Raw genomic sequence first — 57671 nt, 5'->3', positions numbered from 1 at the left:
ATCAATTTAACGCGCCAGAATATAAGCTTCCTGCCAAAACCAACCAAGATGCAAACGTCTTAGGTGTAAATGACATAAATGAACTAATTAAGCCTTATTTTGATCAGACATTGCAAAGATTTGATGAAATGAGAGCTGAGATTCAACTACAATTAGAAGCAATCAAAGTGGAAAAAGAAAAGGACCTAGATGTTAACACAAAAGCCGTAAATATTCAGCAATCAGAAATAAAAGCTCCAACAGAAACTTTGATTCAAAAGCAGGATGAATATCACATACGTCTCCAATTTAGAGGTGAAACCATTTTATTAACATCTAAACTAGCAAAAACACCTATATTAGACTTACCGGTAGTTGGATGTAACTATTTGTTACGCGAACTTTCCCGGGTGGGTATAGATTCTCTAGTGAAGATTACGAAGCCAATGGACTCTCTGCATTTGAAATTAAATGGTATTGGCCCTAATGGTATGGAGAAATTCTGGAATCAGCTTATAAGCTTACAAGATTCAGTTATGTTGGAATTAGAACAAGATAACAGCACGGAAGAGGAAAATAACACGATCGAATTACCGGAAGAAAAGATACCTTTAAGAAAAGAAAAAGAGAATATTGTTAGGATATTTGAAAAAAATAATTTTAATATTACCAATCAAACCCCTAAAGCAATAGAGTTTGAACATGCAATCAGTAAAGAAATTGTATACTTGCTGGCTAATAAAGAGACAAGCGTTGTCTTGCATCCAAAGACTGTTCAAAAAGATGATTTTTTAAAAAGTAACGGAAAAGATCGCAGTAGTACGGCATTGAGAAAATTTCCAAAAGAACAAAATAAGGGTAAAAGTCCAATTAATCATGGATTTTTATTTAAATTTAGTACTGCTTCTGAATTAGATACATTTTTTAATAGATTCAAAGAAATAATTTGTTTACCGAAGCAATTTAACTAATTTCATTCGAATGATTTATCTTGAAAATTCTAAATATTATTGATTATTTTCAAAGGGTGGACTGTTTTTGGTACACCTTTTTTGTTTATAATAGTCATAGGTATTTTAACCTAAGAGGTTATTTAAATGAGAGAATTATCGTTTACAACGTTAGGAGATATTGCTTCAAAACATCGTATTCAAGAGTGGTTTCCAATCGGAGGAACAAAAACCGCTTTATTATTTATTGCCTTCTATTTTTGTATTGTCAATTTTGTTAGAGATATCAAGCCAAGCTGATAATGATGCCGGTGGACTAGGAAAAATAGGTAAGGTTGGTTTTTTAACTTCCACCCATTTGTCCTTTATTCCAGTATTATTGATTGGGATAAACACTCCGGTTCATCAGGAATATCTCCAATCCACAAGGTATTTTCATATTGCTGTAAATCAAGTATTAAAGGTGCCTTTAATAACGAAAGCTCTTTTAAATAATGAAAGAGCCTAACTGTCCGTTCCTTATTTAACGAAGAAGAGTCCAAAGAAATTCATCCCTCCACTACAAAATCAATAAAATTACAATTTATTTTATGTTACGACATTAAATTATATCACTTTGGGATTAGGTTTAGAAATAGCCAGAGTCACCACTACTGAACTAGAGAAAACAAAATTGGAACAAATAGAAGTAATAAAGATTAAATGCAATATTGAACATTTTGAAGGGAAAAACCCATCCTGAAACAGGGGTTCCTTTTGAAAAAAATCATTGAAGTAAAATGAAAACTGCTCGAGGGTTGCTGTACCAGAATTTGATGCTCAACTTCCAGAGGAATTATATGAAGCTCGTGATAAGGCACAGGAGAAAGAATGTAACTGACTGTTGAAAGAAGCCATAGAAAGACACCCTAAGCTTAAAGAAAATAGTAGGATTGGGGAGACGGGGGGAACAGTTCTTTTTATTTAACCTAAGAAAGATAAACGCCTTCTCACAAAAAAGGGTAAAAAATAACCAAAATTGCAAAAAACGCCTTCAAAAATCAAATTTGAAGGCGTTTTTTGACGTTTATGCTCTAAAAATGCCCTCAAATATGAAAAATGGAGATTCGCCTTGCCCCACCAATCTCGATATTGTAGAAGTACTGAGATGAGGACTTTTACATAAAGCCCTCTCAAAGGACAAGGTGATGAAAAAGTGTCATAAAAGATTCACATTCTAATGAAAAACATATGACCATTTTCCTCATTTATTTATATATCAAGTATGAAGGAATTTTTTAGGAGAAAGGTAGTGGTTGAAGATGGCAAAGTTTAGAATGGTACGTACTGATTTTTGGAAGAATCCGCTTGTTTCAGAGGAGATGACTCCAGAGGACAAATTCTTCTGTCTTTATCTTCTTACGAATCCACAAACGACTCAAATTGGAATCTATAAGATTACCAAAAAACAAATGGCTTTTGATTTGGGTTATTCGATTGAGAGTGTTCACTCGTTAATGGAACGATTCATCGTGCATCACAAGCTGATTCGTTACAATCCTGAAACGAGAGAACTGGCGATCAAGAACTGGGGGAAATATAACCTGGATAAAGGTGGGAAACCATTCATGGATTGTATTTTTACCGAGTTAAAGGATGTGGAGGATCTCTCACTGATTCAATATGTTTCGAAGGCGATTCAAAAACAAGAAATTCGCAGTCTATTTGAATCATTTTGTGAACAAGAAGAGCTGGTTTTCGGCAAGGAAGATAGCGGCCAAGATGAAAATGATACATATCTAGAACCTGAATGTGGAGAGCTTGACGATACGTTGACGCATCGTGAGACGAGAAGGGGGCAAAAAGAAGAAGAAAATAAAAAAGATAATAAAAAAGAAAAACAACAACAAGAAGCTTTTAATCCAAATATAGAGAAAAATCCAGACACAGAAAATAATCAAAAAGAAGTTGATGTAAAAGAAATTATTGAGTTTTGGGACAACAATGGATTTGGTTTTTCGAACGTGAATGCGAAAGAGCAGCTGTTAGTTTGGTTAGAGGATTCTAGCTTTTTACAGCCGCAAGAGAGGTGATTTTAAAAGCGATGAATATTGCCTGTGCCAATAACAAGCGAAGGCTGAGTTATGTGGTTGGGATTCTGAAAAACTGGGTAAATGACTCCTTACTGACCGTAGAAGAAATTGATTCCTTTTATGAGAGTCAAAATTCCACACCAAAGCATAGGCAATCAACCGAATCTTTACCTGTCGGAAGAGCGATTCCAAGTGGATTTAAACTTGACCTTACGGCAGGTGAAGAGAGATGAGTTTCGCGGAGAAAGCTTTCTTAGGAAGCTTGATGAAGGCGGAGTACTTACTCCAAGATACCGTCATTCAACCTGAACAGCTAGAAAGTACACGGCATAAAGAAATCATGCGAAGAATGGTGGAGTTAAAACGGGCGGGTAAGAATGTTGATTTAATCACATGGACAACCTTACCAGACCTCGATTCCTTAGGTGGAATGTCTTACCTATCGGAGCTGTTATCATACGCGGATCTTGAGAAATTTGACGGTACAGAGAAGCTCATTCTCGATCAGTGGAAGGAACGAGAAAAGAAAAACATCTTGACGCTAGCAGCCATGAATGATTGGGAGATTGCGAAAGTCATTGCCGAATTGGATAAAATTAACCAAATGAAAATGGAGGATCACACGTCCTTACAACAAGCATTGGTAGATATCTATGAGGCACCCTGGGAAGATCGAATAAGCCAGAAAAGTGCAACAACGGGTATCAACAAGCTAGACGAAGTGACGGGAGGCTTTCAGGGCGGGGAAGTGACGATTCTAGCAGCAAGACCATCGATGGGAAAAACCGACGTGATGCTTCATTTTGCGAAAATGTCGGGTTGGGCCGGGTTCCTACCACTCGTATTTTCCTTAGAAATGCCGGAAAAGCTGATAACTTCGCGATTAATGGCTTCGACTGGAGGTTTTAACCGTGCAAAAATGCGGGATCCAAAAAGAATGCTAACTGAAAATCAAAAGAATGGGATGTGATTGGTGATCTCACGGAAACCCATATGCAAATTTTTGATGGGGCGGGACAAACCATTGCCGAAATGAGAGCGAAAACGCGAAAAATGATGAATCAATTTCCATACAAGAAACCAATTCTTTTTATAGACTACTTAACACTAATCCATTCTGGACAATTTTACGGAGGGAATTCCCATTTACAAGTAACGGAAATTTCCAAATCCCTTAAAACGATGGCGAAGGATTTTGATTGCCCCGTCATTTGTTTGGCCCAGCTCAATCGATCGGTGGAATCAAGAGCCAATAAACGGCCGATGATGTCTGATATTCGGGAATCGGGCAGTGTGGAGCAGGATGCCGATGTCATTTTGTTCTTATATCGTGAAGCGTATTATGACAAGGAAACGGACAATCATTCCCTTGAAATCATTGTCTCGAAAAACAGAAATGGACCAGTTGGAAGCATCGCTGTCAATTACAACGAGCATACAGGAAGGATTGAGGACCAGAAGGAATCGAGTCCTACCCTTGTATAACTTATATTTAGCCGAAAAAAATCTTATATCGAGGTGTGATCACATGATTGTGAAAGATCTTTACATGGATTGTTTCCGTTATGAAGAATCCTCATTGGCCCATTCCATCTACCATTTACTAGCAGAGCAGAAAATTTCATTAGATGACGACATATCCAAGATAGACTTAGAACAAGCCGACCATCAGAAAGTAAGGGAATTGGTTCAAAACAATGTATTAGGTATTCATAAAGTTGGCATCTACTCACTGAAGATGAACCAGAAGGATTTTGTCTTTATTTTTGCTGGCAGCCACAAAGAAGCCATCCAATTCTATACCGAAACATTTCATCAAGTTCCATTAAACTGTCACGAGTATTCGCTAGATTACCAGCTCGCTAGAGGAAATGATGTGATTTCGTTTCGGGACATGAGGAAGGAATTCATGAGTTTTCCAGCTTTAGCGGGGTATTTTAAGAGGGAGAGATGAAAGTGAGAGAGATGGAACAAAACCCTATCTAGTTTATTGTCCCCCAGGACTAAATTATTCTTAGGAAGGTGAATACCGAACTGGTTTGACCCCGACCACCGGTATCTTTAGAAAAAAATTGAGTCCGTTTTAGAAAAGTAAAATGCCTACAAATGTTGTTAAATAAATATTTGTAGGCATTTTTCACATATTAACGTATATGGTGCTGAACAAGAGCGGCTAACAGCACTGCGACATTTGCAGGAAATCGAGCAGTCACTTCGTCGGTTGAATGACATCATTGAAAAAGACGAAACGTTTCTAGCTGGTGAGCCTGACAGTGGCGTAATTCAAAAAGAGTGGGATGCTACCCAGAAAGAGATGGTGCGCATGCAAAATATTCTTGCCTTTCAGGAGCTTGAAGACGAGATAAATGAAAAAAAACAAACCATGGAACAGGTATCTACAGAATGTGAAAAATGGAACGAGGCAGCCAAGCAGACGGATGCATTAACAGCAAGAATAACTGCTGCCCAATAAATCGATAACTTAAAGTGGATAATTTTGGAACAAAATCTAAATCGGTCTTTACGAGTCCAGCAGTTAATCCAAGAGCGTGAGGAAATCCGCGGAGAAATTCGCCAGCGGAATAAATTAAAAGAATATAATGACAAATTGAACGGTGCGATTTCATATGTTGAACAGCGTTTGGAACCGCAGGGCATGTCAATCGGCCAGTTGCAGCAGCGAATGATGAATATGACTTCTATTTCTACTACCTCTGTGGAAATTGATCAATTTTTAGACAAACTAAGAAGTGAGTTTAAAGGAAACCCAAAAATCTTACCGCAGATACTTGTAACCTTTCTTGAGGGATTATATGGTAGGAGACACTTTATCTGGCAAAAAGCGGGGCAGTTAAAGCCATCTAATGCGTATATAAAAATGGCGCAAGAACTACTTCGGCATTTGAAGCAGGAGATGATTGAGCAACTTCAGCCTGTGCAGCATGAAAATAAAATGACGCAACAAAAGTGGCAGAAGGCGATGGACGAGCAGAGCACCAAGCTTACTTTTCTACAAAATAAGCATGAGCAAATGATGGCATACGCAGAAATGATTCCACACGCAAAAGAATTGCTTCATCAAAAAGAAGCAGAAGCGCTTGAACTGCAGAAAAAGAAAGAGCAATATGAGCAAGCTAAGCTTCGAGTTAAACTGAATGCCCAAGAACGAGCAAAAGAAGCCTTGCAGCTACAAGAAGCGAAGCAGAAATGGACAAAAATCGAAGCCCGCCTAACACAACTCTACAGTATGCTCGAAGAAAAGAAAAAAGGACTGGCACCATTACATGAGATCATATCCACAAAACCAGAATCGGAGCACGAAACGGTATTGAGGAAATTGGCGAGTCTTTCTTATACACGAGAGTCATTAAAACAGGAAAGGAAAAGGCTTCCAGAATTCCAGTCAATCCAAGGGATGTGGCTTTCCTTGCTGGAAGAAGCAAATGACCATGACCTGAATGAAATTCGAAAGCTTTATGTACAGCATTCAAATGTCATTGGAACAACCTGTGTGGCATCCGCACGCAAGGACTTTATTGAAAGCTACCCTATTTTTGATGTGGTCATCATTGATGAAGTATCAAAAGCAACCCCGCCAGAGCTGCTTTTGCCGATGCTAAAAGGGAAAAAAATCATTTTAGTCGGCGACCATCACCAGCTGCCACCTCTATCAGGAAACGATACGCTAGAGGAAACACTGCAGGAAATGGCGGTAAAAAGTGAAGACTTTGATGGAAAAACGGAATTAAAACAGCTGTTAAAAGAGTCACTGTTTGAACGGTTGTTTAAAAATCTTCCGAAAAGCAATAAAACGATGCTTGCCATCCAATATCGGATGCATGAAAACATTATGGCAACCATTACCCAGTTTTATGAGCAAGAAAACAAACAATTCCAATGTGGTTTGAAAGACTCTGATTTCGAACGGGATCACAAGCTTGTATCACCGCTCATACAGCGGAACAACCATCTACTTTGGCTCGATATGCCGAATGAGCCTGCTTTTTTCGAAGAAAGAATGAAAGGCGGTAAAAGCCTGTATAATCAGGCTGAATTGAGGAAGATTGGTGAGTTGCTGAAGGAATTGGATGAAGCGGTGGCACTGGCGAAGCAAGCTGGAAGAATGAAAGCAAATGAGAAAAAAAGCATTGGCGTAATTAGTTTTTACGGTGAACAAGTAAAAAGGGTCGAGCGCATGATTCAACAGGAGCTTCGCTTGCCAAATTTAACGATTCGCACTGGGACAGTGGACAGGTTCCAGGGCATGGAAATGGATGTAATACTGCTAAGCATGGTGCGAAATCACGACAACGAGCAGGATGACATCGGCTTTGCCAAAGATAACCGCAGGCTAAATGTCGCCTTATCGAGAGCAAGAGAGCTGCTAGTGTTAATTGGCAGTTCAAAGATGTTTACCGAGCGGACGAAACATAAGGATACGAGACAGATGTATACGAACGTATTAGAAGTCGTGAAAAAACAAGATGGACTGCGAATGCTTGAAGCGGTGAGTTTGCATGGATAAATTAAAAAAGCACTTACGCTCGATCTTACTTGAAAATCCAGCGATTCAAATCAAGAAGTCCATGATGTGGCACTTGCCAGTAAAGACATATAATGTGGAATTTAAACGGGTAATGCGATCTAAAATGGACATTCTGATGAAAATGATGCTTCTCACTTTTGAGCAGGCTGAAATCCGGCGAGCAGCCAAGTTGTCCGAATTGCTGCTGGTAGAGGAGCTGTTCATTGCGGATTTGCTGAAAAAAATGCAGGGAATGGGCTTAATCCGAGTGGAAAAAGAAAGCTACAGGCTAACATCGAAAGGGCATAAGCAACTAAAAACAGGAGTAATTGTAGAGGAAATGGAAGAAGAGTCGACTGTGCTTTCGTACAGTCCAGTTCATGATGAGTTTTGGCCAGAGGGGATCGAACATTTGCCTGAAACAAACGAAGAAATGCTGTTTGTTCGGTATGTAAATAACCAGGACCATATCAATACAGACCGAATTCTGCAGGTTCTCATCGGGAGAGAAACCGAGCTGGAGGAAAACGGCTTTCAAACTGTAGTGGCTAATGTAAATAGCTTCGACCTACAGAAGGTTGAACATATACCATGCCTAGAATTTCAAATGTACAATAAAGAACAGGACATTTTCTACGTACTCGTGTGGAATACATGGCTTAAATGCTGGGATGATACACTCGAAAAGCAAATAGAAGAGAAGGAACGGCTGGAATGGCGGGAAAAATGGATGGCAGTAAATGAAGTTTCTGAGTAAATAGAATTCCTTGTCCAGTCCTTTGCGGTATTAAATCATATACTCATCGGTGATTAGGCCCTTTTTTCTAAGAATCTATTTTAATTTAAAATCCTCACAAATGTTGTTATATCAACGTTTGTGAGGGTTTTTTTCGTTTTATAGGAAAAGAATTGGAAAAGGTAAACACAAATTTATTACACAAGATAAATACCAAAGGACACATTCTCTCAAACGTCTTAATGCCCCATTTCTTACCTATATATGTTCTGTAATACAGATATAGCTGAATGAAGGCAACAGAAGGGGAACTGTTATAAGATTGGAATTTCAGGTTTTGACCTATACACTCGTGATATAAAAAATAAAATAGCGTGTAGAGGAATTTGAAAATTTTTGCAGAAGATTTATGTTATGTAAATCTATGACTTAGCTTATCTATAAATTATTAAGGAGTAAATTAATATGACAAAAAAAGTTATTCTAAGTAGAAAAGGATTCGATTCTTCTGCAGGTGGTAAGCCTAGTTTTATTTATGGAGACCGACTTATTTCGTTACCTATTCCTGGAAAAGGATCAGGTATTGGTTATAAGGACATATTTTTTGATCAAAATACTAAGCTTGATAAAGTGATGCAAGAGGTAGGAATCAAACAATATGACTCTGAATGTCATCTTGATCCGGACATTAAATTCGAATCAATCCTAAATCGGCATAATAAGTGGAATCCTGCATTTGGACAAGCTGATATTCCAGAAAAAGTTTTAAGAAAAAATAATGTAGGACATGGGGATTTATTTTTATTTTACGGCTGGTTTAAAGAGATTGATATAAAAGATGGAAAATTTAAGTATATACAAAATGCTCCTAACCTTCATATCATCTTCGGTTTTCTTGAGGTTGACGAAACATTGGATTTAAATAATTCTAATGTAATTATTCCTCAATATCTAGAGAGTCATCCTCATGTTGTAAATAAAGATAAGTATTTAAATAGCAATCGTCTTTATATTGGAAAAAATGCTGGTAAATTTCACTATGATGATTCTCTCGTTTTGACTAAAAAAAGAGAGAAACGGAGCAGGTGGGAATTACCAAGATATTTTGAAAATGAGAAATTCTTAGGTGGGACAAATAAATCAATTCTACCAAATGGAAATGTAAGAATTGAATTTATAGGAAGAAACAATCAAGAAGTTTTAATAACTGATTCTAGTGATGTAGTAGAATGGGCTGAGAATATGATTAAAACAAATCGTATACAATCTAATCAAATCACTACAAAATTACAATAGTGATTTATACATAAACAAATAAATAGGACTGGAAATGTTGGTAAATAACTAAAAGAAGGACAATATAATGGATTAGGAATTATTCCTTGTGAGAGGACGATTGAGCATTATCTATCATCAAAAAACTATTTACAACTCAAACTGGGGAAAAGAATATTACAAAAATCTTACTGAAGGAGTTGTAAAATGGGCAAATTCTTTGTTTCATCACAAGGAGCAGGTTCATGGAGAGAATTACTTGTCGATCCTGAGAAACAGTGGAAAAAAGGGTATTCTGCTTTTGAATTGGCAAATTGTTGGGAAGAGGCTAACCATTTACCATCTTGTGTTGAAAATGTATTTAAACAAAGTAAGTTACCTGTGTTTAAGGATGTAGAAGTATTGTACGGACTTCCTGAGTACAAGGTTCCATTACCTGGAGGAAACGCAAGTTCACAAAATGATCTTTATGTACTAGCCAAAGCAAATAACGAGCTTTTAACGATTATGGTGGAAGGAAAAGTTTCAGAACCCTTCGGAGAAACCGTAACATCCTGGTTAGGTGATAATCCCAGTGACGGTAAAAGAAAAAGATTGAAATACTTACTTAATTTACTTGGATTACATGAGGATAGTGTGCTAAATAAAAGATACCAATTAATACATAGGGTTGCTTCCGCTCTGCTAGAAGCTAAGAATGTTAATGCTAACAATTCACTTATGCTTGTTCACTCATTTAGTCAGACAGGAAAATGGTTTGAGGACTACGCTGAGTTTGTTAAACTTTTTCATTTATTCCCTAAGAAGGATGGAATAGTTGGGCCAGTACAATTAAATGGGGTAAATCTATATTTTGGGTGGGTGAATGAGGTTTTGGCGGTAAAGGGGGAAACGGATCAAATAGTTGCTTCGAAATCAAAAGAGTATTTTTATAGCTTGTTTAAAACAGAAAAAGCTAGAATGCTTGCGAAAGAAATCGATGATTATATTTATAAAAAAAGCTCATATAAGGGTGAAGTTGAGGACTATCATCATCGATATAAAAATGGGGTTCGAACAGATTGTATAGGTTATGTAAGCAAGATAGGCTCATATAAATTCGCAACAATTACTGCAGCAAGGAAAGTTTGCTTCGTCCTTCATCTTGGAAAAAAACTTCACACAGAAACAGCAAAGAAAATACAGAAGGAAATAGATGATTTGCTTGGACATGTGTATGAAAAATCTGATCCGGTGAGCCTGACTCCTGGTGAAATGTACATAAGGTTAGAGTGGGTAGATAATTTAGAGCAAATAACTAGCTTAATAGATGAGGCATATGAAAAGAGGTTGCAGAAGTAGTAGGTAATAAATTATTTATTCATAATTTCTACAGGAATATCCCAGTCTTTTTTTTATATCACTTTTTAACCTTTACCTGCTCCCAAATGCATTATCGAAAAACTTTTCTTAATCGTTTGTAGATTGGTTTGAATATTATTAAATAACTTATACCAGTTTTGCTCCAAAATTGTTTATGAGTTTTTAGTACCTTCCGAAAAATCGGACGGTGCTTTTTTCTTTTATCTTTGAATATTTTATTAAAGACCGTTGTTAACTCTTGGTCTAATAATACCCAAATTATGCTAATATGATAATAAGAGCAAATGCCTATGTAAGGTGGGGAGTTCATGTCAAATGATACAGCGAAAATAGCAAGGATTTTTGAATATTTGCTTGCTGTAAAAAATCTTAACGAAAAAATCATTCGTCATGTGAATGATTATGATCAGGTATGGTGGGAAAAAGATATTCCACAAATAGATGGTTTTTATATTGGTGGTAATGGGACAAATGAAGATGCTTGGTTTGAGGTACACAAGCAAGAAATTCCAACAGTACCCCCTGTTCCATCCGAATTGAAAAAATGGGTAACTAAATATGATAATCCTGAGCAATCCCCAATAGTACTAGAATCCCTTGTAATAGGTATAGATGAAGACGAAAATGAAATTTTAGAAGTATTTGATGAGGATATTAAACGAAAAACTAGTTATCAGCAATGGTTAGAAGAATGGAAAATGTGGGCTGCAGAAGCATCCCCAAAAATGAAAATCCAACAATTATATACCGATCTCTTTACCTTGTATCAACGCTTCGAGCGTGAAGGGGAAGACATCGAACTTGTTTGTGGCTATGGCTTATTACAGTGGGAAATTGACGAAAAGAAAATATCCCGCCATGTTTTGGTAACAAAATTAGAGGTTACGTTTGACGCAAAGAAAGGTATTTTTCATCTCTTGCCTACGAGCAAAGGTACAGCAATGGAAACAGACATGTTATTACATATTGATTTTCCGAATGCTACACGGGTTATGAAAATGGAAAATCAAATTCAAGAGCTTGATTTATCGCCAAATCAATTGGAACCTATTAAGTCCTTTTTACAAGAAGTTGTTCATACAATAAGCCCCGAAGGATTATTTAAGACTGATAAAAAGGACAGCATAAAAAACATATCAACACCGATCATCTCATATAGTCCGGCCTTATTTTTACGAACCACAGGAGGCAGGTTTTGGCAGCAAGAATTAACCAATGCCATTGAAAAAATACAAGCAGGTTTTCCCGTTCCTAAAACCATCAAAAAATTAATTACTACTAGTGATTCTGATGAAGGCTCTAAGTTTCTTTCGCCAGATTGGGAGGCAGTGGGCAAGGAGTTACTTTTTCCTTTGCCGGCCAATAAAGAACAGCAATTGATTGCTGAGAAATTAGCTTCTAATAGTGGTGTAGTTATTCAGGGTCCACCAGGAACTGGAAAAAGCCACACGATAGCTAATTTAATTAGTCACCTTCTTGCACATGGGAAAAGAGTACTTGTTACTAGTGAAAAAGAACGTGCTTTACATGTTTTGAAAAATAAAATCCCTGAAGAGATTCGTCCACTATGTGTAAGTGTTTTAGGAGGGGACTCGAAATCAGTCAAAGAAATCGAGGACTCCGTGCGTGTTATTGCTGAAAATATCGATTCAAAACAACCTGAGATTTTACAAAAGAATATCGAGCGATTAAATACAGAATTACAAACTACTAAGAAGAGTATTAAAAGAATTAATCAAATGATTAATAATGCAGCCGAAAGAGAATGCCTACCAAAAAGATTTGGTGACTTGGAATTAAAGCCACTTGAAGCAGCTAAATGGCTTAAGAAGTTTGAAAGTCATGCCTGGATACCTGATAACATTAAGTCTGATTCTCCGTTCCCGTTAACTACAGAACAACTAACTAAATTCTTTGAACTTTTAGGTCTTCTTGCAAAAGAGGATATTCAGTCGCTATCGTTAGCAAGACCTAGTCTAAAATCATTGCCTCCTTCCAACGTATTTTTAGAAAGAGTCAATGAGATACAGGGAATAGAGGAAAAGATCAAACAGACAACGGAACATCTTAAGGGCTGGAATACAGGGGATTTTATGAGCCTTGATTTTGCCAAATGGACGACTAAAACGTCAGAAGCCATTGTAAAGCTGAAACAAATGCATAATCCCAAGTGGCTCTATACCATTATCAAGGATTGTGTGAGAGACTCAAGCCAAGTATTCATGTGGAATCAATTTATCAAGGAAATTATTGAGAAGGTAAATGATATTCAAATACTGGAGAAGGAAATCATTGAGCATAAAATTGTGCTGACGACAAATAAAATTCTTCCTGAGTTAAGGGACGACCTACTTGCTTTGAATGAAAAATTATCTACTAATCCCAGGATAGGTTGGATGTATAAAAACGTTACCGGGAGAAAACTTAAATATCTTTTTGAAGAGATAAAAGTAAATACCTATCCGATTAGAAGCAGTGACGACCTCACCCTGGTCTTAAAACACATCGATCTAATAATCATGAAGCAAAAACTTTCTATTAAGTGGAATCGTGTCTTAGATGAAATTGACGGAACTAAAATCGAAGAAACACAAAAAAGATTGGTGCTAATAATAAAGGAAAAATGCAATCAAATTCTTGATGCAGCTAATTGGGTTAACAACTTAGAAAAAGAGTTTGATGAATTATTTGCTGTTATCTCGATGTCTGGTGAAAATAGGTTTCATGATGAACAATGGCTGAATGAACTTAATCAAGGCTTACAAGCTTTACATTACAAAAAGACCTGGAAAGAAACCCAAACATTTTTTCAAAAAATAGAAGTAGAATTAATTGCAGGAATAAATCAACCACAGTCGCATCCATTATGGAATAACTTATTAGATTCACTTCGTCAACGAAATTCTACAACTTGGGATTCGGGACTTGAAGAAGTAGAAAGACGTGAAGGCTTAGAAAGTGATCATCAACAATTGTTAGAACTAAAAGGTCTACTTTTTGATGTGGCACCAAAGTGGACATTAGAATTACTAGAAAGCGGTGGGGAGGGAAAGCCGCTAATTCCTCCACAAGACCTTGAGTTTGCCTGGATATGGCGTCAAGTAGATGCCTGGCTAAAGGAATTAAATGCTAAACAGCAAATTGATTACCTAGAAGAACAACGAAAAATGGCAAAGTTAAAAGAACAAAAAGTTATTAAAGAATTGATTGCGGAAGCAACCTGGAAGGAACAATTAGAACGGACCACAAGGGCCCAAAAAATGAGTTTATTCGCATGGCAAAAGGCGATTCAGCGAATTGGAAAAGGAACAGGAAAATATACTCGTATGTACCGTCAAGAGGCCAGCAAAGAAATGAAGGTGGCAAGAGGGGCCATTCCGGTTTGGATTATGCCAATTCAGCGTGTGATAGAGAACTTTGATATAACAGAAGACTTATTTGATGTGGTTATTATTGATGAAAGCAGCCAAAGTAATTTGTTTGGATTAAGTGCTTTACTTCGTGGAAAAAAAGGGGTGATTGTAGGGGATGAAAATCAAATCAGTCCAGAGAATGCTTTTACTGAAATTAGCGATGTCCATGAATTAATCACTAGGTATCTTTTTGATATCCCTAATAAAATGCAATTTGATATACGGACTAGTTTATATGACACGGCATCTAGGGTATTTGACAGTAAAATTGTCTTAAAAGAACATTTCCGCTGTGTGCCGGAAATCATTAAATTTAGCAATGAGCTAATGTATGGCGGAATGATTGACCCATTACGACTACCATTAGCAAAGGATATGTTTACACCACCTGTGAAGGCAGTAAAAGTGGATGAAGGATATCGATTGGAAAATACCACTAAAGTAATTAACATACCAGAGGCTGAAGCCATTGTTGATTATATTATAGAGTGTATCAACGATCCTATATATAATGAAAAGTCTTTTGGAGTGATTACACTACTTGGGAACGATCAACAAAAAGCTATTGAAGGACGGATTCACGAGAAAATCGATGAAGAGGAAATTATCAACAGAAGACTTGTGATAGGAGATGCGTATGCCTTTCAGGGAGACGAACGCGACGTGATCTTCCTCTCTTTAGTTATTGCTGAAAATAAAGGGTTTGCTTCACTCGGGAAAAAAGATGCACTGCAAAGATTTAATGTTGCTGCAAGCCGACCTAGAGATCAAATGATACTGTTCCACTCCGTAGATGCAAACAAGCTAAATCCAAATGATGTTCGATATCAACTATTACAGCATTGTCTGAATAATGGTGAAACCGAGGAAGCATTGGTTAAGGAGGAACATGAATTTGTTTCTGAGCTAGAAAGAGACATTTATGCGTTAATTTCAACCAAAGGATATCGTGTTGTTCCGCAAGTAAAGGTTGGCTCATTAGGTAAGGCAATTGATTTGGTTGTTGAAGGAGAGCGTACCCGATTAGCAATTGAATGTGATGGTGATGTGGAATGGCAAGGACAAGAGAAATGGCAAGAGGAAATTGAACGGCAACGAGTCCTTGAAAGAGTGGGCTGGACATTTTGGCGGATCCGGGGAAGCGTATTTTACTCTAACCCAGAGAAAACAATGGAATCTCTATATGTCAAATTAGATGCAATGGGAATTCGTCCAAATACTCAACAAAAGGATAAATCTAAGTACGAAACAAAAAGAATGTTAAAAAAGGAAATCATTTTTAAAAAGGCAAGTAGGCAGCCAAAGGAAGAAAGAATAACAGCTATTCTCCCAAATTTGGAGGAAACTAGAAATATTAAAATTGATGCGAACATGAAAAAAAATAAATCAGAACAAATCGCATTATTCTCCCCTGAATTAGAAGGTTTTCATGAACAAATGAATTTAATCGATTTGATTGATGAAACCCCAGATAGTCTTTTTAGTTATTTAACTTCAAAAAACTATGAAGTTATCGACAAACGTCTCAAGGGTGGAAGTCTTTGGTTGGTAGGCGGAGAAGAATTGAAACCGCTTATTAATGAACTTAAACAAAAGGGAATAAGTTTTCAATTCACTGAAAAAGGGAGTCGGGCTACGAGACAAGGACCTGGTTGGTATACGAGTTATAAGGGATAAAAAATGGGCTTTCTATCTCTGGTAGAAACCCTTTTGAAATTACATTATATGCGTTAATACAAAATAGAGGGAATCCATTATTTGTTCTTTAAGATATTCGACAATTCTTCTTGTTGTTTGAGCTCAGAATAAAATTAGGGTAGGGTTGCATTTTTAGCACACCTTATTAATTTAGTCTTAACTGATAGTTAGTCTAACATTTTTGTGCATTTATCAAACATCAAGTGTTAAAATAAGGTGTTAAATGATATGTAAATATTTTTTATGAGATAAATAGAAGCGAATGTAACAAAAGTAAAAATACAAAAAGTTTAGACCTCCGTAATGTTTTATTTTCAAACACAGATTGATAAGCTTTATTTCTATACATTCAATAATAAAAATCTAAAAATGAGGTTGGTGTTTTCATTGGCAATTTGGGAAGTTGAATTATTTATTTATGGCCCAGTAAAAGTAAGTAATGTAGAGAAATTCAAAACACAGAAAGGTACTAATTTTAACCCTTTTTTTAGCGATATTGAGATAAAGAATTTTGATGAAGGATTAAATTTTAAAGTAACAGCTTTTGCACCAACAAGTGAGCTAGCAAATAATGCTGCAATGGTGTTTGTTGGCCAAATGTTAGATTGTTTAGTATTGGATATAAAGGTACCTATACCCTTATTTTTAAGTTTTGATGGGAAGAAAGTTAATTTTTCTCGGAACTCCAATGTTAAAAGATTTATATCTAAAGGGGAGTTTAAAAGAGCATTCGTTGAATCTCTCAATCTATTGAATGGTGAACCAAGTTTCCTAAAAGCTTATGGATGGTACAGAAAGGGGTTGTATACCGAAGATCCATTTGATAAATTTCTAGCTTTTTATAATACTATAGAAGTTGTTGCAACAAATTATCATCCAAAAAATGAAGCATCTAAAAAGGGAAGCAAGAGTCAAATATGGGAATGTTTTAAACTTTTATGGGGTAACTGTGATCAATGGCCTTTGATAATAAAAGACCAGATAAATTGGATAGATGATAATTATAATACCCGAGTTGGAATCGCGCATGGATTAGCTAACGTTAATGTTGAGGAAGTAGGTAAAGTTATTAATATGAGTGAAACAATTCAAAAGGTTGCATTCATGTTTTTGCGTGATTGGAAAAGTAAGCAATTTAATCAAGTTGGTCAAAGGGAAATTATATAAAATATGATGAAAGATTGTAATCTTTTTAGGGGGAGCTAAACAATGGATTTTAAGCAATATCTTTTAAATAGAAATTTACATGTCAATAATGTAAACCAAATAAAGGATAAATCCGCTTCCGCTTTAGAACAAAAAATCAACTTAATTGATGATCAATCAGATTTTGCGCTATCAATTCAATAATGATACATGAATATATAGATTTATCAGTTAACTCGGATACAAATCAAATTTTTTACTCACGATTATAGAATATATATACTTGATAAGAATTTATTATTTGAAAAGCCCTGCAAAATAATGATGCGGAGCTTTTTTGTTTTGTAGTTAGTTGTTTTACAAAAAAAGTAAGAGTAAAATAAGAACTAAGTAAAACTGGAGTTAGAGGTGACATTTGTGGAGTTGAAAATGTTTTATCGCACGCAGCGAGAGTTAGCTACTGCCATAAATAAACTCGTCGATGCATATTGGCAAGAGGAAATAAAAGAACAAGGCCTTATTGAGGGTGTTAATAACATTTATGATAACAACCAGGACAAGCTCTTTAAAAATAATGAGTTTACAAAAGTCGTTCAACAACAATGTGGAAAGAGAAGGTTAGCTGTAGTTGAACGAATTTTGAAAATGGTATAGGCGAAAAGTATTGTGTGAAAGGTCGTGTTGGATGATAATGGTATTAGAATATTCATCAAGTTTGAACGGTGCCTCTTTTTTGTTATTTGAGTTAAAACAAGTGGTAAAACAGAAGCAACTTGGGCTTTCAAATGAGGAGATTAGGAAAAAGGTCAAAGAAGAGAATTTGTTTCAGTTTACAAATAAAGGTAGGGTTAATCGTGCTTTGCCTTCAGTTATGAAAAGAGCCGATGTTATTGACCAAACATTAGCTGCACTTATGATAGAAGGGTCAATAGAAATTAGTAAAGTGATTAATTTGTATGCCATAATGAAAACCGATTTACTTTTTTACGAATTCATGAATGAAGTGATTAGTGAGAAGCTACAGAATAACGATTTTTTAATTGAGAAGAAAGATATTAATGTTTTTTTTACCTCCAAGTCAGAAGAAAATACCAAGGTTGCAAGTTGGAGCGACATAAACCTCGAGAAGTTAAAACGTGCGTACATGCAAGTATTATTTGAATGCGGGCTGCTGAGAAATAGACGTAGCAAAGAACTGAACCGCTTAATCATAGACGAGCAGATTAAAAATCACTTTATACATATAGGTGATACCAAATTTGTACATGCAATGGGCGAGTGAAAGGATACAACAAATGGCTAATATTAATCGAAGACTTGATAAGATCATTCCAAAAATTAAAGAGGACAAATTCATTCAAGGTCGAGGTCTTGGAAATGAGATCAGTTTTTATATTTTTGATTATGAACCCAGTGAAGAATTAATCGTTCGTGATTATGTCAATCATATAAAAAAGGAATTTAGTTACGAAGGCTCTAATCGCAGAATTATTGAATTCGACTTATACAAATTGCTGCTAGATATTGCAAAAGAGAAACGAATTTTCGACAGAGTTTTTGAAGTGGAAGAAAAGCAGGGGAAAGACGCACTTTTTAAAGCGATGACTACCTTTGCTAAACCTGATATCTTCTTGAGGAAAATTAAAGAACAATTGGGTGATCATAATGTTGTGCTTATAACGGGTGTAGGGAAGGTTTATCCATTTGTTCGCTCACACAATATTCTAAATAATCTTCAAGAAGTGATCGATAAAATACCTGTCATTATGTTTTTTCCAGGAAGATATGATGGTCAATCACTTCAATTATTTAACAAGTTTATGGATGATAACTATTACCGAGCATTTCCGTTAGTCGATTAGAGAAAAGGGGGATATAGATGATTATTAAAGAAATGTTTGAGAAGAATATTGAGCGGGATATCAGAGGTGTTATTAAAGTTGCTCAGACAGACGAGGACAATATTTATCAAGAACTTGATGAATATGTTGTCACAAGGGAGTTAAACAAACATTTATCGAAGTTTTATGAGAATTATCAAAAGGGTATTGATGGAGCTACAGATAAAATGGGAGTATGGATTAGTGGCTTCTTCGGTTCAGGTAAATCCCATTTTCTAAAAATCCTTGCCTATTTGCTTGAAAATAAAAAAGTAAAAGACAAAAGAGCGATAGAATTTTTCAAAGATAAATTACAAGATCCTTTAATCTTGGCAAACATGAATCGTACCGCTGACATTCAGACTGAGGTAATTCTATTCAACATAGATTCTAAAGCTTCATTAGATAGTAAATCGAAAGAAGATTCAATTCTACGTGTCTTTATGAAGGTTTTCTATGAACACAGAGGTTACTTCGGTGATATTCCTGGTGTTGCTGAAATGGAAAAATTTCTTGACCAAAAGGGCGTTTACAATGCCTTTAAAGATGAATTTAAGGCTCTTTCTGGCGAAGAATGGGTAGACCGCCGTAACACGTTCTATTTTGACGCGGACTACGTTATTGCAGCCTTAACCAAAGTAACGGATATGTCTGAAGAATCAGCCCGGAATTGGTTTGAAAATGGTGTGAATAACTTTGAAATTAGTATTGAAAAATTTGCAAAAGATGTGAAGGAATACATAAATCAAAAGGGGAAAAACTTTCATCTAGTCTTTTTGGTCGATGAAATTGGTCAGTTTATTGGTGATAGTCGTAACCTTATGCTCAATCTTCAAACGCTTGCCGAGGATTTAGGAACACATGCAAAAGGTAAAGTATGGATTATGGTTACTTCTCAAGAAAGTATTGATAGCATCGTCAAAGTAAAAGGCGATGACTTCTCTCGTATTCAAGGTCGCTTTGATACAAGACTATCGCTTTCATCTATATCTGTTGATGAAGTAATCAAGAAACGTATCCTACTAAAGAAAGACTTTGCTAACGATAAACTCAAGGTACTATATCCTGAGAAAAGTGCGATCTTAAAGAACTTAATTAGCTTCAAAGAAAGTACGGCTGAGTTAAGAGGTTATGATAATGGGCAAGAGTTTGCAGATGTCTACCCTTTTATCCCATATCAGTTTAAACTTTTACAAAACGTATTTGAACAGGTAAGAAAACATGGTTCTTCTGGTAAGCATCTATCAGAAGGTGAACGTTCCATGTTATCTGCGTTTAAAGAAGCAGGCTTACGCTATAAAGATGCAGAAGAAGGAGCAGTAATCCCGTTCTATTCTTTCTACGATACGATTAAAGAATTCCTTAATCCATCTATTTCAAGGGTTATTGAGGGGGCATACGAAAACCCTGTCCTTAAAGATGATGAGTTTAACATGGACTTGCTTAAAGTTTTGTTCATGATTAAATACATTAAAGAACTGCCAACGAATATTGATAATATTGCTACGTTGATGGTAACAAATATTGAGGAAGATAAATTAGAGCTGAAAGAAAAAATTAAAGTAGCATTAAGAAAGCTTATTTCTCAAACCCTTGTTCAAAAAAATGGAGAATACTATATTTTCCTTACCGATGATGAACAGGACATCAACCGAGAAATAAAAACGATCAATGTGGATGAAGACTTAATCAAAAGGGAGCTTGCGAACTATATTTTCCAAGATCTCTATGACGAAAAGAAATACCGTTATTCTTCTGAATATTCATTTTCCTATAATCAAAAAATGGATGAAAAAAATAGTGGAAATCAAACATCAAGTATAGGAATTAACATTCTTTCACCACTATCCGATCACTATGGCAAATCGGAGCAGGAACTCATGATGATGTCGTCAGGTAATGGTGAGTTGATAATTAGGCTTGGTGGTAATGAATCCTATGTGGAAGAGATGGAAGAAGTTCTTAAGATTGAGGAGTACCGTAAGAAAAAGAATATTACGCAGCTTCCTGAAAGCATGCAAAACATCTTGAATAACAAGCAAGCAGAAGTTCGTGAAAGAAGACGAAGAGTTCGTGATTTGTTAGAGGATGCTATAAAAAGTGGTAAGTTCTTTATCAATGGAGACAATGCCAATGTTAAAGGCTCGACTGTAAAAGAAAAGATTAACACTGCATTGCATTCCTTAGTTGATAATGTATATACAAAGTTGGGCTATGTTAAAGACTTCTTAGATAGCGAGAGGGAGCTACTTACTGTTTTAAGTGTAAAAGACGAGCAGATGACCTTTAGTACAGAAATGAAACAAATTCCCAATGAATTAGCTATAAAAGAGATATCAGACTTTATTAGCCTCCAAGATTCGATTCAAAAGCAAGTCCGAGTCAAAGTCATCTTAGACCGCTATAATGATAAGCCGTATGGGTGGAGACATCTTGATATTCAACGGTTAATTGCAGAACTATTAAAGGAACAAAAAATACGCATCCGTTACAATTCAGAATATTTAGAGCCAGAGGATAATGTGAACAAAATTATTACGGTATTAACAAAGACTTCAGAAGCGGATAAGGGTATTATTCTTAAACGTGTTAGAGTGGATGAAGCCTTAATTAATACAGCAAAAAAGATTTGTAAAGAGGTATTTAATAAAACGGACTTGCCAGATGATGAAGATGGTTTAGTTAAAGATATAAGGTCTCTTATTGCACAGCAAATTGTTGAAATTAATGCGTTAAAAGCACGCTATGAGGGCAGAAAATATCCTGGTATGAGTTTGCTCGATAAGGGTTTAGAATATTTTGAGCATTTTCATAAAGGGTTAGACAATGCTTCGTTTTTTGCGAAATTGAAAGAGTTACAAAAGGATCTTAGTTATTGGGAAGAGGACATGGTTTATGTTAAGAGCTTCTTCGATACAAATCAAAAGGGTATCTTTGATAACGGTCTTTCAGCAATTACCAAGTATGAAGAAAATAAAGCATATCTCATGGGTGAAGCGGCTGATAAATTTGCAAATGAGTTAAACGATATCTTAAATAATCCAGTCCCTTACGGAAAAATAAAGCATATTCCTGAAATTGTTAATAAAATTAACGAACAAATTAAAAATGTGCTTAATGAGAAAAAAGCCAATGCTAAAGAAAAAAACAAAGTTGACTACGATTACCTTGCTTTGTTAGCAAAGCAGTATGGAGTATCTAATGAAACGAAGGAACGAATCGATAATTACTACAATGAATTATTGAAAAATGTTGAGAGTTTCAGAGATATTTTCAAAGTGGATGCAACGATTTCTCAAAGTGGAAGTTTTAAGGAAACATATGAACGAACCATTAACCAAGAGATTCAAGAATGGCAAAGAAAGAAAGCAGCAACAGCTGGAGAAGTTGGAGAAGGTATAGGAACAAAAGATACAAACGGTGGTAGAGCAGTAGCTACAATTCAAAAGCAACAGGTAAAGGTCTCAGAACTTCTAGTTGTTAGAACATTAAATTCTGAGGAAGATGTTGACCAATACATTAATACCCTTTCCAATAAGTTAAAGCAAATCATTAAATCAAATAAACACATCGAGTTTATTGAATAAGCGGGAGATGTTGTAATGAATAAATCAGCACTGAAAACCTTTGCGGCAAGTGCAAGAAAAGAGCTTTTAAAAAAGGTTGAAGCAAAGGCTATGAAGATTGGAATTACGGAAGACAACATAAAAAAAGCAGATATTGAAAGCTCAGATGCCATCTTTATTGATGGTAAACAGCTTTCAAAAGAAGAAAAGGTTCAAAGAGATAAATTAATTATTCGTATCAACCAAATTGGGATTAAACAAGTGATGGAAGAAGTCGCTTATACGTGGTTTAACCGTTTTACAGCGTTACGTTACATGGAAGTCAATGAATATCTACCAACAAATGTTCGAGTTCTATCTTCTACTAATGCTGATAGTGCCGAGCCAGATATGATAAATGAGGCTCTATCACTCGATTTAGAGATAGATAAAGAATATGTTTATGATTTGAAATTAAACAACAAGACAGAAGAGTTATTCAAGTACTTAATTATTAAACATTGTAACGACTTGAATCGATATCTTCCATTTATGTTTGAAACGATTGATGATTATACAGAAATTCTTTTTCCAGAAGGGTTATTAGCGAAAGACTCCTTTATTCGTCAAATGACCGATACAGATTTTATTAAGGAGGATAATTGGCAGAGGGTTGAAGTCATAGGTTGGTTATATCAATACTATATTGCGGAAGAAAAAGACCGAGTAATTCAAGCAAAAAAGAAATACAAAACCGAAGAAATACCTTTTGCGACTCAGCTCTTCACACCTGACTGGATAGTTCGTTATATGGTGCAAAACTCGTTAGGTCGCTACTGGGTAGAGGTCCATCCTGAACACCGAGATCTGTTAGGCAATTGGGAATTTTATCTCGAAAATCCTAATCCAGAAGCCGATTTTGAGGAAAAACTGGCTCCTTACATCAATAAAGAGCTTAAAGTTGAGGAGATCAAGTGTTTTGATCCTGCGATGGGTAGCGGACATATCCTTGTCTACATGTTTGATGTTTTATATGAAATTTACAGTAAGTGTGGATACATGGAGAGAGAAATCCCAAGGTTAATCATTGAAAACAACCTATATGGCTTGGATATAGATGATAGAGCTTATCAGCTTGCTTGTTTTTCAGTTGTAATGAAAGCATTAGATTACAACAGCCGATTTTTTCGGAGTATTGAGAGGGAAGGCTTAACGCTGAATTTAGCCTCAATTCATGAAACTAACACTATAAATGATGAAGAAATTGCTTACATTGCAGGGGATGATAGTGCAGTAATTTATAAAGAAACCAAAGAGTTTGTTGATCAGTATAAAAACGCTAAGACGATTGGATCGCTAATAAAAGTTGGCAAATTTGATAAGGATTTTTTTAATAATAGATTATCATTTATACAGGACAACCCTGCAAAAGATTTATTTGAAGAAGAAATTAGGAAAAAAACCTTAGAATTGTTGCCAAAATTAATAAAACAAACTGAAATACTGTCCAAGCAATATTCAATCTTGGTCACTAATCCACCGTACATAGGAAATAAATACTTAAATCCTATCTTAGTTGAGTTTTTAAATCAGCACTATGCAAATGTCAAATCAGACTTATTCTCAGCTTTTATGCAATATAGTTTTTCAGTTGTTGAAAAAAGCGGTCAGATAGGATTTATGACACCATTTGTTTGGATGTTTATTTCTGCCTATGAGCAATTAAGGAAAAAGTTAATAACCGAGAAAAGTCTCAGTAGTTTAATCCAATTGGAATATTCGGCATTTGAGGAAGCAACAGTACCAATATGTACATTTACATTAAGAAATTATTCATTAGATTTTTTTGGAACATACGTTAGATTATCGGACTTTAAAGGTGCCGAAAATCAACCAAAAAAGGTTATAGAGGCCACAAAAAGTAGTGTGGATTTCATATATAATGTTAAATCAAGTGAATTTACTAATATTCCTGGATATCCTATAGCATATTGGGTGAGTAAGGGTATGATTAGTTCGTATTCCAAAGGAATGCCTTTGGGGGAAGTTGCTTCTCCAAAAACAGGGATGACTACTGCTGATAATAACCGTTTTTTAAGATTATGGTATGAAGTATCAAACCAAAAGATTGGTTTTAGATGTAAAGACCACAACGATGCTATATTAAGTAAGAAAAAGTGGTTCCCTTACAGTAAAGGTGGGGGCTATAGAAAATGGAAAGGTTTTGATGAATACTTAGTTAATTGGGAAAACAATGGATATGAAATAAAAAATAATAAAGATAGTAAGGGCAAAAGGTTAGCGTCTGTTAGGAGTGAAGATAAATATTTTAAGCCATGTATAACTTGGTCTGCTGTTACTTCATATAAATTTTCATCAAGGATTGTAGATAATGGAAGATTATTTGACTCAGGGGGATCGTCAATTTTCCCTAAGAAGGATTTATACTACATTCAAGGGTTACTAAATAGTAAAATTACCGAAACTCATTTAGCTATGTGTAATCCTACACTAAACTTCCAACCAAGGGATATCTCTAATATTCCATTAATCTATCCAGTAGACGAAAGTATTAAGATAAAGATTGAAGAATTGGTAAAGGAATGTTGTATGGTTTCAAAAGGAGATTGGGATTCCTTTGAAATCTCTTGGGATTTTCAGAAACATCCATTATTAAATTTTATTATTCGTGAAGGTTTAATAATAGATTCATTTAATATGTGGAGTAAGTTTTCAGAAGAAAGATTTAACAAGTTAAAGTCGAACGAAGAAGAAATAAATAGTAAATTACTTGATATTTATGATCTTCATAAAGACATGAATCCATGTGTGGAAGATAGAGATATAATAGTAAGAAAAGGAAATATAGATCAAGATATAAAATCACTTATTTCATATGGAGTCGGTTGCATATTTGGTCGTTATTCATTGGATGAAGATGGTCTTATATACGCTGGAGGAAAGTTTGATTATAATAGGTACCAATCCTTTAAAGCTGATATGGATAATATACTTCCAATATTACCAGGAGCTTATTTTGAAGATGATATTGTTTCAAAGTTTATAGACTTTGTAGAGGTAACTTTTGGTGCAGAAACTTTAACAGTAAACCTTGAATTTATTGCCGAGATTCTCGGTAAGAAAAAAGGAGAAACTGCAAAAGAAACAATTAGGCGTTATTTCTTAAATGATTTCTTCAAGGATCATGTTCAAACATATAAAAAGCGACCGATTTATTGGTTATTTTCTTCTGGTAAGCAGAAAGCATTTAACTGTTTAATCTATATGCACCGTTATGATAAGACTACACTATCAAGAATTCGTACTGATTACTTACATGAATACCAAATTCGTTTGGATGGTGAAAGAAAGTCGCTTGTAAATATTATTGAGGGTGACTCAACTACTAAAGAAATTAGTAACTCCAAGAAAGAATTGAAGGAATTAGACAAGAAAATAGAAGAGTTGAAAGAATATGATGAATTGTTACATCATATGGCCGATATGCAAATTGAATTAGACTTAGATGATGGTGTAGTTGTGAATTATGAGAAGTTTAAAGGTTTAGTTGCAAAAATATAATTAATTAGGTGGTTAAATGAATAAATCAGCACTAAAAACCTTTGCGACAAATGCAAGAAAAGACCTAATGAAAAAAGTTGCAGCAAAGGCTATGAAAATTGGAATTACGGAAGATAACATAAAAAAAGCAGGTATTGAAAGCTCAGATGCATTCTTTATTGATGGCAAACAGCTTTCCAAAAAAGATAAAATCCAAAGAGATAACTTAATTTCACGTATCAATCAACTTGGATTTAAACAAGTGATGGAAGAAGTTGCTTATACGTGGTTTAATCGTTTCACAGCGTTACGGTACATGGAAGTCAACGAGTATCTACCAACTGATGTTCGTGTTCTATCTTCTACGAATGCAGATAGTGCCGAGCCAGATATGATAAAAGAGGCTTTATCTCTCGATTTAGAGATAGATAAAGAGTATGTGTACGATTTGAAATTAAGCAACAATACAGAAGAATTATTCAAGTACCTTATTATTAAACATTGTAACGACTTGAATCGATATCTTCCTTTCATATTTGAAACAATTGACGATTATACAGAAATTCTCTTTCCAGAAGGATTATTAGCAAAAGACTCTTTTATTCGACAAATGACCAATACAGAGTTAATACCAGAGGTTAATTGGCAAAAGGTTGAAGTTATTGGTTGGCTGTATCAATATTATATTGCAGAAGAGAAGGATAGAGTTTTCAAAGAAAAGAAAAAGTTTACAGCAGAAGAAATTCCTTTTGCAACACAACTCTTTACACCCGATTGGATTGTATGTTATATGGTGCAGAACTCATTAGGACGTTATTGGGTGGAATCACATCCAGAACACCGAGACCTATTAAGCAAGTGGGAATTCTATATCGAAAACCATGATCCAGAACCTTTTCTTGAGGAAAAACTAGCTCCTTACCTAAATAAAGAGTTAATAGTAGAAGATATTAAATGTTTCGATCCTGCAATGGGTAGTGGGCATATCCTTGTCTATATGTTCGATGTGCTTTATGAAATATACAGCAAGTGTGGGTATATGGAGAGAGAAATCCCAAGGTTAATCATTGAAAATAATCTCTATGGATTGGATATAGATAATCGGGCATATCAACTTGCATGTTTTTCAGTTGTTATGAGGGCTACTGAATATAATAGTCGTTTCATTAGGAATATTGAAAGGGAGGGTTTAAGACTTAATTTAGCATCAATTCAAGAAACTAATCATTTGGATAATGATGATATCTCTTATATTTCAGGGGTAAATAGTGGAACGGATTGTGAAAATATTAAAAAGTTCATAAGACAGTTTAATGATGCAAAAACAATAGGATCTTTAATAAAGGTTGAGGATTATGACAGAGATTTTTTGGAGAAGAGATTAAGTTTTATTCAAAATAATCCGGCCAAAGACCTTTTTGAAGAGGAAATTAGAAAGAAAGTATTAGAAATATTACCCCAGTTATTGAAACAAGCTGAAATCATGAATCTACAATATGATATTTTAGTAACAAATCCACCTTATATGGGGCAAGGAAATATGGATATTGTATTATCAAACTTTTTAAAGAAACAGTATCCAGATTCAAAAGCAGACTTATTTGCTTCTTTTATGGAAATAGATCATTATATCAAACAACACGGATTTTATGCAAGTATTAATCAACATTCTTGGATGTTCTTATCAAGTTTTGAAAAATTAAGAGAAAAACTTATTCGGAATAAATCTATTTCTACCATGTTACATTTAGGTCCAAGAGCATTTGAAGAAATTGGTGGAGAGGTCGTTCAATCCACAGCATTTGTACTGCGAAACAATTATTTTCCATGCAAAAAAGGAATTTATATTCGTTTAATTGATGAGAGAACGGCAAAAGAAAAGAAAGAGAAGGCCATAGAGGCTGTTCAAAATCAAACTATTTCTTATCGTTATTCATTTGATCAAGACAACTTTGGCAAAATTCCAGGAATCCCAATAGCATACTGGGCTTCCTCTCAAATACATAATTCTTTCGAAAATGCTCCAATTCTTGAAAAAATTGCATGCCCGAGAGTTGGTCTACAAACGGGAGATAATAAACAGTTTCTAAGAATATGGTTCGAAGTTAATAAAAATAAATTTTGCTATGAATATAATGAAGATATGCTGCATATTGGAAAAAGTAAAAAGTGGTTCCCCTATAATAAAGGTGGAAGTTTTCGAAGATGGTATGGTAATAATGAATATATTGTTGACTGGGAGAAAGATGGTTTTAATATTAAGAAGGATAAACAAGATAGATTGGAAAAGGGCCTTATTGAAAAGAAAAACAGTAAGTGTTGGAATAGCGAATATTATTTTAGAGAAGGTATGACATGGTCTTCCTTGACTTCAGGAAATATATCCTTTAGACATACAAATAAAGGATTCATTTTCGATACTAAAGGGCCGATGGTTTTTCTTGACGATTCAGAAGATTATTTCACCTTACTAGGCTTATTAAATACAAAGGTAATTCAAAGTTTTTTAAGACTAATTTCTCCTACGCTTGATTATAATCCAGGATCAATCAGTAAACTACCTATATATTTAGTAAATGATAATCTGGTAAAAGAAAAAGTCATTGAAAATATTGCAATCTCAAAAGGAGATTGGGATTCATTTGAAGTTTCATGGGACTTTTTAAGTCACCCTATATTAAAGCACCAAAAAGGTTCTCGAAAAATAGAAATAGCATTTGAAAATTGGATGCATTATACTGAAAACCAATTCAATCAACTCAAACAGAATGAAGAAGAAATAAACCGTATTTTTATAGAAATTTATGGGTTACAAGATGAATTAACACCAAATGTGGAAGACAAATACGTAACCGTACGCAAAGCTAATCTGGAGAGGGATATTAAAAGTTTTATATCTTTTGCCCTAGGCTGTTCATTTGGTCGTTATTCATTGGATGAAGAGGGTCTTATTCATGGAGGCGGCGAGTTTTACCCCTCCCGCTATAAAACATTCCTAGCTGAACAAGACAATATCCTTCCAATCTTAGCAGGAGCTTATTTTGAGGATGACATTGTTTCAACCTTCATCGAGTTTGTGCAATTAACATTTGGCGAAGAAACCTTAGCAGAAAACCTTGAATTTATTGCAGACATACTTGAAAAGAAAAAAGGTGAAACTGCCAAAGAAACTATTAGACGTTACTTCTTAAATGATTTCTTCAAGGATCATGTTCAAACGTATAAAAAGCGACCGATTTATTGGTTATTTTCTTCTGGTAAACAGAAAGCATTTAACTGCTTAATCTACATGCACCGTTATGATAAGACTACATTATCTAGAATTCGTACCGATTACTTGCATGAATATCAGATTCGCTTGGATGGAGAGAGAAAGTCGCTTGTTAATATTACTGAGAGTGACTCAACAACTAAGGAAATTAGTAACGCCAAGAAAGAGTTAAAGGTATTAGACAAGAAAATAGAAGAGCTAAAAGAGTACGATGAATTATTGCATCATATGGCTGATATGCAAATTGAAATAGATTTAGATGAAGGTGTAGTAGTCAATTATGAGAAATTTAAAGGACTTTTAGCCAAAATTTAAGGTAGTCATGAGGATATACCAGTGATGACTGGTATATCTTTGTTTTATGGAGTTTATTGTAAAGGGGTGACTGGGATTGAACATTGATCAAATCATAACGACACTAACTTATTCTTTTAATGAGCCACTTAATGATGGTGAACTTAGAAAAATTATTTTCTGGGTTGATAAGGATAAAGAGTTTGTGGAGGAAATCAATAACCTATATATTAACAATGTAAAAATTCATCATTTGACAGAGCAAAATAATTTCTATTCAAAATATTTACTTGAAGAAGAAGAGCCGACTTCTCATTATCTGGTTTATACAAATGATGATATAAATGTAGAGGAAAACTGGCTTATTGATACGGTTTACTATTCAAAAACATTCTATGCAGATAAGATTTCCTTGTTATTAGACGACTTAGGGATTGATTCATCATTAAGAGCAGTTGTGAAAAAATATGAGAAGTTTTTCAACAAAAAGCACTCACAAAAGTTTAAGTCCTATGGGGTTCAATCCTATACAGAAGAGGCAATTGAAATCGGGATTATGAGTGTTTTATGTAACATGAAAACGCCTGATTTTGAGGAGTTACTCAAGACCATTTTGAAAGAAAGTCTTGCAGAGCAAGCCAACAAATACATTGGATTAATGGAGAAGTATTTTGACGTTAATGTGTTCTGGAAATACGTTTCTAATATTTATGGTTATGATAGAGAAGATAAGTCATTGAAGACTTTGTTTATGCACCTAGCGGTTACTACGTTGAGTCATACCATAGAAGAAAAATATCTTTCGAATATAATGAGTTTTGTAGCCGAAAGGAACAAATCTAATGCTTTGGTATTTATTGACCATTGGATGCACCACAAGACTGATTATGTCATCTACAATGAGTTAGCAGATATGATAGAACAAGAAATTAAATTGACTGATATCGTTAATCAATTGTCAATTGAATCATTTATGGCTGCGGATACGTTTCCATATTTTGATAAGGCGATTATTATTTATATCGCCAATGCTCTTGAGGCATATCATGAAGATTATGAAGAGTATATAAAGCTAATCAATTTAAGAAGAGTAAAGCATTTTTATGAGAAGTATCAATTCATCTATGAGGCTTTATTTTATACAGTAAAAATGTATGAGTTCTATAAAAAGCACAGTTCAGGAATTCCGAAAGTTTCAGCCGTAGATATGTGGAACAGTTATGTAAATGAATATCATGCTATGGATACATATTACCGTAAGTTTTACGTTGCTTTTGATAACGAGCCTAACAGTGAAATACTTAAAAAGTTAAAAGCAATGGTTGAAAATCTATATACAAATTGGTACATGGGGGATTTAAGTTCGCATTGGTCTCATTCAGTTGAATCCGATATCAAAGATAAGTGGACACTTCCTGGAATTACTAATCAGCAGGATTTTTATAGACGATATGTTGCTCCGAAGGTTCATAAGGGAGAAAGGATATTTGTTATTATTTCTGATGCCCTTCGTTATGAGGTTGGAGTAGAACTTGCAGATAAGCTAAATGCTGAAACAATGGGTGCTTGTGAAATCGAACCTATCCTTAGCGTAGTTCCCTCTATTACGAAACTTGGTATGGCTTCATTACTTCCACATAGAGAAATAGTAATGGATGAAAATGCGAGAGTTTTAGTTGACGGAAAGTCTTCCAGTGGAATCGAAAATCGCAAGGATATTATTGAATCTACTGTTTCGGTTAGTGTGGCTGTCCATGCCCAAGAAATGTTAGCAATGAACAAAGCAGGTAGGAGAGAGTATTTTAAAGGTAAAAAGTTGATTTACATTTATCATGACACGATTGATGCAATGGGAGATAAAGCCTCCACGGAAATCTATACATTTAGTGCAGTTGAAAGAGCCATTGATGAAATATCTACTCTAGTTAAAATTATTCGAGACGATTTATCTGGCACTAATATTCTTATTACTGCGGATCATGGCTTTGTTTATCAACGAGAAGCATTGGTAGAAAGTGATAAGATTGAAAAAGAGGATATTCATGCGATTGAATTGAAAAGAAGGTATATGCTTTCTCAAGAAAAGAGAGTGATGGATGGCATTCTTACTATTAATATGAACTCCATTATTAAGAATGAACATCAACTGACAGTATATGTACCGAAAGCTACAATCCGTTTTAAAATACAAGGATCTGGTGTGAACTTTGTCCATGGAGGTGCAAGCCTTCAAGAAGTAGTCGTACCTCTAATCCAATTCAAAAATGTTCGAAGAGGACAAGCAAACAGTCGTGAAATTGTGAAGGTGGACATTAAGCTAACGAACACAATTCGAAAGATAACCAACAGTTTGTTCCATTTATCTTTTTTCCAGACAGAAAAGGTGGAGGAAAAGCTTGTACCAAGGACAGTCATGATTTATATGGCAGATGATGATGGATCAGTCATTTCCAATGAAGAGACCATAATCGGTGATCGAACATCGAATAATCCAGAAGAACGGACATTTAAGCTCCGGTTTGCCTTAAAAACCATTACTTATGATAAAAACAAACATTATTACTTAACAATGAAAGATTTGGAGACAGGAGTTATCCTAGAGAAAATACCGTTTAATATTAATTTAGGTATAGTTAGTGAATTCGATTTCTAAGATAAGTGAGGGAGAATTTTGGAGAACGTAAATGAAGTGAATGCACTTGAATTAGATAAGAAATTAAATTCCATATTCGCAGGGCGTGTAGTTAGAAAAGATCTTACAAAACTCATCAAAGAAGGAGCAAATGTACCTATTTATGTCCTTGAATATCTGTTAGGAATGTATGCTGCCACTGATGATGAAGAAAGTATAAAAGAAGGTGTAGTGAGGGTAAAGAAAATTCTCTCTGAAAATTTTGTTAGACCTGATGAAGCCGAGAAAATCAAAAGTAAGATACGTGAGATTGGGCAGTATTCTATTATCGATAAAGTATCTGTTCGACTTAACCCGAAGAAGGACACTTATGAAGCAGAATTCTCAAACTTAGGATTAAAAGATGTTCCAATCTCATCAAATTATGTAAAGGAATTTGATAAGCTGTTAGCTGGTGGGATTTGGTGTATGCTGAAAATGGATTACTACTACGATGAAGAGCAAAAGAATATGAGTCCATTTAGCATTAGCAACCTAAAACCAATACAAATGCCAAATATGGATATAAATGAAATAATAGAAGGACGTAAGCAGTTTACAAAAAATGATTGGATAGACATTTTAATTCGTTCAACAGGTATGGAACCAACGCAGCTCAGTGAACGGGTAAAATGGCATTTATTATTGCGTCTAGTTCCGCTTGTGGAAAATAACTACAATATGTGCGAACTTGGACCTCGTGGTACAGGTAAATCACATGTATATAAGGAAATTTCTCCTAATTCAATCCTTGTATCCGGTGGACAATCAACTGTGGCTAACCTATTTTACAATATGTCATCTAGACAGGTGGGACTAGTTGGAATGTGGGATACAGTAGCATTTGATGAAGTTGCTGGGATTAAGTTTAAAGATAAAGATGGTATCCAAATTATGAAAGACTATATGGCTTCTGGTTCTTTTGCTAGAGGAAAAGAAGAAAAGGCTGCTTCAGCATCAATGGTGTTTGTCGGAAACATAAATCAAAGTGTAGATTCATTAATAAAAACATCCCATCTATTTGCTCCATTTCCCGAGGGAATGAATAATGATTCTGCTTTCTTTGATCGTATGCATTACTATATGCCTGGTTGGGAAATCCCCAAAATGCGTCCGGACTTCTTTACAGACCGTTATGGTTTTATAGTTGATTATCTAGCTGAATATTTCAGAGAAATGCGGAAGCGTTCTTTTGGGGATTCAATTGATCAATTCTATAAGCTTGGAAATAATTTGAATCAACGTGATGTTATTGCCGTTAGAAAAACAGTATCAGGTTTTATGAAGTTGCTTTACCCGCATGGAGAATTTACAAAAGAAGATGTTGAAGAAGTGCTTCAGTATGCCTTAGAAGGCCGTAGACGAGTAAAAGAACAGTTAAAGAAAATTGGTGGCATGGAATTTTATGATGTCATGTTCTCCTATATAGACAAAGAAACACTACAAGAAGAATATGTATCTGTTCCTGAGCAGGGGGGAGGAAAATTGATACCCGAAGGAATGGGAAAACCAGGCCACGTTTACACGGTTGGTGTAGGTGAATCTGGAATGATCGGAGTCTTTAAACTGGAAAACCAAATTGTTTCTGGATCAGGTAAATTTGAAAAATCGGGTGTTGGATCTAACAGAGCAGTAAAGGAAAGTTTGGATACATCATACCGGTACTTTACAGCCAACAGTAAAAGCATCAGTGGGACGATATCCATAAAAACAAAAGATTACCTTATGCATATCGCTGATTTGCAGGGAATAGGACTCACACCGCAATTAGCTGTAGCCGAATTAATCGGATTATGTTCTGGAGGATTAGAGAAGCCTGTCCAGGAAAGTACCGTTGTTTTAGGGAACATGACAGTTGGGGGAACGATTGAAAAGGTAGAAGAACTGGCAAACGTTTTACAGGTTTGTGTTGATGCGGGAGCTAAAAAGGTTTTAATTCCTGCATCGTCAGTAGTAGACTTCCAAACTGTTCCATCGGATTTGCTAATTAAAGTTCAACCAATTTTCTATTCAGATCCGATTGATGCTGTGTTTAAGGCATTAGGAGTTGGTTAAAATCAAAACAAAAATATTAGAAATGAAAAGGGATATATTTGCTGATTCATTTAGACTACCTTTTTAAATTTAGGTTTATTTTATCAAGAATTTAAAACACAAAAATGGCAAGGAGGTTTGAAACCCTTGCCGTATTTATTTTTATTTTGGGCAAACAAATCTTGTGGATTTATTTCAAGTTCATATTGAAAAAATAAAAGGTTACTAATGCTACCAAATCAAATTGGTGGCTTTTTCAATAAAAATAGATGAAAAAACATGAATATGTGTATGATGAGCACTACGATTGTTATATTTGTTGCAAGGACAAATACTGAAATATGCAACAGCGACGAAGGAAGGATATCGTTAATACTTCTCTAATCCGATTCAGTGTAATACTTGCCCATTACTTTAAGAGTGTGTACGCAGAGTAAGGAAAATAAAAAACTCATTCAGGGACATGTATGGGAAAACTACTTAGTAGAGGCCGACCATCTTATCATACACAAGAGAATAAAAGCATATACGCAGAACGTAAAGAAACGATTGAACGTGTTTTGCAGATAATAAGGAAAAGCAAAGTATGCGTTGGACACCCCTTAGAGGTCTAAAAAAATTGTCCATGCAAGCGATGCTTACTTTTGCTGTCAAGAATTTGAAGAAGATGAGATAGCCAGCCTAGACATGGAAAAGTCCAAAAATGGTATAAAATGGACTTCAGGAGAGGTCCGATTAAGATATTAAATGCATTTTGTCTACACTCTGAAGAAAAATCCTAAAGTTAGGATTTTTCTTTTCTTAAAGGGTAATAAATTTTATTTTGGTAGTATATTCATACTTTCAATATGATTTTTTGCTTCCTCATCACCAAGTTTATGCAAAATCCCATACACTTGCTGAATCGCACTGTCATATGCATCGTTTTCACGGTCATAATGATACTCAATATAAGGAACATGGGCTCTAAAAAAGTTTTTCCACTCGGTTGAATAATTTTGATCAAAAAGCTCGCGAAGCTGGGTTATTTCTTCATCCTCTGCATCAATTTTATAGCTCCAGGTTGAACTTGTGGCACTTTGAGAAATTTCACCGCTTCCTACATCTATATAATAGGTTTTCTTTTGCTGATCCATTATGTCATCCCCTTTTACTCTTTAGTAATTTACAAATAGAAAAAATTTATTCTTTGCCAAATTTCGATTCATTTTTTAGAAATGAATACGTTATATTAAAAATACAATCAAACAAACAATTTTTCTGTCTATTAACAAACGGTAAAGTTAGAATTATTTTATCTTTATAAGGGAAAAGAATAACTAGGAGGTGTACTAAATTGGTCGATGAGTTGTACGAAATGTACCGAAACAATCTAACTGGTGATGAAGAGGATATCGACATGCATACACCTACAATTAGTTATACTTATTGTAGGTTTTTCTTTAATTATTAAATTATCAGGTATGCGTTCGTTCTTTGGATAGGATTGGGGAATGGTAGACAATCGAATAAGTCTGTTACTTCGCACAACATAATCGTTTATGAAGAGGTTGGACATGTTAGTTTCATTAAAGGGTGCATTTATGTAACGTGCAAAGAAATTTTGAGATCTAAAACTTTGAGGCTTTTTCAAATTCAATAAAATAGCAGCATTTCTCTGTGGGGTATACATCATTTATGTGATAAATCAACTTTTTATGGACATATTTAGTTTTGTTAAAAAATACCCACTACTAAATAAAACTGATAATTTTTCCGAATTTTGATATTAATTAAAAAATATTTTTTAATAATAAAATCTGCAAATCCCATAAGAAAGATTTTCAGTCCAACTTTCTCAACAAGTAGAATTTTTCTTCTAGTTTTTTCTATTCTCAGGTTTTGAAAAGAGCACAGCATATTCAACATAAACAGACTCTACATGGCGGTCTTTTAAGATGAAATCACAACCTCTTAATTCTTGTACAATAAATTGTTATGATAGGGATAGTAAAAGTTTTTCTTTTTACGAGGTAAGCCATTAATATAAAAGATGACATCAAGAAAAGCTTTCTCTCTTCTGTCACATATATTTTTCCATCTGTATTAATTTACGTATCCTAGGTGGACAGATGCGAACGGTGGTCGCACATGCATGACTAATTGCGGATAATGGTGTCTCAACTTCAGGGAATTAATTATCATTACGGCAAAGGCTGGACAATCGACCGAATCTGGAGCCGAAACTGGTGGAAGAACTCTTCGGCTGAGATCGAGAGAATTGATCAGAAAGTGAAGGGACTTTTAAAGAGTGACGTGGTCCGAGAGAGGGTTATTAAAAAATTTTATGAAAAGTTCTGTTCCTTTTTAAGAACTTGCACTTTTTCACATTATCGACTAAGTAAATAGGTAATCTGAAATGAAATGTGATAGTTCATAATTATTACATTCTACAACATTCATAATACTTGGTAAAATAGAGTTAGCAAGAACGATTAAGAAATGCAATGCCATCAACCTTACAATAAACAAACTTTACGGTGGAAATCAATCTAATAACTTCTTAAAAAGACTTGGATTTGACATTGTAGTCAAAGAAGAAAAGTAGGTAATTGGACTCAGTCATATGAGGAATAATAGGAAATAAAATTTTAATAAGATTTGAAGATTTAAACGTTACCATGCAGTACACGATTTTTGACCGAACTGTTTTAACACTTTTTCAGAACAAATAGCAGTTTTTTGAATTAATTTTGCTAATGGAAAGAAACTAGAAACTAATTAAATATGCATTATTGGAAAACGAGTGAGGTCTTACCATGTACAAAATACAAGCGAATAAAGCTGTAAAAGTGGATGAAGTTACTTTTTCTGAGTTACAAATGTTAGAAAGCGATATAGAAGAATTACTAAGGTCCAATATTGATATGGTTTGTGATGAAGAGGAATCCATGCTGATAGTTGGTAGACAAGTTAGGAATGCCCAGCATGGGCGAAGTGACCTTACAGCAGTGGACAACAATGGAAATATTGTCTTAATTGAGATCAAAAGAGATCGGAAAGATATTGAATCACGCAAAGAAGCGTTTGAATTTCAAGCAATCCGGTATGCTGCAAGTTATGCGAAAATTGTAGACTCGGAAGATTTGGTAAGTAAAATTTATGCTCCATATATCGAAAAGTATAGATCAGAATTTGAACATCAATCTCTCACTAGCTCGGAACTGGGAAACAGAAAATTAAATGAGTTTTTGCAAGTAAATGGAGCAGAGAACAACTTTAACAAAAATCAAAAGGTGGTCCTTGTGGCATCCGAATTTGATGAGCAAACATTATCAGCAGTTGCTTGGTTAAATCGTAATGGTGTTAATATGAGCTGTTATAAGTTAATTCCATTTAAAATACACGATGAAGTATATATTAACGTTGAAAAGTTGTTACCGTTAGCTGATTATGAAGACTATTATGTAAATTTCTTAGAGAAATCTTCATCTTCAATTAAGAAAACAGGAAAAAAATTATCCCGTCAAAGGTTACCTAAAATTGATTCTTTGCTTGAATGGGGTGTTGTTCAAGCTGGTGATCTTATTATAGCAAAAGATCGTGATGAAGAAGCAACACTTTTAAGTAATGGAAATGTGGAAGTCAATGGTGTGGAGCAATCCATGCAAAAATGGCTTAAGGATATATACGGTTGGTCCAGTGTTCAAACCTATGTTTTTGCGATACATAAACAAACCGGGAAGTCTTTATCTAAAATCCGTGAAGAGTATATGGATAAATTAGCGGAGGAAATATAGTTCCCCATAAAGAAATGGTGCCGATCATAAGAACCGTCCATTGCTCTTACAAGGGAAGGGGAAAAATAACAGAGTGCTAGGTAAAAACCTGTATTGGGATTTACCTAGCATTCTTTTTTGTTCTATGCATCCGATATAATCCCAAAAAATTATATAGTATGTAATGCGTTTTTTTCAATCTAGAAATTCAATAACAAGCTTGTAATATAAGGTCGAGTTAGTTTTCGATTCTTTTTTTGCAGTGAATTTATATGAAAAATCTATATTTCTCTTATAGAAAATATTATGATTACGGCCACTTGAATGTACCACTAATGACATGGTTTGTTCCAAAGAATGACAAGAAATTTACCACTAATCGACAGGTTAATTACCAACCACTACTTTCTATATAATTAGTGAGCATATCTCGTGATATGACACTTTATATGGGAGGTATTTTTTTATGATCCAATATCGAAAGATTCTGGAACTTTATGATGAAGGAATTAGTTTGAGAGGTATTTCTGCAAGTACCCAGAACTCTCGTCAGAAAGTGACAGAGGTCATTCAATTGGCTGAAAAGAAAGGATTGGCGTGTCCGTTAGATGAGAAATGGACGATAAATGGATTGAAGAGTTCCTGTTTCCAGAGAAGTCATTGGAAGCTTCCGGTAGGCATCCTCTCGACTTTGAATACATTCATAAAGAGTTGGCCAAACCGAACGTTACCCTTTCACTTCTACATCATGAATACGAAGCAGAAAGCCGGGCGAATAACAAAATCCCTTACTCTTATCGAAGTTTCATCCGCCATTATAGCCATTATGCACAGAAATACAAAGCTACCTTGCGTATCCGTAGAAAGCCTGGGGAAATATTGGAGGTGGATTGGGCAGGGTCTACAGCCTTTATTATCGATAGGGATACAGGGGAAAAAGTGAAAGCATATATTTTTGTGGCGACATTACCGTGCAGTCAACTTTCCTATGCGGAAGCAACCTTATCAATGGATTTACACTCTTGGATAGGTGCCCATATTCATACGTATGAATATTTCGGTGGCGCCACCCAAATTGTTGTTTCGGATAATCTAAAGACGGGAGTGACGAAACATACTTCGAGGGAACTTGTATTGAATCCTACCTACAAGGAAATGGCCAACCATTACAATACTATTGTTATGCCGGCACGCGTACGCAGCCCTAAAGATAAACCTAGTGTCGAAGGTACTGTCGGGGGAATTTCCACATGGATCATAGCGGCATTAAGGAATACTCACTGCTTTAGTATTGAAGAGTTGAATGAGGAAGTGAGTAAGAAATTAGAGGAATTTAATCGTCGTCCTTTTACCCGAAAAGAAGGATGCCGTTTTTCTGCTTTTGAAGAAGAGGAGAAATTTGCGCTTTCCCCCCTTCCGGACATGCCATATAAGATATCCGAGTGGAGAACGGCAAAAGTACGGCCAGATTACCACATATCTGTTGAAAGCATGTTTTATTCAGTTCCATACGAATATATCAATCGACAAGTGGATGTGAAGCTTTCCGATGATATGGTAGCCATTTACTTTAATCATATGTGGTTGACTTCACATAAACGATTATATGGGAGATTCGGACAGATATCAACTGTTCGGGATCATATGCCCGACAATCACAAGCTATTCATGGATCAAACGCCTGAAGTGGCGATTGAATGGGCAGAAAGCATTGGGTCTTCAACATTGATTGTTGTGCAATACCTTTTAGATTCCTATCAATCTGAAAAACAAGCATTACAATCGATCTTTTAATTGAAGAAAATGGAGCACCGTTATACCCAATATGAAATAGAGCTGGCATGTAAAATGGTGCTCACCATGACAAAGAGACCGACGGTCAAAAGTATTCAAACTCTACTGAAAAACAATAAGAAAAAAGATGCGGAACAAGAATTAAAACAAAATACAGAAATGACCGACACCAACTATGGCTTCACCCGTGGGGCTTCTTATTATGGAGGAAAAGATAAATGTTGAATGATCAAATGTTATCCAAATTACAGGAAATGAAATTAAGCGGGATGGCCGAAGCTTATAAGGAACAATCCCAAAATAAAGAATATCAATCTATGAGTTTTGAAGATCGATTCTCACTGCTCGTTGATTTGGAGTATTCCCGCCGTAAAAGCAATAATTTGATTCGGTTGATTAAAACGCATCATTTTCAGACTCAAAAGCATGTATTGAAGATATTGAGTATTTTGAGGAAAGAAAACTGAAAAAGGATCTTATATTAAAATTGGCCAGTGGTCTTTATATCCAAAATCATCATAACATCATATTGAAAGGGCCAACGGGTTCGGGGAAGACTTATATGGCCTGTGCATTTGGTGTATCCGCATGCCGTCAACTCTATAATGTAAAGTATGTCCGATTGCCTGAATTACTAGATGAATTGTCTCTGGCTAAATTGGCTGCCGACGGCAGCTATCGTAAGTTAATCAAGAAATATACAAAAACGGATGTGCTTATTCTTGATGAATGGCTACTTACTGAGCTATCAAAAGAAGAAGCGAATATCTTATTGGAGATTACTGAAGCACGACACAAAATCTCTTCCACCATCTTCTGTTCCCAAATCGATCCAAGCGGATGGCACTTGAAATTGGGAAACGGCACCATTGCGGAAGCCATTTTAGACCGCATTGTCCATGATTCTTACCAATTCTTATTAGACGGTGAGATCTCAATGCGTGAGCGTCATGGATTAAGCATAGAGGTCTAAGATATGACAATATTGACACGGAAAGATTTATTTAAAATGGAAGAATACTATTATTGGTTGGGCTATAGGGAGTGGTATCCTTTCCCTAAGGAATTAAAGAAAAAGCTTTTTGATGTATATGGGAGAGAACCTTTTCCATACACTTGGACTGAACAGGACATCCACGAAGGATCAAGGAAAATCATAATAGAGTTCTTCAAGGCTTAACCAAATGTTTTAAATCAAAAAAACTCCTCCTCATTACATAATAGTAATGAGAGGAGTTTTTAATTGGTAAAGAGTTGGCGAGTCCTGGTAAATTCTTTGTCAAAGAGTGGTACAAAAGATGGCACAGGTGGTAAATTCCTATGGCCGTAATCAATTAGGAGTGAGTAGGTTAAAAACTCAAATTAAAAGTGAAGGGGGGATAGCAAATTAGTATCTCATAAATTACAAATGACTAGTAAATAATGAATTTTAGAGCAGCGAGTAAGTTATTTCTGTAACCGGGGGATGCAGCAGGGTCATTTTTTATTTATTAAAAAAATATTACATACCTTTTGTACTTGCTTGTTTTCCTATGAGGTAAATTCCTATAATATTACTGAGGCAACTTTTCAATATCTACTAAATCTTTATCCCTCGTATAGTACATATATTATCCAGAAAGGGGGGCATTGTTTTGTCGCTATCTACAATAGAAATGATTAATAAATTAAAAATTGGTCAAATAGCAAAGTGTCTCGAGGTGCAGGAGTATTCGTATGGTGTAAAAATTGTTAATGGTACTTTTTATTGGATTAATGAAAACGGATTTGAAGATGAAATATTGTCACTAAGTAGTAATGCTTTAAAATATAAGTGGGAAATTATACAAGAAAAAGTCCACTTCAGTAAGGCAGTAGAAGCTTTTATGAATGGTAAAGTAATATACTCATATGATTCTAAAGGGGAACTTTGTAATGCATATGACCCAGTTGATGATGAAGATGGTTGTATTGCGATAAGTGAAATTTTAAACTGTAATTGGTCAATAGATTATAAATAATAATGTCAAAAACATACTTTCTTAATATTAAAGCCCTCTCATCCCTGAATCGAGCGTTCAACGTTGTATAGGTTGAACGACTTTCAATTGTTATTCTCTAAATATCCTTAATTTTCATTTTTAATTTAACATATTGAATAATATAAATATAAGATTGAGGTCGGACATAGCTATAACGTTATTTCTAAATATTTTTACACGTTGCACATGGGATTATTGATGTAGTGTAATAATTATTGATTAGTAATCAATAACTACTCCAATATTGAAAGCCTTGTCCATCTGAAAGTTCTTATTTTCAGTACGTGCTTTATTCCTCCTTTTTTACCGAGTGGCTTTAGTTATTCTAGTGTTAGTTGAACAAGAAAAGCCACCTGAATTGCAGCTCTAGATTTTAAAATCTAGCTAACTTGTTACTTGAGGAAGGAAAAAGTGTGATACTTCTTTATTGAAACATCACTCACGTTTGTTGGACAAGATATTTATAAAACCTCCCGGTCCAAACCAATACTCTTAAATTTTTTGTACATATGTTTTCATAACTTTTTGTTCGAAATTTGATTTCTCAAGTGCTTTCACTTCTAACATAACCAGGAATTAAATTATTCATTTATTTTACCTATAAGTCTTGTAAATGGTATTTTAAATCTCCATACGTATGTGTTGTAAAGATCAGGATTCAATAAAGCCATCAGATACTCATATTTTTTTCGACTATTATGTAATTGGTAAAAAAACAAGTGTCCCTTTATTCTTGTATCAATTATAAGCAATTAATCTATTTAAATCCTTAATAGTCAATTGAGCAGGATCAATTGCCAGTTCAAATTCAGGCTTGATCTTTTCAAGTAAAGAGAGGGCATATTCAATCTGCTTTGCGGTTAAGGTGTAATCTTCTTGGTCAGTTGATGTTTTTGGAATGGGTTGGTCATTCGTTGTAGTTTGTAGTGTTGCCGCATGCTCCCTGATTTTTCCCTCAACTAATGCCTCTATTTCCGCTTGGCTAATCGGTTGGACGTTCACTTTTTTTGTCTGTTGGTTTGTATGAAATAATTTATCAAGGATTCCTTTAAACAAGATCTCCACTCCATTTTCTTCATTCTCGCGTTCTGTATAGGTGAATTTACCCATTCTATTATTCAATGAAAAGAAAGAAAAAACAATGCTTTTGGAGGATTTTGTTTGTTTTAGTAGAGAATTGTTTAAATTAATAGGGTGGTTTTACAATTATAGAAGATTTATGTAAATATTTAGGTCGATTGAACTAATTGTAGTATAATGGAGGAAAATGCAAATTTTGGAGCGGTTATTATGGCATTTACGATTCCCGAGACAATTAGATCTACCGCCACAACAGGTGAGCGTTTGTTTTTCCGAACTTTAAAAACCTTTCTACCAGACTATTATATTGTGTACTTTGAACCAGAAATTCAAGGAAGACGGCCTGATTTTGTGATCATTGGACCAGATCTTGGCATTGTAGTGTTGGAAGTGAAGGATTATACCAAAAATACCCTTTTTCAAATTAACCATGAAGAGTGGCATATTGTGACGACTTCTGGTGATCAGGAAGTCAAAAAAAGCCCAATGAAACAAGCGAGAGACAATATGTTTCATGTGGTTGATGTGTTGAAAAAAGACAAAAATCTTATTCAATTGGATGGGAAGTATAAATTTTCATTAAAGTTCCCATATGGTCATGGTGTCGTCTTTACCAGAATGTATGCGAAGGATTTTATTGAAGAGGGCCTTTACTCAGTCATTGAACCAAATCTCTGTTTAACAAGAGATGAAATCGATCCTGAAAAAGATGGGTTTTCGGAAGAAATCTTAATGGAAAAGATTTTGAATATGTTTGTGGTCCCATACCGCTTAAAGGAACCCCTTTCGATCGAGGATATTAATGCCATCAGATATCATTTATTTCCAGAAGTTCGGATTAGTGCCGAGTTTAAAGCGCCAGTTCCTTACCAGGATCAACTATTATTATCTCTTCATGATATTAAAACCATGGATCTTCATCAGGAGAATTTAGCGAAACAGATTGGTGATAAGAACCGCTTGATTCGTGGTGTAGCAGGAAGTGGGAAGACAATTATTTTGGCCAGTCGAGCGAAGATGCTGTCAAAACAAAATCCTGATTGGAAAATTCTAATCCTTTGTTATAATATCTCGTTGGCCAATGCGATCCAACAAATGATTCATCATATGCTGAATGAACCTGAAGATCTATTTGATTTTGATCCAACTAGTAAGGCAATACAAAATCAAAACATAATCGTACGGAATTTTCATTCTTGGCTAAAGAATGATCTAAAGATTAGAGAGCAGCACCTATCAGGTATCATCGATAAAATCGAAAAGAAAGAAACGATTCTACCATCCTATGATGCGATATTGATAGACGAAGGGCAGGATTTCGACGCGGATTGGCTTAGGTTAGTGAGTCTGCTAATAAATACGGATACTCAATCCCTATTATTGGTAGAAGATCGAGCGCAAACGATTTATAGGCGAAAACGTTCATACGTGCAGGATACCGGTTTATCTTTTCAAGGCCGTTCTAAGGTGCTTTCAATCAACTATAGAAATACCTCACAAATTGTTAAGTTTGCTTGGGATTTTTACCGTGGGCATTCCATGTTTAAAAATAAGGTCGTCAATCGTAATCTTGAGGGTGAAATCATTGCTCCCCAAAGCACGAAACGAAAAGGGCCAGAGCCAGGTATTATTCGAGCAGCAAATTTCTTTGACGAAATGAGAATGGTTGCCAGACAAATTAAAAAATTGCATGAAGAGAAGAAAGTTCCACTTGAGGAGATGCTAATCCTATATAGAGTGAAGAGAACACATAAATATCCGATTGTTGATATTATTAAACGATCTTTAGGTGAATTGGCATTGCCAAATTACTGGATCACCGAAAATGATGTTTCGAAGCGATCTTTTGAAAAAGAAGATGGCAAGATTAAAATAAGTACAATTGATAGCAGTAAGGGACTTGACTTCCAGGCAGTGTTCATTGTAAATGTTGATTCCATGCCATTTCCCCTTGAAGAGGATAAAGAAAGAGAGGTTTCTTTATTTTATATAGGAATGACGAGGGCGAAGGAGTATCTCTGCTTATCTTATTCTGGTGAATCTGAATTTACCAACTATCTGGATCAGATTTTGCTCGATAGGATCAAGAAGAAAAGTGGTTTAGTAGAGATTAAATAAGGTAGGTGTTCATGCTTGGATTTCGAAAAGAAGAAACATCTGTTGGAAGAATGGATAAATCCTTACAAAGATAAATTCAGAATCGAGTTTGCTGCCGAGGGTGATAGAGTAAACAAGAATATAATTGAAAATCTAATCGAACGACATTGCTCCAACTATTGTGATTCGAATGAATTCATTTATTTATTATGTATTGTTACTAATAGCGAAACCATACCCGTATACATTGGGAAAAGTGTGAATCCCTACATCAGATGGAAAAGTCATATAGTAAAATTGTTTGAGGGAAAAGGTTCATATATAAGGTGGAAAAATCTTTTATTTCAAGATCATGAGATTGCCAAACAGTCATTAATTCTATTAATTATCCCAGACAATGAGATTGTTACATCCCCAATTCCGAACTTTCCTAAGACGGTTGGATCGGTAGAGTATCAATTAGTAAGCCTGGTATCTGACGCCTACCCAAATACGCTACTTAATAAAGAAGGGAATCGAAGATGATGATCGACTTTAATTCATGGCTATTTAATGTTCCAGGGTTTAAATTTGTTCATTTATTTGAAGTAAATGAAGATTTAATTGTAACTACTAAGCTTCTTGGAAAAAAAGAAAAAAGGACCTTGGTAAGAAACAAAGAAATGGAAAATGCAGTCATTGAGTTAGTTGAAAGTAACATAGACCGTTCGGATTGGGAAGGGCTATTATATATCATGGGAAGAGGGGAGAAAGACTCGTTTGTTCCTCTTTATATCGGTAAGGCAGAGAAAAAAGGAGTCAAGCATCCGATTAGTGTAAATATAGCTAATATTAGAAGTAACAAGGCGAAATTTGCTCGGTGGGGAGATAATGTAGCCTATCATATTGGTGATTTGAGTCATGTGTTATTTGGATTCGAATCCTATAAAAAGCCAGATAAGAAATATAAAGCATGGGCAAATGTGCTATTTTCCAACTACGATCCACCCACACTGAAAGAACCTATCTATCTGTATTTGCTTCCTTGGTATGAAGGAAACCCAGGTATTTCAGGTTTGCATAGTTCTCTTCCCTCCTTGGAAAAAGAACTAATCTCTATAGCATCAGTTTATTATAAAGATTCTTTACTCAATATTGATGGTGTTTAGGAAAGGGGGATAACTATGTCTAAGTACGCATTAATTAGCTGCACAAAATTAAAAAAAGATTATCCCTGTCCTGCAAAAGAAATGTATTTAGAATCTCAATTATTCAAAAAGGCTGTTCATTATATAAGCAAACAAAATTACGATGACTGGTTCATTTTATCCGCTAAGTATGGACTACTTCATAAGGACACCTTAATTGAGCCATATGATATTACGTTAAACAAAATGAATTCTTTACAACGGAAAGAATGGTCTAGAGATGTCTTTGATCAATTAATAAAATTAGAGCCACAACAATTAGACTTTTATGCAGGGAAAAAATATAGAGAATACCTTATTCCACTTCTAGAAAATAGCTGGATCCAGTGCAACATACCTCTTGAAGGAAAAGGAATAGGTGAGCAACTGAAATTTTATAAGGATCAACTTGTTTGATTCAGTATAACTACTATTCCAAGCGGTTTATTTTCAAGTTATTTAGTGAAAATCAGTCAGGTTGGAGAATGAAAAACAAAATTCGCTTTGAGTCACAGAACTACTTGTATAAGATTAGAGCTGTTTGATTCATTATTTGGCTAAACTCCTAGTGGCGGCTCATACCAATTATCACGTCCGCTTAGAATTAAAAATTCTTTCAATAATATGATATATAGATAGAATTAAATTAAAGATTATTAGGGAGCGTGAAGGACTTGAGAAAAGCTTACATAATAAATACCAATCTTACTAATATGCCAAATGGAGAAACCGAGAGGGATATGTTGAAAAATGAAAAGTGTGCAGCCTATTTTTCTCCTTGGAAAGAGAGAATAGAACAAATTCAACCCAATGATTTAGTCTTCCTGTATAGTAATGGAAAAGGTATTATTGCTAGAGGAATCGCAACGGGAGTAGTTGAGATAGCAGATTATCAGAATAAAGAAGGTTTACATATAGACGAGGAATATTATATGAATTTAAATCAATTTGTAAGATTAAGTAATCCTGTATCATCTGCTGATATTAATGAAATTGTGGGTAACAGTGTTGTCCTAGCACCAACAATGGTGTCATTGAATTACGATCGTGGTATTAAAATTTGGCAAGCTATTACAAAGAATTATTTATAATCTTTTTTTGTTTTTCAAGTTATTTGAAGAGGAAGATCATGCCATTGTTTAATGATTTCAGGTAAAATGAGGTCTTTATCCTAAAGATATAACACAAAATTAAATCACATATAGAAGGTAAGGGAATGTTAAATGGAAAGACTTTATAAAATTTTTACAAACAATCATTTTGAACTAAAGAAAGAGACAACAAAGGCTGTAGAATTTGAAAAAAATGAATCCAAAGAAAAAGTTTATTTATTACCAACAAAAGAAATTAGTATTGTTTTAAGCCCCGAAACAGTTGAAGGCGATATTAGTTTAATAGATAAAAGTAAGAAGTTATACCATAATACCTCTTTAAATCAATTTCCAAAGAGAAAGAATAAAGGGAAAAATCCAATCCATTACGGTTACTCTTTTAAGTTCCAATCGGAAGATGAATTGGATACATTTTTAAAGAATTTTAATTAAAACTCAACTCGGTAGAGATAATGTTGAAGATTTTAGTAGAATCAGCTTCCACGATTGGAGGCTGTTTTTATTATGAAATTAAAGACTCTATATCATTTAGTGCTTATTTGTACCCTCCCACTCGATTATTATTGTAGCCCAAACGTGGGTTGTGTTTTTTATTCACGCGGGAACATTTGTTCTTTTATAATGAGAATGAAGGAGATGTTCATCATGACGATAAGAGATCGCGGTAAAATTAAATGGAATGCAGCGTCCTTTATGCCACAGGTCTTCGAAATTCAGCGGGACATGTTAAAGGACTAAGAACGCCAACCAATTCCGCTAATCGATGATTCTGAGTCGGAGGAATATAACCAAAGCATTTGTTACGCAATGGAGTATAACTTACCAGTAAGAATTAGAGTATGGGCCGACGGATTTACTTCGGACATAACCGGACACATACATTGGGTTGATCCTTTTATGAATTTGCTACGTGTTGAGGTGAAAACTGGTGAATATGAGCAAATTGTATTTGAAGATGTTATCGGAGTGACTGTCGTAAATTAATCGGTCATATCCTTAAAATATCTACCAAGGTAAAATTGATATCAGGTTTAATTGAGACAGTGCCAATTAAAGTCACTTATTAAGGATGGATGTATTAGGACTTTAACCTTTTATTTTATGAATTCAAAACTACGGCTCTGACTATTGATTGTCACGGAGGGGAGATTCGATTTCTCAAAATATAAATCTATGAATTGATAATTATCTTTTTATTCTGCAAATCCCCCAAAGCATTAATGAACGGGGGGACTTGCTCATTTTTTTTATCTTTTAGGATTTCTTATCAAACATTCACATTAAGTTCACTTATTAATGGTTAATAGAGTCAATACCTTTCCTAACTCTGGATTATATACGGATTGTTCATAAACCGTCTCATTTTCCTTGGCATCCATAAACCAGCACGATGCTGGCACTTCACCTTCTCTAATCTCTTCCTTCACGCTTGGGTTCATAAAAAAACTCGCTGCCTTACTACGATCATCCACTTTTTCAAATGAAACTAGATTACGACTCCCTGGAAAACTTTTAATAATTTTAGAATTTTGTGACTGGACTACAGCGTATTTTTGATCTGCAAAATCGACTAATCTGTTTAAAAGTACGAACAAAGACACATTATACTTTTTATCAGCAAGTTCCTTTAATGTTTCAATCGTAGCATTTTTTACAATAAAATCAGTTGTTAGTTCGTTTGTAGGCATTAGTATGTTGAAAGCAAATTGATTAGCTTCCATTCCTTCCACTTCTTCGACTAATAGGGTGGAGTGGCCAAACAGTAATTCGTCTCGATCCTTTTTCTTAACCTCTTCATGGTCGTATTTTCTAGAAATATAGCTTGATTTTAAATGCCATGGGAGAATGTAATGTCCAATTAACGCGGCTAACGTAAATTTTTTTCTAGTCTCAATTGTAATTTTCCGATCCAATAGGATGATCGGGTGGTCCACTTGAATCAGAATTCCTTCACCCTCGTCTAAATTATCTTCAAATACCTTTATACCTAATTCTTTTGCAAAACCGTAGATATCTATAGGTAAACGATGATCTAATTTTTCTTCGAGATAATATGTAGCGTATTCTGAGGGTGTTTCAAAAAGAGTATCGATTTTTACTTTTCTGCCCGTTGCTAAGAAAGCAGCATACTCAACTAATTTTTCTTTATCCTGCTGCGACAGTGAATTCACAATTCGAAGGATTACCCGGTCAGAATGTTCAAGGGGCTCTTGCGTTTTTTCTTTGGTTAAACCAGAAAGTAAATATTCAGTGGACACCTTCAAGGCAAAGGATAATTTCCTCAAAACTTCAAAGGAAGGCCGCCTTGCACCAGACTCATATTGGCTAATTGCTGGGGGTTTAAGACCCACTTGTTTTGCCAATTCAGCCTGTGACATATTTAATTCTTTCCGCCTATTTTTAATTCGTTCATTGATCGAGTTGGGCATTTCAAGAACCCCTTCTTAACATTTGTTAAGTTAATAATAACATATAGAAAATATTGTTGACAACGTTGGTATCATGGTTTATTGTGATGTTAACAGTTGTTATATTATTATTCACACTTAGTAAAGTTATAACCCATACTAATAACTTTTTACTGCTAAAATATTGAGGAGGAATAGAAATGTATTTTAAAAAATATGAGAATAGCCTGAGAAAGCTGCCTTTAAAAAGGGCTATACGAGAAAGAGGATTTACTAACAGATGAGTTTTTGTATGCGAAGGAAGGAAAAGTTGAGGTTTACTGGGCTCCTTTTGAATACATAAACAAAGATGCGAAAGTCATCATTCTAGGAATTACTCCTGGTTGGACTCAAATGGAACTAGCCTTTAATTACGTACGACACCATATTGATGAAGAGGAGTATGAACACCTCATTTCTAAAGCTAAGAATCATGCTAGCTTTGGCGGGACCACCGAGAGAAAAAACCTTATTGATATGCTGGATGGGATCGATTTACATAAATTTTTGAACATTAATACTTGTGAACAGCTATTTAATGACAAGCATTCTTTATTACATACTACTTCGGTCCTGAGATACCCTGTGTTTATTGATGGTGAGAATTATAGTGGCAGCAGCCCAAAGCTTTTTAGTCAAGAAATTTTCTTGAAAATGATTGATGAATTATTAGTCCCAGAACTAAATCAAGTAAAAAATGCTGTTATTATCCCTACAGGTAAGGTAGTCTCTGATGTTCTTAGATATCTAGTTGACGTGGGGAAAATCTCCCATGAATTGATTCTTTTTAATTTCCCGCATCCGTCTGGGGCTAACGGTCATCGTAGAGAGCAGTATGAAAATAATAAAAATACCTTTAAAGAGCTGTTAATAGCAGCTGGAAAAAGGGGCCAATTTCAGGAAACTAACAACCAGTTAAGACCATCCGAGGAACAAATGTCTGAATTAATTAAGCACTTAAAAATCATTGGTGAGGAGTTAAAAAGAGGGAATGACCTAAAGGAAAGAGATTCCTATTATGAAAAACGATTGTTTCATCTTGCTGACGAGATTGAACCATATGATCACAAAATTGCATTGGTCATTAAACATTTGCTTAGATAACGACGAAAGGGAGTGGGAGTGAATATGGAAAAGAGGCTTAAAAATATTTACAAGAAGACATTATTTGTTGAGTTAGTGAAACTTGGACATGATTTTCACCACAGCATGAGAAACAAGGACAATCCCAAATATCAAGTGTACGTTATGGTGGATACGCCTAAGTTAAGGAAAGATTTGGTGCAGTTATCAGGTCAAACCTACATTGAAGGGTATGAAGGGTATTATGGGGAAATATAGAAGTGCCATCGTTATCGTTATTGCTACTCTAGTCTTGGGCATTGGGTACTATGTATCTACTAGTTTGCTAGGATCAAAGGAAGCGGTTAAACACGTTGAAAAAAACGAAGATAAGGACGTCATTGAAACATGGACCCCTACTGATGAAGCTTCGGAAGTGGATGAAGTAATTGAAACGCAAGTGGAAACAGAATTTCCAGAAGGTATCACTGAAACAGAAGTTCAAGACGCGATCCATTCCATGAGTCATTCTAAGGTATATGCTTCGGAGAAATGGAGTGATTTAGAACCAACTCAAGAAAGGATTGATCAATTACTTGATGCGGTTAAACGAGATCAGAACGGTTTAGATCACAGTGATCTATACATTGGCATCTTAGAGAAATGGCAAGTGGGTGATTTTAGTAAAGCTGTTTCAGACCATAATAAAATTTGGGAACTTCAAGGAGGTTCAATAGGAGAAGCAACCAGATTGCTTACTAAACAAGAGGAGGCTGAGTATAGAAAAGAGCGCTTTAACGAGTTTTAAGATGTCGATTTAGACTTGGATATCCCTTTGTTGTGCCAATCTTTTCTCATTCTATTGAAAAAAGACATTCACCTGTAAAATAAAAAAAGCTTGTAGAAACAGTCCAAATGGAAATGTTGATTTGAAATACTATAACTCATAACTGTTTTGGACTTTCAAAGTTGTGGTATACATCCAAAAAGGATTGGAGATAATCTGATGGATGAACCAAAACACAGCTATTTTATTAACATTCAATCTCACGAAATTATTAGTGAATCTAATGGAGTGGAGTGGGATTTTAAGATTAACGCAACGGAAAGTCAAGTTGCTGTCTTAGAACGGTTGTTTGATAAAACCGATGAAACAGATTGGGAAAGTTATTTCCGAGCCCACATCCCTTTTCTTGAATATCATCATCAGCCCCAAAATAAAGAATATGACCTACGAATTCTGCTGATCTATTCCTTACTATATTATTTGGGTGATGAAAAAACGCGTGCACATATTCGCGAAATGGGAATATTAAGTGAAGACTTTGTAAACGAACAGGCCATACTGGGGTACCGAGAATTTTGATTAATTAAAAAATAGAGGTTATTTCAAAGTAATGGGGGTCTGACCCCATGCCCATCAAGCTAACAAAGTAAATTACTAGATACGAAATGATCCTTGTTTCAAAACTAGCGAGTGATGGAAAAGTAAGCATGCCAAAGAAGCCTATTAAAACGTGATTTTTTCGCTAGGCAGCTTATCTATGCTTCACCGTCGTTTCGTACACAACTCCTAGAATATCAAAGACGGTCATCTTCTTATACCGATGACATTTACGACCGTTCTTTTTTAGCAGCTGATAAAGTCGATGCAGAATTTTCAAAAGTTCTTCTGTGCCAACTGCTATCGCTTGAAACAGTAACGGAAAGTAATCTTTAATCATATAAATCGCTTTGTATTCACACAGCTCCTGCTTTTTCTTTTTAAGCAGAAGCTGTCGCATTTGAAACATCGTAGAAGAACAGAGGAGAATGCCAATGAGTTGTCCATATAAATGGCACTCTAGGCGTTCTCTTTTCATATTTTTACATTCATCAATTTCAAAGAATGACTTCCAAGTTTTAAACAAAATCTCAATCTGCCAACGAAGTGAATACAATGAATACACGTAGTTCGTCGGTACTTCTTCTAGCGACGTGTTCGTGATATATACATTCATGCCCATTAAACGTTTACTTTTATCCTTCATGACAATGCCTTTCTTCTTTTCACGTATCGCTTGGTTTTTCAGGCGTGTTTGCGTTTGATTATCGGTTAAACGATGGATAATGACACGTGCTGGAAGCTTCTGATTTTGGCCAATGTATGCCACGGGGATTTCCATCGTTTCACCAGGGGTTAGACCAGACATCATTTGTGTCATATCAAGCTGGATGTATTCTGTTTGCTTTTTTAACGTTCCATTGTTGAAGTATTCTGGCTCAGGATTCTTGGTATATATGCGTGTATTCAGCTTCAACCGCGAGATATAGTAAGCCTCTTTATCATGAATGGCTTGTAAGTCTCCTAAATCGAAGTAACCAAGATCACGCAAACACAAATCGCCCGCCTCTACGGTTTCAAGGCAGGTGGTACCGTATGTTTTATCATTATTCTTTCCTGGTCCAAGCTGCACGTTAAGAAATTGACCACTCAGTAAATCATATTCCAATTGGATTTTCACGCCTGCCGTATTACTACTCCCACCTGAACCTTGATAGTCAGTGGCGAAATGATCAGGCAGTTGAAACACTGTCGCATCTAAAATACGGATACGATTGAAAGTAGAGATCATGTGTGCAGAAAGCGATTGATTTGAACAGAGTTTTTGTGTGAGAAGAGAAGTAAAGACTTCTCGAAGAAATGCGACAGCTGCTGGATTAAAGCGTTGATTCAACCCTTCTGAGCTCATCAGTACCCCAGTGGAAGCTTCTAACCGCCTGCACAATTGTATAAGTGATGTGCTAGCGATTTCTTGACTGAGCCATACGCAAAGGGCAATAAGTTCGTTTGCTTGATACTTACTAGATCGCTGTACAAAGCCAACTTGTTTGGCGATATCTTGTAGGACTACTGGAGATAAAAAGTATTGTAGCTCTTGTGCGAAAAGATTTAGTTCATTTGAAATGATAGGATTCATCAAAACGCCATCCTTTCTCGTAAACTTCTTACGATAAGCATAGCGTTTTTTCATTTTGAGGGTATGATTTTAACTTCGCTTGATGGGCATGTGGTGATACCCTAATAACAAGAAAAGCAGCAGACACTACCACACACAAAACATAGAGATAGAGATTAATCTATTCATATGTTTTCACCTTTTTAATGGGTATTAAAAAGGCATCAAGGTTTTTCCCTTAGATGCCTTTTGGCTATTTTTATCTTTTCAATTTACTTTATTCTAGATAACATCGTAACAATCTATAAGATATTTAAAGAAATTTTAAATAACATTGTGACTAATTAAAGTCGAATTTGTCCGTCTCCATTGACATAATATTTTGTCGTCGTTAAAGCTGGTAACCCCATTGGTCCTCTTACATGTAGCTTTTGTGTTGAAATGCCAATTTCGGCACCATATCCAAATTCAAAGCCATCTGTAAAGCGTGTTGAGGCATTATGATAGACAACTGCTGCATCAATATCATTTAAGAATTGTTCAACATTCTTTGGCGTTTCCGACACAATACACTCGGAATGTTTTGTACCATATTGATTAATATGAGCAATGGCTTCTTCAACACTATTTACAGTTTTCACACTGATGATTAAATCTGAAAATTCTTTTGCATAATGTTCCTCTGTTGCCTTGATGGCTGTTGGAAATACTTTACAAACTTTTTTATCTCCATAAATTTTAACTCCAGCAATTGATACCGTTTCAAGTAGTTCTTTCCCATAATTATTAAAGAATTCATCATGGATTAACAAACTTTCAATCGCATTACATACTGATGGACGCTGAGTTTTAGCATTTAGTACGATTGGTCTTACAATATCGTATTTTGCGGTTGCATCAACAAAAACATGGCAGTTACCAGCCCCTGTTTCAATAACAGGAACAATTGCTTCACGTACCACTAAATCAATTAAATCTTTGCCTCCACGAGGAATTAAAAGGTCCAAATACTCTGTTAAGTTAAATAATGTTTTAGCAGTTTCGCGTGACGTATCCTCGATTGAAAGTACCGCATTTTGAGGGAATTGCACACGTTTCAATGCTTGATGTATAGACGTAACTAAAGCCATATTTGAGTGTTTTGCTGAACTAGAGCCACGCAGTAGAACTGTATTTCCTGTTTTTAAAGACAGCGTAGCTGCATCAATGGTTACATTCGGACGGGCTTCATAAATCATACCGAGGACACCGAGTGGCACACGTCGCTTACTAATAATCAGTCCATTATCCTTATTTATGCGTTCCAATTCTTCTCCTATTGGATCGGGCAAATTAATTACTAAATGAATTGCATCACTCATGGCTTTAACCCGTTCTGGATTCAGCATAAGACGATCGATTATGGACTCAGATAACCCTAATTTATGACCATATTTAATGTCTTTTGCATTTTCTTTTAGTATAAACGCTTGATCTATTAGTAATTGCTCTGCAATTGCTAATAGTGCTGTATTTTTTTCTTCAGTTGTTTTATTTTGCATTTCTAAACTTGCTTCTTTTGCAAGCTTTGCTTTATAAATGACTTCATTCTCAATAGCTGTACTCATTGATTTTACCTCCTATACATTTAAGTAGTTGATCTTAAATTTTTTATGTTCTTGTCACCTTTTTAATTCTTGTCTCTAGTTTCAAACTTAGCTAGATAGTCTTTTAAAAAGCCAATGGCTCGATTTATATAAATGGTGTCGTTATAAAGCTTTGTCAACATTAGAGACCCTTCTATTGTAGATATAAAGATCGTTGTGAATGTCTCTGAATCTATTGTAGAGTTTACTTCACCGTTTTTTATCCCATTCCGAATAATACGAAGTATCATATCATAAAGGTCATTCATTGCTTTTCTAGTCGCATCACGTAAGGCTGGATGCGCATCATCGGACTCGATTGCTGCATTAAGAATTGGGCAGCCGCCAGGAATTGGCTTGCCTTCTGCTAATAACAAAAAGACTTCAAGAATTGCGTTCAATTTTTCGATGGAAGCATTTTTGCTCCTAATTGCTTCTTGGTAGGTTGTGGACATCGTTTCAATAGAAAATGAAAATGCATCCAAAGAAAGTTCTTGTTTGCTTTTAAAGTGATTATAAATCCCTCCTTTTTCCATACCAGCCTTTTCCATAATATCTGTAATGGAAGTTGCTAAGTATCCCTGGGTATTTAGAAGTCCAGAGGCCTTTTCAATAATCAACTGTTTTGTTCGTTCTCCTTTACGCATTTTCAACCCTCATTTTCATTAGAATTTTCAAACCGAACGGTCTTATTAATATAAGTATAACCTTTTATGTAATTTAAATCAGCCCTTTTTTGTTAGAATATTAAAATCATATTGACAACTGTAACTTGGTTTAACGTATAATAAAAAACAGACCGGTTTGTGTTTTTTATTAGAGGGGGTTTATATGAACGAGAGAATTTTAAATATGCAAAAAATAATTAATCGCGAGGTTCCGCCACCACCTATCGCTAAGTTAATTGGTGCAGAGTTGTTACAAATCGAGAAGGGTAAAGCAGTTTTTGAATTAGAGTGTAATACAGAGAAACATGCAAATCCTATGGGAACAATCCATGGAGGAATACTATGTGATATAGCCGATATGGCAATGGGCGTGGCCTTTTCAAGTTTGTTAGAAATGAATGAAACCTTTACGACTGTTGAACTTAAAATTAATTATTTGAAACCGATTTGGAATGAAAAAATTACAGCAAAAGGTGAGGTTATAAAGAAAGGAAAGACTATTGGGCTAATCAAGTGCGATGTTTTTGATGATGGCGGTTCATTAGTTGCCCATGCTTTAAGTACGTGTATGATCCTTCGTGGTGAAAAATCAGTAGGAAGATAAAAAAGTACCAAATAGAGATTTTAGAATTAGACGGAGAATTATGTATTATATAAGCAGAAAAAAAGGAGTAAAGAATATGAGTCAAGAGATTGTAATTGTAAGTGCCGTTCGTACAGCAATTGGAAATTTTAATGGAAGTTTAAAAAATGTATCTGCAACTGAACTGGGCGCAGTCACTATCAAAGGAGCACTTGAAAAAGCAGGAGTAAAACCGGAGCAGGTAGACGAAGTCATAATGGGTAACGTTCTTCAAGCAGGTATTGGTCAAAATCCAGCTCGTCAAGCACAGATAAAATCAGGTATTCCAGTGACGTCTTCGGCTCTTACAATTAATAAGGTTTGTGGTTCTGGTATGAAGGCCGTTCATCTTGCCATGCAGTCGATCCTTGCAGGAGATGCTGAAATCGTTGTAGCAGGCGGAATGGAAAGTATGAGTCAGGCACCATACTTATTGAAAAATGCCCGCGGTGGCTTTAAAATGGGAGATCAAAAATTAATCGACAGCATGATCAGTGATGGTCTATGGTGTGCGTTTAATGATTACCATATGGGGATTACAGGTGAAAACGTTGCAGAGAAATATGAGCTGACCAGAGAGCAGCAGGATGAGTTTGCAGCATGGAGCCAGCAAAAAGCAGTTGAAGCAATCGAAACAGGAAAATTCAAAGATGAAATTGTTCCGGTTGTTATTCCACAGCGTAAAGGTGATCCGATCGTTTTTGATACAGACGAGTCTCCTAGAAAAGGTACCACTGTAGAAATATTAGCGAAGCTGCGCCCTGCATTTAAAAAGGACGGAACTGTAACAGCAGGTAACGCTCCAGGGCTTAATGACGGAGCAGCAGCATTAGTTATTATGAGCAAGAAAAAGGCAGAAGAATTGGGC

At 35.2% G+C, this 57671-nt stretch carries 46 protein-coding genes and 2 pseudogenes (1 of these 48 cut by a window edge); 42 read left to right on the top strand and 6 right to left on the bottom strand.

What is annotated here, in order from left to right:
• The 24 genes and pseudogenes from COE25_RS19005 to COE25_RS18905 form a co-directional block, all read left to right on the top strand.
• Positions 1-950: the 3' portion of a DUF4145 domain-containing protein gene (locus tag COE25_RS19005; RefSeq protein ID WP_098933733.1), read on the top strand. Its footprint begins 379 nt before the window's first position; 950 of the gene's 1329 nt are visible here — the last part of the coding sequence; the start codon falls outside the window, past its left edge; it ends in the stop codon at positions 948-950.
• A gap of 160 nt (positions 951-1110) precedes the next feature.
• Positions 1111-1437, top strand: a complete 327-nt coding sequence (locus COE25_RS30870; protein WP_098933732.1) for a hypothetical protein — start codon at positions 1111-1113, stop codon at positions 1435-1437.
• Between the two features lie 793 nt (positions 1438-2230).
• Positions 2231-3001 carry a DNA replication protein DnaD gene (locus COE25_RS18995; RefSeq protein ID WP_257208885.1) on the top strand — a complete coding sequence of 257 codons (771 nt, stop codon included), beginning with the start codon at positions 2231-2233 and terminating at the stop codon, positions 2999-3001.
• 11 nt (positions 3002-3012) lie between these two features.
• Positions 3013-3234: a DnaD domain protein gene (locus COE25_RS31675; protein WP_257208884.1), complete on the top strand. Its 222-nt coding sequence runs from the start codon at positions 3013-3015 to the stop codon at positions 3232-3234.
• Complete coding sequence (locus COE25_RS31670; RefSeq protein WP_257208883.1) at positions 3231-3971, top strand: DnaB-like helicase C-terminal domain-containing protein; 741 nt, start codon at positions 3231-3233, stop codon at positions 3969-3971. Before COE25_RS31675 ends, COE25_RS31670 begins: the two co-directional genes overlap by 4 nt.
• 23 nt (positions 3972-3994) lie before the next feature.
• Positions 3995-4486 (top strand): DnaB-like helicase C-terminal domain-containing protein, encoded by a 492-nt coding sequence (locus COE25_RS31665; protein WP_257208882.1) that lies wholly within the window; start codon positions 3995-3997, stop codon positions 4484-4486.
• Positions 4487-4529: 43 nt separating this feature from the next.
• Positions 4530-4955: a hypothetical protein gene (locus COE25_RS18985; protein WP_098933731.1), complete on the top strand. Its 426-nt coding sequence runs from the start codon at positions 4530-4532 to the stop codon at positions 4953-4955.
• A gap of 267 nt (positions 4956-5222) precedes the next feature.
• Positions 5223-5474, top strand: coding sequence for a hypothetical protein (locus COE25_RS18980; RefSeq protein ID WP_098933730.1), 252 nt, complete (start codon positions 5223-5225; stop codon positions 5472-5474).
• 24 nt (positions 5475-5498) lie between these two features.
• The gene (locus COE25_RS18975; RefSeq protein ID WP_257208881.1) at positions 5499-7526 is read left to right on the top strand and encodes a DEAD/DEAH box helicase; all 2028 of its coding nucleotides are present in this window, start codon (positions 5499-5501) and stop codon (positions 7524-7526) included.
• Positions 7519-8283, top strand: coding sequence for a hypothetical protein (locus COE25_RS18970; RefSeq protein WP_098933729.1), 765 nt, complete (start codon positions 7519-7521; stop codon positions 8281-8283). Before COE25_RS18975 ends, COE25_RS18970 begins: the two co-directional genes overlap by 8 nt.
• A 444-nt stretch (positions 8284-8727) precedes the next feature.
• Positions 8728-9558 (top strand): Nmad3 family putative nucleotide modification protein, encoded by an 831-nt coding sequence (locus COE25_RS18965; RefSeq protein WP_098933728.1) that lies wholly within the window; start codon positions 8728-8730, stop codon positions 9556-9558.
• 186 nt (positions 9559-9744) lie between these two features.
• Positions 9745-10878, top strand: coding sequence for a DUF6946 family protein (locus COE25_RS31660; RefSeq protein WP_257208880.1), 1134 nt, complete (start codon positions 9745-9747; stop codon positions 10876-10878).
• 329 nt (positions 10879-11207) lie between these two features.
• Positions 11208-15989, top strand: a complete 4782-nt coding sequence (locus COE25_RS18955; protein ID WP_098933727.1) for an AAA domain-containing protein — start codon at positions 11208-11210, stop codon at positions 15987-15989.
• 408 nt (positions 15990-16397) lie between these two features.
• Entirely contained in the window at positions 16398-17177 is a 780-nt protein-coding gene (gene mauJ, locus COE25_RS18950) for a methylamine utilization protein MauJ (RefSeq protein WP_098933726.1), read from the top strand.
• A gap of 42 nt (positions 17178-17219) precedes the next feature.
• The gene (locus tag COE25_RS30865; RefSeq protein ID WP_180247547.1) at positions 17220-17360 is read left to right on the top strand and encodes a hypothetical protein; all 141 of its coding nucleotides are present in this window, start codon (positions 17220-17222) and stop codon (positions 17358-17360) included.
• A gap of 225 nt (positions 17361-17585) precedes the next feature.
• Positions 17586-17810, top strand: coding sequence for a TIGR04540 family protein (locus tag COE25_RS18945; RefSeq protein ID WP_098933765.1), 225 nt, complete (start codon positions 17586-17588; stop codon positions 17808-17810).
• Between the two features lie 31 nt (positions 17811-17841).
• Complete coding sequence (locus COE25_RS18940; protein WP_098933725.1) at positions 17842-18438, top strand: DUF1819 family protein; 597 nt, start codon at positions 17842-17844, stop codon at positions 18436-18438.
• A gap of 13 nt (positions 18439-18451) precedes the next feature.
• The gene (locus tag COE25_RS18935) at positions 18452-19018 is read left to right on the top strand and encodes a DUF1788 domain-containing protein (protein WP_098933764.1); all 567 of its coding nucleotides are present in this window, start codon (positions 18452-18454) and stop codon (positions 19016-19018) included.
• 17 nt (positions 19019-19035) lie between these two features.
• Positions 19036-22623 (top strand): BREX system P-loop protein BrxC, encoded by a 3588-nt coding sequence (gene brxC, locus COE25_RS18930; protein WP_098933724.1) that lies wholly within the window; start codon positions 19036-19038, stop codon positions 22621-22623.
• Positions 22624-22638: 15 nt separating this feature from the next.
• Positions 22639-26163 (top strand): BREX-1 system adenine-specific DNA-methyltransferase PglX, encoded by a 3525-nt coding sequence (gene pglX / locus COE25_RS18925; protein ID WP_098933723.1) that lies wholly within the window; start codon positions 22639-22641, stop codon positions 26161-26163.
• Positions 26164-26179: 16 nt separating this feature from the next.
• The gene (gene pglX / locus COE25_RS18920) at positions 26180-29728 is read left to right on the top strand and encodes a BREX-1 system adenine-specific DNA-methyltransferase PglX (RefSeq protein WP_098933722.1); all 3549 of its coding nucleotides are present in this window, start codon (positions 26180-26182) and stop codon (positions 29726-29728) included.
• Positions 29729-29804: 76 nt separating this feature from the next.
• A complete protein-coding gene (pglZ, locus tag COE25_RS18915; RefSeq protein WP_098933721.1) occupies positions 29805-32360 on the top strand; it encodes a BREX-1 system phosphatase PglZ type A in 2556 nt (851 codons plus the stop codon).
• A gap of 18 nt (positions 32361-32378) precedes the next feature.
• Positions 32379-34433 carry a protease Lon-related BREX system protein BrxL gene (brxL, locus tag COE25_RS18910; protein ID WP_098933720.1) on the top strand — a complete coding sequence of 685 codons (2055 nt, stop codon included), beginning with the start codon at positions 32379-32381 and terminating at the stop codon, positions 34431-34433.
• A 248-nt stretch (positions 34434-34681) separates the two neighbouring features.
• Positions 34682-35088: pseudogene (locus tag COE25_RS18905) on the top strand (transposase); the annotation flags it as partial.
• 142 nt (positions 35089-35230) lie between these two features.
• Here COE25_RS18905 and COE25_RS18900 read toward each other — a convergent pair.
• Positions 35231-35548, bottom strand: a complete 318-nt coding sequence (locus COE25_RS18900; RefSeq protein ID WP_098933719.1) for a hydrolase — start codon at positions 35546-35548, stop codon at positions 35231-35233.
• A 1662-nt stretch (positions 35549-37210) separates the two neighbouring features.
• Between COE25_RS18900 and COE25_RS18890 the strand changes: the two genes are divergently transcribed.
• The 5 genes and pseudogenes from COE25_RS18890 (at position 37211) to COE25_RS18870 (ending at position 41964) form a co-directional block, all read left to right on the top strand.
• A complete protein-coding gene (locus COE25_RS18890) occupies positions 37211-38191 on the top strand; it encodes a hypothetical protein (RefSeq protein WP_098933717.1) in 981 nt (326 codons plus the stop codon).
• 594 nt (positions 38192-38785) lie between these two features.
• Positions 38786-39964: an IS21 family transposase gene (istA, locus tag COE25_RS18885; protein ID WP_306572674.1), complete on the top strand. Its 1179-nt coding sequence runs from the start codon at positions 38786-38788 to the stop codon at positions 39962-39964.
• 66 nt (positions 39965-40030) lie between these two features.
• Positions 40031-40189 carry a hypothetical protein gene (locus COE25_RS32125; RefSeq protein WP_306572673.1) on the top strand — a complete coding sequence of 53 codons (159 nt, stop codon included), beginning with the start codon at positions 40031-40033 and terminating at the stop codon, positions 40187-40189.
• Positions 40183-40937: pseudogene (istB, locus tag COE25_RS18880) on the top strand (IS21-like element helper ATPase IstB). The gene COE25_RS32125 and the pseudogene istB overlap by 7 nt, the downstream one beginning before the upstream one ends.
• Positions 40938-41598: 661 nt before the next feature.
• Positions 41599-41964 (top strand): hypothetical protein, encoded by a 366-nt coding sequence (locus COE25_RS18870; RefSeq protein WP_098933715.1) that lies wholly within the window; start codon positions 41599-41601, stop codon positions 41962-41964.
• Positions 41965-42723: 759 nt separating this feature from the next.
• Here COE25_RS18870 and COE25_RS18865 read toward each other — a convergent pair.
• Entirely contained in the window at positions 42724-43050 is a 327-nt protein-coding gene (locus COE25_RS18865) for an ABC transporter ATP-binding protein (RefSeq protein WP_257208895.1), read from the bottom strand.
• A 225-nt stretch (positions 43051-43275) separates the two neighbouring features.
• Between COE25_RS18865 and COE25_RS18860 the strand changes: the two genes are divergently transcribed.
• The 7 genes from COE25_RS18860 (at position 43276) to COE25_RS32310 (ending at position 48424) form a co-directional block, all read left to right on the top strand.
• Positions 43276-45183 (top strand): 3'-5' exonuclease, encoded by a 1908-nt coding sequence (locus COE25_RS18860; RefSeq protein WP_098933714.1) that lies wholly within the window; start codon positions 43276-43278, stop codon positions 45181-45183.
• 15 nt (positions 45184-45198) lie between these two features.
• Positions 45199-45687 carry a hypothetical protein gene (locus COE25_RS18855; RefSeq protein WP_098933713.1) on the top strand — a complete coding sequence of 163 codons (489 nt, stop codon included), beginning with the start codon at positions 45199-45201 and terminating at the stop codon, positions 45685-45687.
• A complete protein-coding gene (locus COE25_RS18850; protein ID WP_098933712.1) occupies positions 45684-46310 on the top strand; it encodes a hypothetical protein in 627 nt (208 codons plus the stop codon). Before COE25_RS18855 ends, COE25_RS18850 begins: the two co-directional genes overlap by 4 nt.
• Positions 46311-46325: 15 nt before the next feature.
• Complete coding sequence (locus tag COE25_RS18845) at positions 46326-46745, top strand: DUF6884 domain-containing protein (protein ID WP_098933711.1); 420 nt, start codon at positions 46326-46328, stop codon at positions 46743-46745.
• A gap of 248 nt (positions 46746-46993) precedes the next feature.
• Positions 46994-47419 carry a hypothetical protein gene (locus tag COE25_RS18840; RefSeq protein ID WP_373605363.1) on the top strand — a complete coding sequence of 142 codons (426 nt, stop codon included), beginning with the start codon at positions 46994-46996 and terminating at the stop codon, positions 47417-47419.
• Positions 47420-47551: 132 nt separating this feature from the next.
• Positions 47552-47872: a hypothetical protein gene (locus COE25_RS18835; protein WP_098933709.1), complete on the top strand. Its 321-nt coding sequence runs from the start codon at positions 47552-47554 to the stop codon at positions 47870-47872.
• A 318-nt stretch (positions 47873-48190) separates the two neighbouring features.
• On the top strand, positions 48191-48424 hold the full coding sequence (locus COE25_RS32310; RefSeq protein ID WP_098933708.1) for a YolD-like family protein: 234 nt from the start codon (positions 48191-48193) through the stop codon (positions 48422-48424).
• Between the two features lie 302 nt (positions 48425-48726).
• On the opposite strand, the gene COE25_RS18825 is transcribed toward COE25_RS32310, so the two are convergent.
• On the bottom strand, positions 48727-49869 hold the full coding sequence (locus tag COE25_RS18825; protein WP_098933707.1) for a helix-turn-helix domain-containing protein: 1143 nt from the start codon (positions 49867-49869) through the stop codon (positions 48727-48729).
• A 267-nt stretch (positions 49870-50136) separates the two neighbouring features.
• On the opposite strand from COE25_RS18825, the gene COE25_RS18820 reads away from it, so the two are divergent.
• From COE25_RS18820 to COE25_RS18805, 4 genes are all read left to right on the top strand, one after another.
• Positions 50137-50991: a uracil-DNA glycosylase family protein gene (locus COE25_RS18820; protein ID WP_098933706.1), complete on the top strand. Its 855-nt coding sequence runs from the start codon at positions 50137-50139 to the stop codon at positions 50989-50991.
• 24 nt (positions 50992-51015) lie between these two features.
• Positions 51016-51228 (top strand): hypothetical protein, encoded by a 213-nt coding sequence (locus COE25_RS18815; RefSeq protein WP_098933705.1) that lies wholly within the window; start codon positions 51016-51018, stop codon positions 51226-51228.
• Positions 51215-51757, top strand: coding sequence for a DUF6241 domain-containing protein (locus COE25_RS18810; protein ID WP_098933704.1), 543 nt, complete (start codon positions 51215-51217; stop codon positions 51755-51757). The genes COE25_RS18815 and COE25_RS18810 overlap by 14 nt, the downstream gene beginning before the upstream one ends.
• A 198-nt stretch (positions 51758-51955) precedes the next feature.
• Entirely contained in the window at positions 51956-52315 is a 360-nt protein-coding gene (locus COE25_RS18805) for a hydrolase (RefSeq protein WP_098933703.1), read from the top strand.
• Between the two features lie 172 nt (positions 52316-52487).
• Here COE25_RS18805 and COE25_RS18800 read toward each other — a convergent pair whose 3' ends face one another.
• The 3 genes from COE25_RS18800 to COE25_RS18790 all read right to left on the bottom strand — a co-directional run bounded on the left by COE25_RS18800 (position 52488) and on the right by COE25_RS18790 (position 56160).
• Entirely contained in the window at positions 52488-53909 is a 1422-nt protein-coding gene (locus tag COE25_RS18800) for an IS4 family transposase (RefSeq protein ID WP_098933702.1), read from the bottom strand.
• 323 nt (positions 53910-54232) lie between these two features.
• Positions 54233-55495 (bottom strand): glutamate-5-semialdehyde dehydrogenase, encoded by a 1263-nt coding sequence (locus tag COE25_RS18795; protein WP_180247545.1) that lies wholly within the window; start codon positions 55493-55495, stop codon positions 54233-54235.
• Positions 55496-55557: 62 nt separating this feature from the next.
• On the bottom strand, positions 55558-56160 hold the full coding sequence (locus COE25_RS18790) for a TetR/AcrR family transcriptional regulator (protein ID WP_098933701.1): 603 nt from the start codon (positions 56158-56160) through the stop codon (positions 55558-55560).
• A 184-nt stretch (positions 56161-56344) separates the two neighbouring features.
• Here COE25_RS18790 and COE25_RS18785 point away from each other — a divergent pair, with 184 nt between their 5' ends.
• Positions 56345-56785: a PaaI family thioesterase gene (locus COE25_RS18785; RefSeq protein WP_098933700.1), complete on the top strand. Its 441-nt coding sequence runs from the start codon at positions 56345-56347 to the stop codon at positions 56783-56785.
• 76 nt (positions 56786-56861) lie between these two features.
• Positions 56862-57671: acetyl-CoA C-acyltransferase (locus COE25_RS18780; protein ID WP_257208879.1), on the top strand; the 810-nt coding region annotated here is incomplete at its 3' end.

It is taken from the genome of Bacillus sp. AFS031507 (genome assembly GCF_002584635.1).
Taxonomy (GTDB): domain Bacteria; phylum Bacillota; class Bacilli; order Bacillales; family Cytobacillaceae; genus Neobacillus.
This window is presented reverse-complemented; position numbering and strand designations above follow the sequence as displayed.

What these genes read in the sequence shown, in the direction of transcription:
- COE25_RS18995 (WP_257208885.1), top strand. Translation starts at nt 2,231, where the DNA reads ATGGCAAAGTTTAGAATGGTACGTACTGATTTTTGGAAGAATCCGCTT.
- COE25_RS18795 (WP_180247545.1), bottom strand. Translation starts at nt 55,495, where the DNA reads ATGAGTACAGCTATTGAGAATGAAGTCATTTATAAAGCAAAGCTTGCA.
- COE25_RS18805 (WP_098933703.1), top strand. Translation starts at nt 51,956, where the DNA reads ATGGATGAACCAAAACACAGCTATTTTATTAACATTCAATCTCACGAA.
- COE25_RS18965 (WP_098933728.1), top strand. Translation starts at nt 8,728, where the DNA reads ATGACAAAAAAAGTTATTCTAAGTAGAAAAGGATTCGATTCTTCTGCA.
- COE25_RS18945 (WP_098933765.1), top strand. Translation starts at nt 17,586, where the DNA reads ATGTTTTATCGCACGCAGCGAGAGTTAGCTACTGCCATAAATAAACTC.
- COE25_RS18970 (WP_098933729.1), top strand. Translation starts at nt 7,519, where the DNA reads ATGGATAAATTAAAAAAGCACTTACGCTCGATCTTACTTGAAAATCCA.
- COE25_RS32125 (WP_306572673.1), top strand. Translation starts at nt 40,031, where the DNA reads ATGACAAAGAGACCGACGGTCAAAAGTATTCAAACTCTACTGAAAAAC.
- COE25_RS18900 (WP_098933719.1), bottom strand. Translation starts at nt 35,548, where the DNA reads ATGGATCAGCAAAAGAAAACCTATTATATAGATGTAGGAAGCGGTGAA.
- COE25_RS18800 (WP_098933702.1), bottom strand. Translation starts at nt 53,909, where the DNA reads ATGAATCCTATCATTTCAAATGAACTAAATCTTTTCGCACAAGAGCTA.
- COE25_RS18935 (WP_098933764.1), top strand. Translation starts at nt 18,452, where the DNA reads ATGGCTAATATTAATCGAAGACTTGATAAGATCATTCCAAAAATTAAA.
- COE25_RS18890 (WP_098933717.1), top strand. Translation starts at nt 37,211, where the DNA reads ATGTACAAAATACAAGCGAATAAAGCTGTAAAAGTGGATGAAGTTACT.
- COE25_RS18955 (WP_098933727.1), top strand. Translation starts at nt 11,208, where the DNA reads ATGTCAAATGATACAGCGAAAATAGCAAGGATTTTTGAATATTTGCTT.
- istA (WP_306572674.1), top strand. Translation starts at nt 38,786, where the DNA reads ATGGACGATAAATGGATTGAAGAGTTCCTGTTTCCAGAGAAGTCATTG.
- COE25_RS18815 (WP_098933705.1), top strand. Translation starts at nt 51,016, where the DNA reads ATGGAAAAGAGGCTTAAAAATATTTACAAGAAGACATTATTTGTTGAG.
- COE25_RS18785 (WP_098933700.1), top strand. Translation starts at nt 56,345, where the DNA reads ATGAACGAGAGAATTTTAAATATGCAAAAAATAATTAATCGCGAGGTT.
- COE25_RS31665 (WP_257208882.1), top strand. Translation starts at nt 3,995, where the DNA reads ATGCAAATTTTTGATGGGGCGGGACAAACCATTGCCGAAATGAGAGCG.
- pglX (WP_098933723.1), top strand. Translation starts at nt 22,639, where the DNA reads ATGAATAAATCAGCACTGAAAACCTTTGCGGCAAGTGCAAGAAAAGAG.
- brxC (WP_098933724.1), top strand. Translation starts at nt 19,036, where the DNA reads ATGATTATTAAAGAAATGTTTGAGAAGAATATTGAGCGGGATATCAGA.
- COE25_RS18985 (WP_098933731.1), top strand. Translation starts at nt 4,530, where the DNA reads ATGATTGTGAAAGATCTTTACATGGATTGTTTCCGTTATGAAGAATCC.
- COE25_RS31660 (WP_257208880.1), top strand. Translation starts at nt 9,745, where the DNA reads ATGGGCAAATTCTTTGTTTCATCACAAGGAGCAGGTTCATGGAGAGAA.
- COE25_RS30865 (WP_180247547.1), top strand. Translation starts at nt 17,220, where the DNA reads ATGGATTTTAAGCAATATCTTTTAAATAGAAATTTACATGTCAATAAT.
- COE25_RS18835 (WP_098933709.1), top strand. Translation starts at nt 47,552, where the DNA reads ATGGAAAGACTTTATAAAATTTTTACAAACAATCATTTTGAACTAAAG.
- COE25_RS18940 (WP_098933725.1), top strand. Translation starts at nt 17,842, where the DNA reads ATGATAATGGTATTAGAATATTCATCAAGTTTGAACGGTGCCTCTTTT.
- COE25_RS31675 (WP_257208884.1), top strand. Translation starts at nt 3,013, where the DNA reads ATGAATATTGCCTGTGCCAATAACAAGCGAAGGCTGAGTTATGTGGTT.
- COE25_RS18845 (WP_098933711.1), top strand. Translation starts at nt 46,326, where the DNA reads ATGTCTAAGTACGCATTAATTAGCTGCACAAAATTAAAAAAAGATTAT.
- COE25_RS18825 (WP_098933707.1), bottom strand. Translation starts at nt 49,869, where the DNA reads ATGCCCAACTCGATCAATGAACGAATTAAAAATAGGCGGAAAGAATTA.
- pglX (WP_098933722.1), top strand. Translation starts at nt 26,180, where the DNA reads ATGAATAAATCAGCACTAAAAACCTTTGCGACAAATGCAAGAAAAGAC.
- COE25_RS18860 (WP_098933714.1), top strand. Translation starts at nt 43,276, where the DNA reads ATGGCATTTACGATTCCCGAGACAATTAGATCTACCGCCACAACAGGT.
- COE25_RS18850 (WP_098933712.1), top strand. Translation starts at nt 45,684, where the DNA reads ATGATGATCGACTTTAATTCATGGCTATTTAATGTTCCAGGGTTTAAA.
- COE25_RS18790 (WP_098933701.1), bottom strand. Translation starts at nt 56,160, where the DNA reads ATGCGTAAAGGAGAACGAACAAAACAGTTGATTATTGAAAAGGCCTCT.
- COE25_RS18810 (WP_098933704.1), top strand. Translation starts at nt 51,215, where the DNA reads ATGGGGAAATATAGAAGTGCCATCGTTATCGTTATTGCTACTCTAGTC.
- COE25_RS31670 (WP_257208883.1), top strand. Translation starts at nt 3,231, where the DNA reads ATGAGTTTCGCGGAGAAAGCTTTCTTAGGAAGCTTGATGAAGGCGGAG.